The organism is Candidatus Eremiobacteraceae bacterium (genome assembly GCA_035710745.1).
Taxonomy (GTDB): domain Bacteria; phylum Vulcanimicrobiota; class Vulcanimicrobiia; order Eremiobacterales; family Eremiobacteraceae; genus JANWLL01.
In genome coordinates this window covers 173,015-216,082 of record DASTCX010000013.1, presented here as the reverse complement: position 1 = coordinate 216,082, position 43,068 = coordinate 173,015, and the positions used below count along the sequence as shown (strand labels likewise).

Sequence of the window (43,068 nt, the reverse complement as noted above, 5' to 3'; positions counted from 1 at the left end):
CCGGCAAGAGCGAAATGCTCATCATCGGCGCCGTCATGCGCAAACTCATTCACATCGCGTACGGCGTGCTGCGCAGCCAAAAGCCCTTTGACCCCAACTATGATACCGTCCGGGCTTGACAGCCAAGACGGTATCTCCCTTCCTAATCCGCTAGACGGCGGGTTGGGCGCTGAGGATCTCGGGCGTCGCGGTTTTCGCGAACTTCTCGAAGTTCTCGCGGAACTTCCGGGCGAGATCGTGCGCCTTCGCCTCGTATGCGGCTTTGTCGGGCCACGTATTGCGGGGGTCGAGGATCTCGTCAGGCACGCCAGGCACGCTTGCCGGCACTTCGACGTGGAAGATCGGATCGGCGTGGAACGCGACGCCGCCGAGTTGTCCGCCGATCGCGGCGTTGACCATCGCGCGCGTGTACGCGAGCTTCATGCGCTTGCCGACGCCGTACGGCCCGCCGCTCCAGCCGGTGTTGACGAGCCAGCAGCGCACGTCGTGGCGCGCGATACGCTCGCCGAGCAGCTTCGCGTAGACGACTGGTTCGTGGACCATGAACGGCGCGCCGAAGCAGTGCGAGAACGTCGTCTGGGGCTCGGTGACGCCTTTTTCGGTGCCCGCCACCTTCGCCGTGTAGCCGGATAAGAAGTGGTACATCGCTTGCGCCGGCGTCATACGCGCGACGGGCGGCAAAACGCCGAACGCGTCGCAGGTGAGCATGACGAGATTGCGCGGGTGTCCTGCCTTGCCGCCCGGAGCGACGTTCGTGACCGATGTCAGGGGATATGCGGCTCGCGTGTTCTCGGTGTAGCGGTCGGAGTCGAGGTCGAGTTCGCGCGTCGTCCCATTGATGACGACGTTCTCGAGCACCGTCGCGAACGTGCGCGTCGTCGGAAAGATCTGCGGCTCGAGCTCGGCCGACAGATGGATCGCCTTCGCGTAGCAGCCGCCCTCGAAGTTGAAGACGCCGGTGTCGGTCCAGCCATGCTCGTCGTCGCCGATGAGCGCGCGCTCCGGATCGGCGGAAAGCGTCGTCTTGCCGGTGCCCGACAGGCCGAAGAATATCGCGGTATCGCCCGCCTTGCCGACGTTCGCCGAGCAGTGCATCGGCATCGCGCCCCGCAGCGGCAGCAAGTAGTTCATGACCGTGAAGATCGACTTCTTGATCTCGCCGCCGTACGTCGTGCCGCCGATGAGGATGAGCTTGCGCCCTAGGTCCACGATGATGAACGTCTCCGAGCGCGTGGCGTCACGCTCGGGAACGGCGAGGAAATTCGCCGCGTCGACGACCGCGAACTCAGGCGTGAAGCTCGCGAGCCGATCGGTCGTCGCCGGGATGAAGAGGTGACGCGCGAAGAGATTGTGCCAGGCGTATTCCGTGACGACGCGGATGGGGAGGCGATACGCCGGATCTGCGCCGGCGAACGCGTCGAGAACGAACACGTCCTTGTCGCGAAGATATTCATCGACGCGTCGCAGCAGCGACTCGAAGCCGTCGCGTTCGAAGGGCTTATTCGTCTTGCCCCAGTCGACGTGTTTTTCGCTGCCGGGCTCGCGGACGAAGAACTTGTCTTGCGGCGATCGGCCCGTGTGCTTGCCGGTGCGGACGACGAGCGGGCCCGCGGCCGCCGCGATTCCTTCGCGCCGCCGGATCGACTCTTCGAAAAGCGCCGCGGCGGTGAGATTACGTGACGCCGACCGGACGGGTCCGAATCCGAATCGTTCGAGGCCGATGGATTCGCCGGTGATGACAGCCATGGAGGAGGCAGCTCCTGCAGAATCGCGATGCGGGACGAAGCGCCGGCGCGAATATTGTCCTAGTATACCCCATATCGTCCGTTGCGGGATGAGTCCTTCGTTGACGCCTTGCGAGGATTGTCGCGCGGCGAAACTCGCGAGCCGATAGCCCGGTAGTACATGACGCCATCAGGAGGTGCTCGCGTTGAAAACCATACTCGTCATCCTTGCGATCCTCATCGTCATCGGCCTCATACTGCCGGTGCTGCATCTGCTCGCGTTCGCGCTCGTAGTCGTCGCCGCCGCCATCGTCGTCATGGCGGCGTGGAAAGTATTGTTCGGCGGCGGTGCGGCCGCGACGGGCATCGGTCACGATCGCGGCGGACCGCCCGCGATCAACGGCTAGGGCGTTGGAGATGGCGCGGGCGCAAATGCGACCGCCGCGCTTCTCGGTGCAATCGTGCCGGGCACGCCGCTCAGGAGCTTGATCTTCGCGCCGGCATCGAGCACGCCGCCGCCGACGATCTTGAGCGTCCCCGTGTACGTGCCCGCGAATGGAAATGGATACGTGGCGGTGACGCTCGGATTGACGACGGCGGCGCACGATCCGATCAGCTTGCCGCCGACATAGCACGTCGCATACTGCCGCGCATAGACGCCGCTCGTGTCAAGGCCGGAGATATCTGCCGGCGCCGGCGCGAGGGGCTGCACAGCGACGATCGATGATTCCGGCAACACCTCGAAGCCGCTCGCCGGTTTGAACTCCTCGTCGAGTATCGTCGTCGCCGGATCGTACGTCAGCAAGACGGATGCGATGACGTACATGCGCAGTCCGGTTTGCGTCTCCGCCGCGGTGCGGCCGCCGCTGTTAGCATTGCACACGAACAACTTCTGCGCGGCCGCCATTTCGAGCTCGATGTTCTCGGTCGCAAGCCACTGCGAACCGTGCGCCGGCTCGGGCGTCGGATCCGGGTTGTTCGGCGACGATGCCGGCTGGCGCGAATAGCAATTCTCCGCCATGCCGCCCGATGCCACGGCGTTGAGGCCGAATGCCTGCGGCGTGCGCGACGGGTTCGGATGGAGCGACGTGCCGAGTCCGTTATAGACGATCGACACGGAATCGCCAACCGCGGCGGCGTCGACGATCATGTTCTGATCGAGGCCGATGCTCGCGGTGGTCCATGCGCCAGGTGAGTAGCGGCACGGTGCGGCGTTCATGTTCCTGATCGAATCGGCCGTATCTTCGAAGACGTACGCCGGAGTGACGGCGGTCTGAGAGACGAACCCGGTCACTTCGTCCGCCCAAGACTGCGCGAGATGCGTCGAATGCGGATCCATCAGGTACGTCGTGTAGTCGGTCGGCGTCGGCGGTGGACCCGGGGGCGGCGTGGGATATCCGTAGCCGATGCGATAGATGCGCGCGCCCTGGCAGTCGTGAGCGAAGTCTTGCGGCAGGTTGTCCGGGAAATGCGGCTTGCCGTCTTGCGCCTGATGGTTCGGGTTCGTATACGGCACGACGCCGATCCCGCCGGCCGCGATCGACTGCGCGAGCAGCACGTCTCGAACGCTTTGCCCGACGAGCGCGTAATCGAGATATGGCCGGACGCTCGACCAGTCGGGCTCGGGGTTCGCGTGGTCAGCGTTGATCCAGGTGAGCAGATGTGCGGGCGCCTGATCGTCGCGATGCACGCGCTCTGCCGACCCGGGCCCGCTAGGGACCGCGAACATCGGCGCCGAGTGGCTGCAGCCAACGCCGAGCACCGCTGCTGCGACGATCGCGAAGAGGATCGTGCGCACGTGCAAGACGCGGTGCGCCGTAGACGGTCCGCACTGCATTTGGCACTATTGTATTGAGGCCCGATGACTGGCCTAGGGCCGAAGGTCATCGCCGCGCGGTCATATGATTCGCCGTGACTTCGGGTCCGTAGCCGGATTGCCCAACGACGCGGCCGAGCGGCGAGTTTTCTTACCCGGTCGAGCTAAAGCTCCACCGCTACAAGGCCTCTTTGAGCTTCGACGCGTCGATATTCGCGCCGCACAGGACGACGGCGATCTTCTTGCCGGCGAGGCCATCGAGTTCGGCGAGACCGGCGACGGCGACCGCCGCCGAACCCTCGACGAGAAGATGCTCGCGCTCGATGACGTCGCGCATCCCCGCGCGGATGGCGGCCTCGTCGACGTCGACGAAATCGTCGACGTACAGGCGGCACAGATCGAAGGTGATCGTGTCATGGTCGATGCCGCCGGCCGTCGCGTCCGAGAGCGTCGGTCTATGCTCGGTATCGATGACGCGGCCGGCTTTGACCGACTCCATCATCGCTTTCGAATTTCGAGGCGAGACGGCGACGACGCGTGCGCGCTTCGAGGCGGCTTTCAGAAACCCGGCGATGCCGCCGATGAGGCCGCCGCCCCCGAGCGAGGCGATGACGACGTCGACGCCGTCGAGTTGGCGCGCGATCTCGACGCCCACCGTGGCTTGGCCGGCGACGACGTCGACGTCGTTATACGGCGAGACGTAGACCATCCCGTGCTCGGCTGCGTACGATCGCGCGTGCCGCTCGGTCGCGCCGCCTTCAGGTCCATGGAAGCGGACCTCGGCGCCGTACCGGCGGATGTTGTCGACCTTTGTCGCGGCGGCGCCTTCGGGTACGAAAACGATTCCGGCGACACCGAGGCGTTTCATCGCGTACGCCATCGCGAGGCCGTGATTGCCGGTCGACGCGACCACGACGCCGCGCGAGCGCTCGCGTTGCCCGAGCGAGAGCAGTTTAGTGAAAGCGCCTCGTACCTTGAACGAGCCTGTGAGTTGGAGGTTTTCGAGCTTGAGATAGACGTCGGCGTGGTGCTCGTCCGACAAGAAGTCGGACCGCCTCAGCGGAGTCTCGGGGACGTGCGGACGGATGCGCGTTTCGGCGCCGAGCGCGAGGGAATGGATATCGAGCCTGTCGGTCACGACGCGCCGTTCCCCTCGGCGCCGAAAGCGACCTCGACGCGTCCGGTCCTTCCACAAGATTGTCGATTTATGGACAGCCGCTCACAGCCGGCCCACAAGCGCCTCCACAAGGGAGCGTCGAAGGGACCCGGAATACAGTCCAAACACGTGTTCGAGCACCCGGAGATCCATGGCGCGCAGCTTCGTCCACCTTCACGTCCATAGCGAGTACTCGCTCCTCGACGGCGCGTGCCGGATCAACGACCTCATCGGCGCGGCTAAAGAGTTCGACATGCCGGCGATCGCGCTCACCGATCACGGCGTTCTCTACGGTGCGCTCGAATTCTATTTCGCGGCCCGTTCGCAGGGCATCAAGCCCATCATCGGCTGCGAGATGTACGTCGCACCGCGCGGACATCGCGATCGGACGGCGCGTGACGAATACCATCTCACCGTGCTCGCGGCCGACGCCGAAGGCTACCGCAACCTCATCCGACTCGTCTCGACCGGATATATCGACGGCTACTACTACAAGCCGCGCGTCGATCTCGATCTGCTCGCCGCTCACAACCGCGGTCTCATCGTGCTTTCCGGCTGCCTCGGAGGCGGGGTGCAGCAGCGGCTGTTGAAAGACGACGTCGCCGGCGCGCGCGAGCTTCTCGGCAGCTATCGCGCGATCTTCGGCGAGCGTTTCTTCATCGAGCTGCACCACCATCACATGGCGCTCGAAGACAAGGTGCGCCCGCAGCTTCGACAGCTTTCGGCCGAGCTCGGCATCAGGGCGGTCGCGACGAACGACTCGCATTACTTGCGCAAGGACGATGCCGCCGCGCACGACGTCCTGCTGTGCATCGGCACCGGGCGCATGGTCTCCGACCCGGACCGGCTGCGCTTCGACGGCGACGACTTCTACGTCAAGTCGGCGGAAGAGATGCGCGAGCTGTTCGACGACGACGCTGCCGCGTGCGACGCGACGATCGACATCGCCGACATGGTCGACATCGATCTCGAGTCGACGTCCTTCGCGTTGCCTGCCTTCCCGGTGCCTTCCGGTGAGACCGACGACAAGGCGTATCTGCGGAAGCTCTGCATGGAAGGGCTCGTCGAGCGCTACGGCCGGCCGGAGCCCAAGCACCTCGAGCGCGTCGAGCAAGAGCTTAGCGTCATCAACAGCATGGGCTACGCGTCGTACTTCCTTATAGTGTGGGATTTCGTGCGCTACGCGCGCGAGCGAGGCATTCCGGTCGGCCCCGGTCGCGGCTCGGCCGCCGGCAGCCTCGTCGCGTACGCGCTGCGGATCGCGGACGTCGACCCGTTCCGCTACAATCTCTTCTTCGAACGCTTTCTCAACGCGGATCGCATCTCGATGCCCGACATCGACACGGATTTCTGCTTCGAGCGCCGCGATGAAGTCATCGAATACGTCACCGAGAAGTATGGGAAAGATCGCGTCGCCCAGATCGTGACGTTCGGAACCATGGCGGCGCGTGCCGCCGTGCGCGATGTCGGCCGCGTCATGGGCGTGCCGCTCGGCGACGTCGACCGCATCGCGAAGCTCATCCCGAACATCCCGACGAATCCCGTGACCATCCGCCAGGCGATCGACACGGTTCCCGAACTGACGTCCGTCTATCAGTCCAGCCCGCAGGCACGAAACCTGCTCGACACGGCGATGCGCGTCGAGGGTCTCGCTCGGCACGCGTCGACGCACGCCGCGGGCGTCGTCATCGCACCCGGTCCGATCACCGACTACGCGCCGCTCGTACGCCTTGGCGACGACGACATCAACACGCAATATTCGATGGAGTGGGTCGAACGCGTCGGTCTGCTCAAGATGGATTTCCTCGGCTTGCGAAACCTGACGGTCATCGCGGCCGCCGCAGCCGAGATCAAGCGGACGGCCGATCCCCAGTTCGAGATCGAGACGATCCCGCTCGACGACGCGAAGACGTACGAGCTGCTGTCGGCAGGTCAGACGACCGGCGTCTTCCAGCTCGAGAGCGCCGGCATGCGGCGTTACATCGCCGAGCTCAAGCCGACCCGCATCGAGGACGTCATCGCGATGGTCGCGCTCTATCGCCCCGGGCCGATGGACTGGATCCCGGACTTCATCGCCGGCAAGCACGGCCGGCGCAAGATCACGTATCTCCACCCGAAGCTCGAGCCGATCCTCGAAGAGACGTATTCCGTCGCGGTCTATCAAGAGCAGGTCATGCAGATCTGCCGCGAGCTCGCCGGCTACACCGTCGCCCAAGCCGACGCGCTCCGCAAGGTCATCGGCAAAAAGATCAAAGAGAAGATCCCCGTCGAGCGCGAGAAGTTCGTCAAGGGTTGCGTCAGCCACGGCATCGAGGCGCCGCTCGCGGAGCGGATCTGGCTGTTCATCGAGCCCTTCGCGGGTTACGGCTTCAACAAAGCGCACTCGGTCTGCTACGGGCTGCTCGCGTACAGGACCGCGTGGCTCAAAGCCAATCATCCGCTCGCGTTCATGGCGGCCCTGCTGACATCGGTGAAGGGCAATACCGACAAGGTCGTCGAGTATCTCGCCGAATGCGTGAGTCTGCGGTTGCCGATCTTGCCGCCCGACGTCAACGAGAGCAGCACCGACTTCACGGTCGTCGACGGCGCTATCCGGTTCGGTCTCGGCGCGCTCAAGAACGTCGGCGAGGGCGCCATCGTCGAGCTCATAGCGAAGCGCACGAACGGGCCGTACGCTTCGGTCGCGGACATCTGTGCCCGCGTCGACACGCGGCTCGTCAACCGGCGCGTTCTCGAGTCGATGATCAAGGGTGGTGCGCTCGACTCGTTGCCTGGCGGCCGCTCTCGCCAGCTGGCGGGGATCGAAGCGGCGATCGACTACGGACAGCAGCTTGCGCGCGACCGCGATCTTGGCCAAACGTCGCTCTTCGGCGGACACGACACCGGTTCTCTGCCCGCTCCGGCGCTGCCGGGCGCACCCGAGCTGTCGCCCGCAGCGCGCCTGTCGTACGAGAAGGAAGCCATCGGCGTCTATCTCTCGGGTCACCCGCTGGCGGATAAGGCGGCGGACCTCGCGCGCAAGACAACGTGCAGCATCGCGAGTCTGCGCGAGCTGCCCGAGGACGATTTCGCCGTCATCGGCGGCGTCGTGTCGTCGACCCGGCGCGTCGTGACGAAGGCCGGCGGCCAGATGCTCATCGCCCGCCTCGAAGATATGACGTCTGCCGTCGAGGTCGTCGTCTTCCCGAAGTGGTACGCCGAGCTCGCACCGATCTTCGCCGACGATGCCGTCGTCGTCGTCAAAGGCCGCGTCAAAGAGCGGCGCGCGATCGGGAAGCCGCTGGCGGCCGTCAACGTCGACGCCGCGGATGACGATCGGCCGGAAGTGAGTCTGCACGCGCTCGAAGCGTGGCCGCTCGCTCACGCACGTGCCATAGGCACTCGGGATTATCAGCCGGTCGTGCCGCGCGCGGTTGTGAACGGCGTGAGCGCGACGGCCGCCACCGAGAAGGCCGAAGCGGGATCCATCCACGTGAAGCTGCTCGGCGACGCAGCCGACGCGCGTCGTCTCGCTCGCCTTCGCGAGCTCGTCCTCGAAGCCGCCGGCGGCTCGTGCCGTATCGTGCTCCACGCGGGCGCCGGAAGCGACGAGCGCAAGCCGCTGCGCCAATCGGTCACGCCGACCGCCGAGCTCCGAACCGAACTTGCGGCGGTTTTCGGCGGAGACAATGTCTGGGAAGCGGAGGCGTGAGCTCCGTCAAGCTCGTCGCAGTCGACCTCGATGGGACCCTCGTCGGTCCGGACCTGAAAATATCGGACTCCGATAGGAGCGCCATCGAGCACGCCGCCGCCGCCGGCGTCGAGATATGCATCGCCACCGGCAGACTTTTCTCAGCCGGCGTGCCGTTTGCAAGAGCGCTCGGTCTGCACGGCTTTCTCATCTCGCTCAACGGCGCCGCGGTGTTCGACATCGACAGCGCGACGATCGAGCGTTCCGTGCCGCTCGACGCGGCGATCGCGCTCGAGGCGCTCGAGGCGACCCGCACCGCGGGCATGCGCGTCCAACTCTATTTCGGCGATCGGCTCTATCTCGACGGCACGGACGCCCGCACCGACGAGTACCTCAGGTTGTCGCGGGTCGAGCCTGTCATGGTCCCCGATCTTGGCGCGCTCTTGACGGGCAAAGCACCCGGGCCAGGGCCGATGAAACTGCTCGCGATCTCGGACCCGTCGACCGTCCAAGAGCAGGTGCGGGAGCTCGGCGCTCGCTTCGGCAAGCGAGCCAATGTGTTCCGCAGCCTTCCTCAATATCTCGAAGTCACCGATCCTCAAGCGGACAAGGCGACCGCGCTGGCGTGGGTCGCCTCGCAGCGACGGCTCGATCGGACGGAAGTCGCCGCCATCGGGGATGCGGACAACGATGCCCCGATGCTCCGTTGGGCCGGCAGATCGTACGCCGTCGGCAACGGCTCGCCGCTGGCAAAACAAGCTGCGCAGCGTGTGGTCGCGCCGCTCGGCGCCGGAGTCGCGGAGGCGTTCGCGAATCTCTTCGACGGGGTGGCCTTCGGACGTGCGTAGGCGTGTCAAGGACTCCCCGCATTCGATCGGCGTTCAGGTCGCCGTCGTGGCGCTCGTCCTGCTCGCGACGGCGCTCGTCGCGTTCGGATTCAAAGAGGCGGGCGATCCACGCCTCGCATTCGCCGGCTTGAACGTTTCGGGCGAAGCGCGCACGCCGGTCGCCGACGTACTCTACGCCGCAGGTTTCCCGAAGGGCACGAACGTCTGGCTCCTCGACACCGCGGCCGCGAGGCGCCGAATCGAGGCTCTTCCGTGGGTCGCGACCGCCGCAGTGCAGCGGACGTGGCCGAACCGAATCTCCGTCTCGGTCACCGAGCGTCAAGCGGTCGTGCGCGTGCGTCTCTCGGGTGCGTCGGCCGAGGAGCCTGGCGCCTCCGAGGCGCTGATCGACGCGACCGGGCGCGTTCTCGACGTCTCTGCCGTCGGTCGATCGGACCCAAGGGAAGAGCAAGCCGCCGCTTTGCCGCTCATCCGCATCGACCCGGCACCCTCCGGCCTTGAACCGGGTTCGCCGATACCGGGAGACGACTTCCAGCAGGCGTACGATGCGCTGGTCCAGCTGCGAGCTCTCGGACTCCGCGTCTCGGAAGTCGATCTCAAGCCGGCGACGGGCATCACCGTCACCTCCGATGACGGATTGCGCGCGATCCTCGGCACCGAAGACGACCTCGCGAAGAAGGTGACGCTCTTCAAATCGATCGTGCCCAAGATCGCGGCGCCGGAAAACGTCGTCTACGTCGACTTGCGAAGCGTGCGCGCGCCGACGGTGCTCTATCGATGACGACGACGATCGCGACGATCGCACGAACGCCTTGCAGGGATGTACGCGCGCGTTTGGAATGCTCGCGACGGACTCTTGGCGACCCTATGGGTCGCCAGCGTTGTTCTTGGCGACGCTTATCCACAGCCTGTGGACAGCGCACGGAAAAACCGGCGGATAACGGGGATAGCCTTGGCACGTAGCGACCTCATCGCCGGTCTCGACATCGGCACCACGAAGACCGCGGCGGTCATCGCGACAATCGGACGCGACGGCGATATGGACATCGTCGGTTTCGGCGTGTGCCCGTCGGTCGGGCTGCGCAAAGGCGTCGTCACGGACCTCGAAGAGACGGTCAAGTCGATCGAGGGAGCGACCGAAACGGCGGAGCGGATGGCCGGCGCGCACATCGAGTCGGCATTCGTAGGCGTCACGGGCGAACACGTGCGATCGCAGAACTCGCACGGCATCGTCGCCGTCGGCGGCGACGACCGCGAGGTCGTGCCGGGCGACGTCAAACGCGTCGTCGATGCGAGCAGCATCATCAACCTCACGGCGGATCGCCAGATAATCCACACGCTGCCGCGCGAGTACGCGGTCGACGGCCAGAACGGCATCACCGACCCCGTCGGCATGTCGGGCGCGCGGCTCGAGGTCGACACGCACATCGTCACCGCGGGCTCGTCGTTCGTCGCCAACGTCCTCAAATGCGTCCATCGCGCCGGCATCGAGCCGACGGGCGTCATCTTCGAGCCGCTTGCCAGCGGCGTGGCCGTGCTATTGCCCGAAGAGCGCAATGCGGGCGTCGTATTGCTCGACATCGGCGGCGGCACGACGGACGTCGCGGTCTATTGGGGCGGCGGCGTCTACCACACGTGGACCGTGCCCGTCGGCGGCAACATCGTCACGAACGACGTGGCGCTCGGTCTCAAGACGAGTTTCCAAGAGGCCGAGAACATCAAGCACGCGTACGGTACCGCCGACATGTCGCGCGACCTGGGGGAAGAGACCTTCGAAGTGAAAGCGTTGTCCGGACGGACGACGCGCTCGGCATCGAAGACGTTCCTCCGCCAGATCATCGTCGCGCGCATGACGGAGATCTTCAAGCTCGTGCGGGCGAACCTCGCGCAGAACTGCCCGCCCGAGGTGATGCTCGCGGAACTCGTCGTCACCGGCGGCGGCGCAAGGCTCGAGGGCATCGACTCGCTCGCATCGGAGTTCTTCGATCTGCCCGCACGCATCGGAACGCCGATGCACGTCGGCGGGCTGACCGAGACGATCAAGAATCCCGCGTTCGCGACCGCCGTCGGGCTCGTGTTGTTCGGAGCATCGGACCACGCGAGCACGCAATCGAAGAACGGCGAGCGCAAAGGCGTTTGGTCTCGGATGACCTCGTGGTTGTCCGAATATATCGGTTGAACGAGAAAGGGGTCTAAGAGATATGACGGAGCAGCGGCGCTACGTGCCGGAGCACATGGCGAGCATCAAAGTCATCGGCGTCGGCGGCGGCGGCTGCAACGCCATCAACCGGATGGTCGACGCGGGCATCAAAGGCGCCGAGTTCTACGCGGTCAACTGCGACGTGCAAGCGCTGAAGAACTCGCGGACCGAGAACAAGCTGCAGATCGGACAGAACCTGACGCGCGGCTTGGGAGCCGGCGCGGATCCGGAGATCGGACGGCAAGCCGCCGACGAATCGAAAGAAGACCTCGCGTTGCTCGTCGAAGGCACCGATCTCGTCTTCATCACCGCTGGCATGGGCGGCGGAACCGGTACCGGCGCTGCGCCGATCCTCGCCGAGCTCGCACGTTCGGCCGGTGCGTTGACGGTCGGCGTCGTCACGAAACCTTTCGGCTTCGAGCTGAGGAAGCGGGCGCAGATCGCCGAGCGCGGCATCTCCGAGCTCGAGCAGAAGGTCGATACGCTCATCGTCATCCCGAACGATCGGCTGCTCTCGGTGATCGAGAAGAAGACGCCGCTCGTCGAAGCGTTTCGCTACGCAGACGACGTGCTCCGCCAGGGCATCCAGGGCATCACCGATCTCATAACGCAGCCCGGTTTGATCAACCTCGACTTCGCCGACGTGCGGCGCGTCATGACGGATGCCGGCTCCGCGCTCATGGGCATCGGCATCGGAAGCGGTGAGCACCGTGCGGCCGATGCGGCGCAAAAGGCTGTGTCGAGCCCGCTGCTCGAGGCGACGATCGACGGCGCTCGCGGCGTCATCTTCAACATCTACGGCGGATCGGATCTGTCCATGTACGAGGTGAACGAAGCCGCGGAGGCCATCGCGAAGACGGTCGATCCGGACGCGGAAGTCATCTTCGGGGCGACGATCGACGACCGGCTCCAGAACGAAGTGCGCGTCACCGTGCTCGCGACTGGTTTCGGCTCGCGCGCGCGAGATCGTCAGCGAGTGCTCGGCGTCGGCGAGATCGAAAAGGTCAAGCCGATCAGCATGGACGAGATCGAAGTGCCCGCCTTCCTTCGCTACAACAAGTAGGCGGCGGGGAACACGGCGGCCGCGTCGCGCGAGGCGACCCGGCCGCCGTCTTTTTTTATTTCAGACGATCCAGGGCGCGCTGACGTAGTCGACCGCCTTATTACCCGACTCGATGTCCGCGGCGAGTCGCGGACCGATGGCTGGGTGGATGTCGAGCGTCCTCAGCTCGGCGACGTCGTGCCATTCGCACGCGACGACCCGCGAGTCCGTCGAGGGCCCGACTTCGCTCGCAAGCTTTGCTTCGAAGACGAGCTGCACCAGATGCTTGGAGCCGTCAGGCGCGATCGCCTCGACGACGTAACGCAACGCGCCGATCGTGATTGCGGCGCTCGCTTCCTCGCGCAACTCCCGCGTCAGCGCGGCGATGGCGGTCTCGCTTGTTTCGATGCCGCCGCCGGGAAGCAGATACGACGTCCGTCCATGTTTGACGTGACGCGCGAGGAGCACGTGGCGATCGCGAACGATAAGCGCGGCAACGCGTACGCGGACCATTGTGAAGCGCGACACCTCGCAAAGGAAGGTTTTTCCGCCGTCGACGACGATTTCGTTTGGAGGGCAGACACTTCGCGCGGGTCCCGGGGACCCCTCCGGCGCGATGTATACGCTTGCGAAGGAGCGCTACGGATGAAGATACTGTGCGCGGATCACACAGATGTCGACGTTCCGGTCGCGAGGGTGTTCGATTTCGTGACCGACGTGACGCGCTGGGCGGTATGGATGCCGTCGGTCGTGAACGCACAGCAGCCCGATTCACAGCCGCTCGCCGTCGATGAAGAACTGCTCGTCTGCATGCACGCCGGGAGCCGGCGGTGGCAAGAGACGTTCGAAGTGAAGCGGCTCGTCCGCAACGCCTTCCTTTCGCTCGAGGGACTTTACTCGGCCGCGCGCCGAATCGATTTCCGATTCGAACAGCGCGGCAAGCAGACGCGAGTCGCTTGTGCCATCGGGTATCCGCTGTTCGGCGGCCTCATCGCGCGCGCGATCGACGCGATGTCGCGACGACGTCGCGTGCGACGCGATCTGCACGACTCGCTCGTGCGCCTCAAAGGCCTGCTCGAAGAACAAGTCGAATATATGGCGGTTGGCGAGAGCCTCTTCGATGTGGAAGAGGGTGCGCTGGCTGCGACGGTCCGGCCAAAAGCGGCGGAGCCAGCAGCAGCGCTCTAAGAGTCACCGCCCCCGGATACGATGCCAGTATACGAGTATCGCTGCAAGTCGTGCGGCAAGACCCACGAGGTCGAACACGGCTTCAACGACAAACGGCCGACCGAGTGTCCGTCGTGCGGCGGTGAGCTCGTCCGCGTTTTCCATCCGATCGGCCTTGTCTTCAAGGGCAGCGGCTTCCACAAGACCGACTACGGCGGCGCGTCATCGCGCGCGCCCTCGGACAGCAAATCGGCCGATTCCACGGCGTCGGGCTCCAAATCGTCCGAGTCGAAGACCGGCGCCGGGGCTTCCGACAGCAAGGCTGCGAGCCCGAAGTCATCGGACGCGTCGACGTCGGCGTCGACATCCAAGTCGGGCGACTCGTCCACGGGTTCTTCGTCGCCCAAGCCATGAACCTCGAGAACGCGTCGATCGTTGCGATCATCATCGGCGCGGTCGCCGTGCTCGCGACCGTCGTCTATGCGCTCGTCAGAGGTCTTCGCATCCGATCGCGCCTGACGCGCATCACTGATTCCCCGGCGTTCGTCGCCGCTTCCGAGCTCCCGGCGCTCGGCGAACGCATCTCCGCCGGGATCGAGAAGCTTCAGGCCGCGAGCGATCGCTGGGATGAGCTCGCTCATCGTCTCACCGCAGCCCGTGACGCGAGCAGTCGCCTTCAGAGCGGGATCGACTCGGTGGCGGCCTGCGTCATCGACTTGCTGGACACGTTCGCTCCCTCGCTGCGCGGCACCGCGTCGGAGTGAGGCTCAGCGGTCGCGTCGCGGCCCTGTACGATATCCATGCCAATCTGCCCGCGCTCGAAGCGGTCCTCGAAGAAGTCCGAAAGGCCGACGTCGAGCAGATCGTCATCGGCGGTGATGTGCTTCCCGGTCCGATGCCGCGCGAGACGATGGCGACGCTCTTCGCGCTCGACATACCAGTACGATTCGTTCTAGGCAATGGCGACCGCGAAGTGCTCGAACGTTTGAACGGCATCGAGTCGAAGACGCTTCCCGAACAGGTACGCGAAGTCATAACCTGGACCGCGGAACAGCTGGACCCGGGTCACGAGCACGTGCTCGCGACGTGGCAGAGATCCGTCCGGGCGCACGTGTCGGAGATCGGCGATGTGCTCTTTTGTCACGCGACGCCTCGCAACGATACGGAGATCTTCACGCGCCGCACTCCTGAAGAACGGCTCGTTCCGATCTTCGGCGGGTTAGGGGTCGATATCGTCGTCTGCGGTCACACCCACATGCAGTTCGACCGCGCGATCGGAGACCTACGCGTTCTGAACGCCGGCAGCGTCGGGATGCCCTTCGGAAGGCCTGGTGCTTATTGGCTGCTCCTCGGCCCCGACGTGCAGCTCCGTCGCACGGAATACGATCTTGCGGCGGCGGCGGCACGCGTTCGAGCGACGCGGTACCCGCAAGCAGAGGACTTCGCCGCGAGTAATATCGAGCGGCCGCCGACGGAAGAAGAAGTGCTCGACGCGTGGAGCAGCGCCGAACTGCGCTAGGCCCGGGGAACGAGGTAGTCGATGCAATCCGCGTCAAGGTTGATCGGCATCTTCAGCGCACTGGCCGCCGCATGTATTCTCGCGCTGTCTGCCATCGCGAATACCGTAGGGATCGCGTCATGGGTTCGTCCCTCGCCGACACCAATGGTATCGCCGAGCAATCCAAATAGTGATAGGGGCGTTATCCTTGCGGGGTATTCCGCGCCGCCGATGAGCGATGTCAGTTTCGGGCCTGAAGTCGCGATCTACCGTTTCATGCCGAAGTGGTCGCTCGAGGATGCGACCGTCGTGGGCGACACCGTTTACGTCGTCTGGGAGAAACCAGGTTACGGCCCACATGGTTCTTATAAGCCTGGGCTAGGTTCATTGATAGGCGGACACTTGAGGGTCATCCCCCTGCCCCGCGTCTACGACAGCTTGAGCTTTGTGGACGACCGGAAAAACCTGATGGGCATTCGGATCGGCGGAGGCCTCGACTGGTACGCCCTCGACAACGGTTACGTTCGCCCTATACGCCGGCCCAAGCCTGCCGAGCCTACTTTCATGGTGCTCGCCGACGGCGACCGATGCGTCGCCGGCGAACCTGATAGCCGCGTCGCTATCTATGATGTTGACCGTGCGGGTATGAGACGGCCGATACTATCGGTCGAAGCTCTCGCATCGGCGACCAAAGGAGCAATGGACGCACCCTATCCGGTGTGGTGCACGCATTTCCACGGCGAAGACTTCGCCTTCATTGGTGGATCAATCGGTTTGATATTCAGACTCGATCAGGGGCACGCCGCCATCCTGACGACTGGTCGGTTCGTCGGCGTCGGGAAAAATGACGTCCTAATCCAGGATATCAACTACGAATTGCTTCAAGCGCACGTCGTGTCGGACTAGTAGAACGCTGAACGCCATACGTCGGAGAAGTTTGGAAACGACGTGGCGATGCAGTCGGTATCGTCGATCGTTATACGTGATCGCGTCGCGAGCCCGAGGATCGCTGCTGACATGCCGATTCGGTGATCGCCTTCGGTGGTGACGCGCTCCGGGGCTCGCAATCGACGGCCCGACCCGATCGAGATGCCGTCCGGCAGCTCTTCCGCAATAGCGCCAAACGCGCGAAGCAGCCGAACCGTCGTCGCGAGCCTGTCCGATTCTTTCGTCCGCAAATCTGACGCATTGCGTACCTCGAAGTCGATACCGGCAGCGGCGGCGAGCGTACACAGCGCCGGGATCTCGTCGATGAGGTTCGGTATCTGCTCTGCTTCAATGGCAGCGTTTCGAAGGTCACGTCCACCGCGGACGACGACATCGCCGATCGCCTCGCCGTGGTCTTCGCGCGTATCCATGATCTCGATGTCTGCCCCCATCGCGCGCAACACGTCGAGGGCGGCTATGCGCGTCGGATTCATTCCGAGATTTTCGAGGCGTAGATTCGACCCGGGAAGTACTACAGCGCCGGCGATGAAGAAGAAGGCTGCGGAGAAATCGCCGGGCACGCGATAGTCGGCGAGCGGCTTCAATAGCGAAGGTTGAACCGCAATGCTGTTTCCATTCACGTCCAAGCTCGCGCCCATCGAGCGAAGCATCCGCTCGGTATGGTCACGCGTGTGCGCCGGTTCTGTGACTACTGTCGGTCCTTGCGCACGAAGTGCGGCGAAGAGCACTGCGGATTTTACTTGCGCCGATGCGACCGGCAGCGTGATCGCGGCGCCTCGGAGGGGCTGCGGTGAGGCGCGCAGCTTCAGCGGCGGTTTTCCGTTCGTCGTTTTGACATCGGCACCCATCATGCGCAAAGGGTAGGTGACGCGTTCCATCGGCCGACGTCGTAGCGATGCGTCGCCGTCGAGGGTCGCATCGACGCGGCCCGCTATCAGCCCGGCGAGCATCCGCATAGTGCTGCCGGAGTTGCCGCAATCGAGCGCGGACCCCGGCGTGCGAAAGTCGCGTATCCCCCGGACGTGCATCGCGCTTGATATATCGCCTCTTATCGAGGCGCCGAGAGCGCGGAGCGCATCGACCGTCGCGCGGACATCTGCGCCTGCGTTCGCTCCGACAATGGACGACTCGCCATCGGCGATCGACGCGCACATGAAAGCGCGATGCGAGATCGATTTGTCTCCCGGCATACGGACGGTGGCGGAGTGCGGTCGAGGAGCAGAGAGCTCGATGCTGGACACGCCGAGGGCCTTGCTAGCGGATACGCAGCGGTCCTGCATGCACAACCTCCGCCGAGCTTCGCTCGGCCTACTACGTTTGCTTACGCGAGGCCGCGGCGGTCGACCGCTCCATAACAACCAGAGCCGAGCTTCGCTCGGCCTACTACATTTCTTTTGCCAGGCCGCGGCGGTCGACCATGAAGGTCGACCGCTCCACAACAACCAGAGCCGAGCTTCGCTCGGCCTACTACATTTGGAACATGAGCGGACAGGATTCATCTGCCGAGCGCCGCAAGCACGAGGCATGTCCCCCCGTCTCGGCCTGCTCCGTGGCGTCGGTGTCGCATCGACGGTGTTCTCGTTCGCGCTCGTCGTCTGGGGCGCGATCGTGCGCATCAACGGCGCCGGCATGACGTGCCCCGATTGGCCCCGCTGCCGCGGCGCGTGGTTCCCTGCGCTCGACCCGAAAGTGATGTACGAGTACTATCACCGTGTCGGCGCTGCTTTACTCACAATCATCGTCATCGCGACGTTCCTCGCGGCGTGGTTCGCACGTAACGACGCGCCCGCCGCTTTCAAAGCGTCGTGGGTGTCGCTCGGGCTCATCGTCGCACAGATCGTCGCCGGCGCGGTGACGATCGTCCTGCAAAACGACGCGCCGAGCGTCGCGGTCCACCTCGTCCTCGGGTTCTCGACATTCGTCAGCTTGTTGATGGTAACGATCATCGCGTATGCAGAGCCCGCTGAGCACGCGCATGCCGGCCCTGGTAGTCGCTTCAAGTGGCTCGCCCTAGGCACGACATCGCTCGCTTTCCTCGCCGTGTTCGCCGGGGGCTGGATGGCGGCGTCGAACGACGGCCTTGCGTGCACGGCGTTGCCGCTTTGCGGCGCTGTGGGTGGCATGACGGCGGCCCAGCAGATCCACATGGCGCACAGATACGTCGCATACGTGACGATCGCCGCGGCCCTCGTCACGTGGTTCGCCGGGTTGCGGACGCCGCAGCTCGATCCGCTGGCGCGAGCTGCGTCTTGGGTCGCGCTCGGGCTCGCAGTTCTCCAGGGTGCCCTCGGCGCGGCGACGATCGTCTCGGGGCTCGAACCGGTGTTGCGCTCGTTGCACGAAGCGAACGCGGCACTCCTCATCGCATCGCTCGTCGTCCTCACCTATTTCGCGTTCCGGCCTCGGAGCGTGCTCGCATGAGATCGACATGCTGAGCACAGCCACGAAGAAGATCGTCGATTATTACGGGCTTACGAAACCCGGCGTCATGTCGCTCTTGCTGTTCACGACCTTCACGGCGATGATGATGGCCGCCGGCGGCTTGCCCTCGTGGCGTCTTGCCCTACTGACGCTGCTCGGCGGCGCGCTCGCCAGCGCGTCCTCTGCGGCGATCAACATGTACTTCGACCGCGACATCGACGGGCAGATGAAGCGGACGAAGACACGCCCGATCCCGAGCGGCCGCGTCGCGCCGCGCGACGCGCTCGTGTTCGGCATCGTCCTCGGTGTGCTCGCTTTCGCCGAGCTGGCGCTCACCGTGAACCTGCTCGCCGCGGCGCTGTCCGTCGCCGGCATCCTCTACTACGTCTTCATCTATACGGTCTGGCTGAAGCGCACGACGCCGCAGAACATCGTCATCGGCGGCGCGGCCGGTTCGGTGCCGCCGCTCGTCGGGTGGGCCGCGGTGACCGATCATGTCGGCCTCACCGCACTGCTGCTGTTCGCAGTCGTCTTCGTGTGGACACCGCCCCACTTCTGGGCGCTCGCCCTGCTGAAGAAGGAAGAATACCGTCGCGTCGGCATCCCGATGCTCCCCGCGGTCTACGGCGACGACGTCACCAAGCGGCAGATCCTCATCTACACCATCGTGCTCGCCGCGCTGACGCTCGTCTTCGTGCCGCTCCACCTCATGGGCGTCGTCTATCTCGCGAGCGCGATCGTGCTGGACGTCGTCTTCTTCGCGTTCGCCGTCTGGGTCGTTCGAAGCGGTTCGCCGAAGAGCGAAGGTCTCATGTACCGGTTCTCGATGCTCTATCTCGCCTTGCTGTTCGTCGCGATGGCGATCGACCGGTTCGGGCACGGCGTCTCGGGTTCGTAGTGGACGATAGCGAGAAGCGACGGCTGCTCGCGCCGCTGCTGCTCGCTATCTTCATGCGGGCGTTGCCGTTGACGATGTTCGGCCCGCTGCTGGCGGGCATCGCTCGATCGCTCGGCGCGGGGCTCGCTGAGATCGGTTGGATCGTCGCGACCTATGCGACAGGCTCGCTCATCGCGCAGCCCGTCATGGGTCGTCTCTCCGATCTCCGCGGCCGCAAACGCATCCTCGTCGCGTGCGTCGTCTTATTCGGTTTCGGATCGATCGTCTGCGCGTTGGCGACGTCGCTCTGGGTGCTCGTCGCCGGCCGCATCATCCAAGCGCTCGGCGCCGGCGGCATCCAGCCGGTCGTCACCGCGATCGTCGCCGATCGCTTCACGCCTGGCGAGCGGGGTGGTGCGCTCGGTGCGATCTACGGGATGTACGGGCTCGGCACGATGTCCGGAGCGCTTGCCGGTGGTGCGATCGTCAGCGCCGCATTGTGGCTCAGCGCGAACGCAAGCCTCGGCGCGGGCATCAGCGGCGAGCTCGCGTCTTTTCCGTGGCACCTCGTGTTTTGGGTGAACGTCATCCTCGCGCTCGCGACGCTCGCCGCTGCGTCTGGTCTCGCGCCAGACGAACCGTCAAAGCACAACGGCAGCGACGGCTTCGACTATCCCGGCATCGTCCTCGTCGCAGCGTTCACCGCCTCGCTCATGATCGCCGCCACCGCGACCGGGCTCGTATCGATCGCAGGCCTCGCGGGCGCAGCGGCGAGCCTCATCGCCCTCTGCTTCTGGGAGCCGCGCGCTCGCGCGCCGCTGTTCGACCCGGCGCTCTTCCGCGGCCGCGGACCGTTACTCGTCTACGGCATCGCGTTCGTGTTCGGTCTGCCGAGCTTTTCACTCACGATCTACTCGGCGACGTATCTCAATGCCGCATTCGGGGCGACTGAAGCGCAGAGCGGCCTCGCGCTGTTCGGCCTCGCGGCGGCCTACGTCGCCGGCGCGATCGCAGGCGGTCGCGCGACGCGCACGATGGGTTCGAAGATCCCGCTCATCGGGGGAGTATTGGGCGCCGGCCTCGCGCTTGCGTCGCTTGCCGCGTTCGACTCGATGCCGGTCGTCATCGCGTCGATGGTTCTCGCAGGGCTCGGCTTGGGGATCGCGTCTGCTCCACCGAACGCACTGCTTCTTGCCTATTTCCGCGCCGGTCAGACGGGAGGGGCGAGCGGACTCGCGCTCATGCTCGCGACTTCCGGGTCGATCACCGCGCCCGCGCTCATCTCCGCCTTCCTCCGTCACGGCGGCGCGGATGCGGGCGTCGAATTCCGTGAGGCCTTCAGCGTCGGGGCTGTTCTGTGTGCGGCGTGCGCCGCGCTTTCCACAGCGCTTCCGGCTCCGCGGCGCGAAGTCGGTTGACGGATGAAAAGCGCATGACGCCGTTTTGTCGGCGACCGACGTGGGAATCGGCGGACCCTCGTCCGAAGGCCGCCTCGTCCTGACGGAAGGTCCCGATGCGACTGAAATCGTTCCTTTTCATACTGCTCTTGTGCGCGCTTCCCGGGCCGGTCTTCGCGAAGACGTTCGACGATGCGGCGATGCGCTCGCTCGTCGGCCTTTCCGATCCGCAGATAAGCCCTGACGGCAAACAGATCGCCGTTCTCGTCTCCCATGCGGACTTCGACAAAGACACCTACCGGACCGACGTCATGCTCGTCGACGTCGCGTCGGGTACGAGCCGGACGCTGACGAACGGACGATCCGGCGTCGGATCGCCGCGCTGGTCGCCGTCAGGCGATAGCATCGCATTCGTCGCGCTCGCGGGCGATCCGCCGGATGAAGAAGAGCAGATATACGTCATGCCGCTCGACGGCGGTGAGGCGTCGCAGGTGACGCACGCGAAAAACGGCGTCGAACAGTTCGCGTGGCGGCCCGACGGCGCTCAGATCGCGTACGTCTCACCCGATCCGCAACCGAACGCTGCCGCGATCAAGGACCACCGCGACGAATTCGTCGTCACCGACAACGCGTATCTCGATCGGTCCGCCTCCGTGCCGTCGCACGTCTGGCTCGTGAACAGCGACGGCGCTTCGGAGCGCCGGCTCACATCGGGATCGTGGAGCGTGCCGTCGTCGGAGCCGCCGGGGCCGCCGGGATCGCCGCTGTCGTGGTCGCCGGACGGCACGCACATCACGATTACGCGACTTGAAAATCCCGTGTACGGCGACAACGACCGGTCGACCGTCGAAGTCATCGATGCGAAGACGGGCGCGATCCGCAAACTCTCGTCGCATTCGATGTGGGAGACGTTCCCTGCATACTCGCCCGACGGCACGAGCATCGCGTACGGGTACCCGCACGACGGCGATCCCACGAACATCAACTCGATTTGGGTCGCGTCGACTGCCGGCGGCGACGGCGTCGAAGTGACCAAGGCGCTCGACCGGCATATCGTCCGCGCGATCTGGATGCCGGGAGGCAAATCGCTTCTCGTCGCCGCGCACGATGGTACCGATTCAGCGATGTGGATCCAGCCGCTCTCGGGTGCGGCGACGCGTGTCAGCACCGGCGACGTGCAACCCGTTCAGTCGTTTTGGCTCGACGCGGACGTCGGCCGCGATGGCGCGATCGCGCTCGTCGGATCGAAAGCGACTCAGCCGACGGAGCTTTGGTACATGGCGTCACCGGCGTCGGCACCGAAACGTCTCACGAACCTGAACGCATCCTTGGACACGCTCGACTACGGCAAGATGGACACGGTGCAGTGGCAGGGGCCCGATGGGTTCGCTGAGGACGGCGTCCTCACATATCCGCCCGGCTTTGTCGCCGCGAAGAAGTATCCGCTCGTCCTCAACATCCACGGCGGCCCGAACAGTGCGTCGACGACCGCCTTCAATCCGTTCACGCAGCTGCTCGCCGCCCGCGGTTGGCTCGTCTTCTCGCCGAACTATCGCGGCAGCGACGACCTCGGCAACGCGTATTGGCGTGCGATCTTCAACGACGCGGGCGACGGCCCGGGCAGAGATGTCATGGCGGGCGTCGACGCGGTGGAGACGATGGGCGTCGTCGACGGATCGAAGATCGCCGTATCGGGTTGGTCGTACGGCGGTTACATGACGTCGTGGCTCGAAGACCACTACTCGGTCTGGCGCGTCGCAGTCGCGGGGGCCGCCGTCAACAATCTCGTCGACGAGTACGCTTTGTCCGACAACAATGTCGGCGTGCGCTACGGATTTCCGGGTCTGTCGTCGCCATGGATCGGCGGGTCGATGGCCGCGTACGTCGCGCAGTCGCCTATCACGTACGCCCGCGACATCAAGACGCCGACGCTCATCATGAGCGATGTGGGCGACGTCCGCGTGCCGATCACGCAATCGTACGAGATGTATCATGCGCTGAAAGAGAACGGCGTGCCCGTCGACTTCTGGGCGTATCCGGTGTCGGGCCATCACCCCGGCGATCCGGTGCGGCAAGACGACATCTACCGGCGCTGGATCGCCTGGATCGCCGACCACTTCGGTGAAAGCGCGCAGACGAGCACGGGGAGCGGGTTATGAACCGCACGGCCTGGGTCGCCGCTCTGAGCGCCGCAGTTGGAATGGCGCAGCTCCCGAACGCCGAGCCGGCGGCAGCACGCACGATCGACCTCGCCGATCTTCGCTCGATCGTCGGGGTGGGAACGCCGCAGATATCGCCTGACGGCTCGAAGATCGCCGTCGTCACTTCACGCAAAGACTTCACCAAAGACCGCACGGACAGCGAGCTCATGCTCGTCGACGTCAAGACCGGCGCGATGCGGCCCCTCACATACGATCGCAAGAACATCCAGAACGTCCGCTGGTCGCCTGATGGGAAATCGATCGGGTTTCTCGCCCTTGCCGGCTCGGGCGACGATGCGGCATTTCAAGTGTGGGTCATGCCGATGGCCGGCGGGGACGCGCAAACGATCACGAAGGCGAAGAACGGCGTCGACGAATTCGCATGGCGACCGGACGGCAAGGCGATCGCGTTCGTCGCCGACGACGACGCGCCGAACAAGAAACAGATCGACGCGCACCTCGACGCCTTCGAGGTCGGCGACAACGACTATACGGCGACGTCCGTTCCTGCGAGCTCGCAGCTATGGACGATCGCTTCGGCGGGCGGCGTCGCGAAGCGCCTGACCAAAGGCTCGTGGCAGATATCGCAATTGTCGTGGTCGCCGGACGGCAGGTCGATCGCGGCAGCCGTGCAGCACTCACTCTACTCGGGTGACGCCGATCAGTCGATGATCGAGGTCTTCGACGCCAAAAGCGGAGCGGCGCACGCTCTCACCGGCCGCTCGACGCTGGAAGGCTCCCCGCTCTATTCGCCCGATGGGACGGAGATCGCGTACGGATTTGAGCCGGGCGGAACCATCGCTCACGAGAGCCATGCATTCGTCTCACCGGAGACGGGCGGCCTCGGGAAAGATATGACGTCGCGCATCGACCGCGAAATATCGCCGCTGGCGTGGACGCCCGATGGCATCGCGCTCCTCGTCGCAGGCGACGACGGCGTGCATTCGAGTCTTTGGGCGGCCGGGATCGACGGCTCCGTCCACAAAGCGCCTCTCGGCGACATCTCGTTCTACGACGGAACGATCAGCAAGAAGACGGGAATGCTCGCCATTCTCGGCGGCGAGCCGGAGCGGCCTGCGGAGGTCTACGTACTTGGACCGACCGATAGCCGGCCGCGTCGACTGACGGATTTCAACAGGCGCATCGCGTCGCTCGATCTCGGCGAGGTGAAGCCGTTCGCATGGACGAGCGACGGATTCAGTGCGGACGGGATCTTGACGATGCCGCCCAAGAGCGTGCATGCGGGTTCCAAACCCCCGCTCGTCGTCCTCATCCACGGGGGCCCGACCTCAGAGTCGCTGCTCAGCTTCGATTCTGGCTACGGCGGACTTGCACAGGTCTTCGCAGCCCGAGGCTGGATGGTGTTCGAACCGAACTACCGCGGCAGCGACGGCTTGGGCAAGCGTTACATGGAAGCGACGATCGGCGACCTCGGCGCCGGTCCAGGCCGCGACATCGTCGCCGGAGTGCAAGCGCTCGAACGAGCCGGCATGGTCGACCCATCGCACATCTTCGTCGGCGGGTGGTCGGAGGGCGGGTGCCTGACGTCGTGGCTCATAACGCACTACACGATCTGGAAGGCCGTGATGGCGGGCGCGCCTGTCACGGACTGGATCGCCGAAGACAATCTCTCCGACGCGCTCTCCTACGAGCGCGCGATCGCCGGCGAGGCGGGACCGTGGAGCGACGCGGGCCGCAAGCTTTACGCCGCCGAATCGGCGATCAGCGCCGTTGCGAGCGTCAAGACGCCGACGCTGCTGATGGACGACACCGGCGACTACCGCGTTCCGACGCCGGAAACGTATGCGTTTTATCACGCGCTTCACGATGAGGGCGTCGAAGTGCAATACGTCATCTTTCCCGCTCACGCCCATTTTCCGCGCGACCCCGTCCGCGGCGAGGAGATATACAAGAGATGGATCGCATGGTACGCAGATCATCTGCGTTAGCGCTCGGGATCGCGATCGCGTGTGCGTGGGTGCACCCGAGCGCCGCGCGCACGATCGACTTCCCCGATCTGCGCACCGAGGTGAGCGTGTCGACGCCGGTCATCTCGCCGGACGGCAAGTCGATCGCGGTCGTCGTGAGCAAGGCGGACTTCGACAAAGATATGTTCGTCAACCAGCTCATGCTCGTCGACGTCGCGACCGGGTCGCAGCGCGCGTTGACGCAGGGCCGCGACGACGTCAACTCGCCCGCATGGTCGCCGACCGGCGATCGGATCGCTTTCATCGCCGCGAACGGCAGCGGTGACGACGCGACCGACCAGGTCTACGTCCTGTCGATGAATGGCGGCGATCCGATAGCCGCGTCGGCGTCGAAGACCGACGTGCAAGAATTCGTCTGGAGTCCGGACGGCACGCGCATCGCATACGTCGCCGCCGATCAACCGCCGAAGCTGACCGGGACCGCGAAATACGACAACCCGTTCCGCGTCACCGACAACGACTTCCTCATGCGGCATGTCGCACAGCCGGCCCACATCTGGACCGTGTCGGCGGCAGGCGGCGACGACAAGCGGCTCACATCGGGATCGTGGAGCCTGCCACAGGGTCAATTCGCCTCGACCATCGATTGGTCGGCCGACGGCAAGACGATCGCATTCCAGATGGTGCCGGATACGGTGAGCGCCGACTTCGAAAAGGGCGCGGTCGCGCTCGTCGACGTCGCGACCGGCAAGGTTCGTCCATTCGGCGCGAACTCAGGCTGGAGCGGCAATCCGGTCTTCTCGCCTGACGGCAAGATGCTCGCATTCGACGTCGCTATCAACGGCACGCCGTATCTACAAAACGAAGTCGAGGTGTCGCCGGTCGCGAATCCCGGGGCGGTCGACATCACGCAAGCGCTCGATCGGAACGTCTCTCCCCTCGCGTGGACGCCTGACGGCAAAGGGGTGCTCGTCACGGGCGATGACAACACGCACGCGGCGCTCTGGATGCAGCCGCTGTCGGGTGGCGCTGCGACGCGCATCGATCTCGGCGATCTGAGCGTCGGCAGCGCGACGATCGCGAAGGACGGCGGCATCGCGCTCTGGGGCGAAACGGGCACGCGCCCAAGCGAGCTCTACTACATCCCGCCGCATTCGAGCGACGTGAAACGGCTGACGGACTTCAACCACGCGATCTCCAGCCTCGATCTCGGCAAGACGTCGACGGTCACGTGGACGAGTTCGGACGGCTTCGCTGAAGACGGCGTCCTCACGTACCCACCGAGCTTCGATCCGGCGAAGAAGTACCCGCTCGTCCTCATGATCCACGGCGGTCCGATCGCCGCTTCGAACGAGACGTTCGACGACACGCTCGGTCTGCAGCAGATCGCCGCGGCACGCGGCTGGGTCGTTTTCGAGCCGAACTATCGCGGCAGCGACAACGAGGGCGACAAGTTCATCCAAGCGATAGTCGGCCACGTCGCGAGCGGTCCGGGCATGGACAATCTCGAGGGCGTCGCGGCGGTCGAGAAACTCGGCTTCGTCGACAGGTCGCGCATCGGGGTCTCCGGCTGGTCCGGCGGCGGTCTCGCGACCACGTGGCTCGTCGGGCACTCGCATATATGGAAGGCAGCCGTCGCAGGCGCCGCCGTCACGAACTGGATGGACGAATACTCGCTCAGCGATGTCCAGGGACTGACGACCACGCTGCTCGGCGGGTCGCCGTTCGACCCGAAGTACCGCGCCGAGGCCTTGGCGGAATCGCCGATCACGTACGCGCGCGACGTGACGACCCCGACGCTCGTCCTCTCGGATACCGGCGACTACCGCGTGCCGACGCCGCAGGCGTTCGAGTTCTACCACGCGCTCAAGGACAACGGGGTCGACACGCGCTTCGTCATGGCGCCGCGCTACGGCCACTTCCCATCCGACCCCGCGGGCACGGAATCCATGTTCAAGCTCTGGATCGGCTGGTTCGAGGATCATCTGAAATGAGACGCGCTACGATCGCAACTATCGCCGCGGCGGCAGTCCTCGGCTTCGCGCTTGGTTCGTCGGCGCCGGCTCACGCGCGCCTGCTGGACCAGGCCGCTCTGCGCAACGAAGTCGGCCTTTCGCAGCCGCAGCTATCGCCCGACGGCAAACGCATCGCTTTCATGAAGTCGACGCTGGACTTCGTGAAAGACGATCGCCACTCGCAGCTCATGCTGCTCGACGTCGCGTCGGGCGCGATCAGGCCGCTGACGTACGACCGGACCGGCGTCGACTCGCCGCGTTGGTCGCCGACCGGCGACCGGATCGCGTTCGTAGCCGATGCTGGACCGTCCGACAACGCGCAGTCGCAGATATTCGTCATGCCGCTCGACGGGGGCGATCCGCTTCAAGTGACCAAAGTCGACAACGGCGTCGACGAGTTCACGTGGCGGCCGGACGGCAAGGCGTTCGCCTTCGTCACGCAAGACTCGCCGAAGAACAAGAAGCAGCTCGATGCCCACTTCGACACGTTCGACGTCGGCGACCTCGACTACAAGCAGACCGAGGCGCCCGTTCCATCACATCTCTGGACGGTAAGCGCCTCCGGCGGCGCGGCGCACCGCTTGACGTCGGGTTCGTGGAGCCTCTCCACGACGCAGGGCGGACCCGGCGCAGCACTGTCGTGGTCGGCCGACGGCAAGACGATCGCGATCGAGAAGCTGCCCAACGCGGTGGTCGGGGACAGCGACAGCGCGGTCGTCGCCCTCGTCGACGCGAAGACGGGTGCCGTTCACGACTTGCCCGGCCAACGGCCGTACTCGGGAGCGCCGACGTTCTCGCCGCGCGGCGACGACTTGGCGGTCGTCTTTTTCCCGCACGGCGCTTTCAACAGCAATCCATACTTGTCGCTGACGTCGTCAGCGGGCGGTCCGGGCCGCGTGATCGGCGGCCAAGAGCATGCGGTGGATTTCGCCGCGTGGACGCCCGACGGTTCGGCGATCGTGTATTCGGGCGAGGACGGCGCGGTCAATGACGTCTGGTATTCGCCGCTCGTCGGTGCACCGAGCCAATACCGCCTCGGCGGAGCGACCTTCGTCGGCGACGCGACGATCGGCTCACACGGCGCTGTGGCGTTCGTCGGCACGACGCCCTACGAGCCGTCGGAGATCTACTACGCACCGTCGCCGACGTCGGCGGCGCGGCCGCTGACGCACTACAACGCATCGTTCTCGAAGCTCCAGCTCGGCGAGATGCGCGAGGTCCGCTGGACGGGGCCCGGCGGCTTCAAGGAAGACGGCATCGTGACGCTGCCTCCGGGCTATGTCGCGGGCCGGCGTTATCCGCTCGCGCTCGAAGTGCACGGCGGTCCGCAAGGGGCGTCGCAGCTCGGTTTCAACTCGCTGGCGCAGCTCATCGCCGCGCATGGCATCGTCGTCTTCGAGCCGAACTATCGCGGCAGCACGAACCTCGGCGATGCGTATCAGCACGCGATCTACCGCGACACCGGCGTCGGGCCGGGCAAAGACGCCATGGCCGGCGTCGCGACGCTCGACAAGGCGGGGGTCATCGACACGTCGCGCATGTGTGTCACCGGCTGGTCGTACGGCGGCTACATGACGACGTGGCTCGAGAGCCACTACGACGTGTGGAAGTGCGCGATGTCCGGAGCGGCGCTCACCGACTGGGTCGCCGATTACACGATCGCGTTCTATCAGAAGGGCGACGCCGATTTCTTCGGTCAAGGCTCGAGCCCGTGGAAGAACAACGGGTGGGATATCTGGCGCGACCAGTCGCCGCTCAGCGCAGTCCAGAACGTGAAGGCGCCGACGCTTATCATGGGCGACGTCGGCGACCCGAACGTGCCGATCTACAACTCATACCTGTGGTACAATGCCCTGCACGATCAGGGCGTCGACGTCCAGTTCTACGCGTATCCGCGCAACACGCACTTCCCGGGCGATCCGGTCGGCGCTGAAGGCGTGTACAAACGCTGGGTCGACTGGGTCGTCTCACACCTCTCGAAGTAGAAGCGCGTTCGCGCGATAAGAAGACCGGGGAGCGGTCGAGATTCATCTCGACCGCCGCGGCCGAACAACTGCGAGGTCGTCTGCGGTCGACCATAAAGGTCGACCGCTCCCTATCAATCGCCAAAAGGTCGGCCGCTGCATTCCCCGAACCGAAATGCCTGCTCGCCGGAGTGGCGGAACTGGCAGACGCACGCGACTCAAAATCGCGCGAGGCAACCCCTCATGTGGGTTCGACTCCCACCTTCGGCACGGCTCGATATCAACGCCGCTACATAAGCGGCATTTCGTGCGAGGATGCATGCGTCCCGTCGTGGTAGACCTGCGAGCGGGAGCGAACGATACGTGAATACGGGGCACGAAGAGCACAAGCTCGACGCGGGGTTCTGGCGAGCGACCATCGTCATGGGCGTCATAAGCGCGCTTGGCATGTGGGGCGTCGTCGTCTTCCCCATCGAGCGCTACGTGCCCGAAGCAGCCGGCATCGCCGTCAAGATCGACTGGCTCTTCAAATTCATGGCGTTCTTCAGCGTGCCGATCCTCGTCTACGTCAACGGCTACATGCTCTATTTCACGGTCCGCTATCGCAACCGCAAAGGCCAGCCGAAGGACCAGCCCGGTTCGTCCATCCACGATCACAAGACGCTGGAGTTCTGGTGGACGGCGATCCCGTCGGTGCTCATGCTCGTGCTCGGCGTCTTGAGCTACATACTCATCCCTCAGTACTACACGGCGCGCGCGGCGACGGCCGACAGCGTGACCATCGAAGCCATCGGTCATCAATTCTCGTGGGAGTTCCGGTATCCGGGCCTCCGCGATCCCGTGCCCGACGAGCTCCACCTCCCGGTCGACGTGGCGGTGACGATCGACGTGACGTCGACCGACGTCATCCACTCGTTCTGGGTTCCGGCCTTCCGGATGAAACAGGACATGATCCCGGGTATGGTCGTGCCGATGACGTTGACGCCGACGAAGGTCGGGAAGTACGAGATCATCTGCACCGAGTTCTGCGGAGTCGGCCACTCAGGGATGCGCGACCGCTACGTCTACGTCCAGTCGCAGAGCGACTTCGACGCCTGGTACGCCGCTCAGAAGACGAAGCAGGCGCACGCGCCGACGGAAGTGACGGCTGCCGTGCTCGCCTCGGGCGACGCCGCTGCGGGCCAACAGCTTTTCAACTCGCGATGCACGACGTGCCACAACGCGGCGCCGTTCGATAAGCGTAAAGTCGGACCGGGCCTCGCAAACCTCTTCCACGACCCGGCGCATCCCAAGCTGCTGAGCGGCAAGGCGCCGAACTCGGCGGACGTCGCCGATATCCTCGAACATGGACTGTCAGGCCCGATGGGTCAGATGCCGAACGCGCAGTTGAACGGACTGAGCCCGAAAGACATCGCGGATCTCGTCGCCTACCTGAAGACGCTGAAATAGGGCCGGGAGAAAGAATGCAAGCCGCCGTCGGAACAGCGCACGTCACTCACGGGCACATCCACCCGCCGCCCGACACGTTCATCAAGAAGTACATCTTCAGCCAGGACCACAAGGTCATCGCTGTCCAGTATTTCATCACGAGCGGCCTGTTCTTCGTGCTCGCCGGACTGCTCGCCGAGATGATGCGCGCGCAGCTCGCATCGGCGAACAACACGCTGCTGAGCCCCACGACGTACAACGAAGCGTACAGCGTCCACGGCTCGGCGATGGTCTGGCTCGTCATCATCCCGATCCTCACCGGCGCGTTCGGCAATCTCATCATGCCCCTGCAGATCGGTGCGCGCGACGTCGCGTTCCCGTGGCTCAACATGTTCAGCTTCTGGCTGTTCCCGCCCGCCGGCATCCTGCTCTTCGGCAGCTTCATCTGGGGCGCGCCCGAGGCGGGCTGGACCGAGTATCCGCCGATCAGCCTCGAGCAATCGTTCGGCACGAGCATGTGGTGCATGGCGATCTTCCTCATCGGCGTGTCGAGCACGATCACCGGGTTGAACTTCCTCGTCACGATCATCAAGATGCGCGCGCCTGGCATGACGTGGACACGCATGCCGCTCTTCGTCTGGGCGACCGCGGTGACGGCGTTCCTCTCGTTCATCGCGACCGCAAATCTGTCGGCGGCGCTCCTCGGCTTGCTCATCGAGCGTACCTTCGGCGTGCCGTTCTACGACCCGGCGAAAGGTGGCAGCCCGGTCCTCTGGCAGCACATCTTCTGGTTCTATTCGCATCCGGCGGTCTACATCATGATCTTGCCGGCGTTCGGCATCGTCTCGGAGATCTTGCCGACGTTCTGTCGCAGACCGATCTTCGGTTATAAGGCGATCGCCTATTCGTCCGTCGCGATCGGATTGCTCTCGTTCGCCGTGTGGGCGCACCACATGTTCACAAGCGGACTGGCGCCGTGGGTGCAGTTGCCGTTCATGATCCTGACGATGATCGTCGGCATCCCGACCGGAGTCAAGATCTTCAGCTGGGTCGCGACATTGTGGGGCGGCAACATCCGCCTGACGACGCCGATGTATTTCGTGCTCGGCTTCCTGTCGACGTTCACCTTTGGCGGGATAACCGGCATCATGCTCGCCTCGGTGCCGGCGGACGTCCACGAGCACGCGACGTACTTCGTCGTCGCACATCTGCATTACGTTCTGTTCGGCGGCAGCGTGTTTGGGATCTTCGCCGGCCTCTACTATTGGTGGCCGAAGATGACCGGCCGCATGCTCGACGAGACGCTCGGCAAGATCCACTTCTGGCTCATGTTCGTCAGCTTCAACGCGACGTTCTTGCCGATGCATTGGATCGGTCTCGAAGGCATGCCGCGTCGCGTGAGCACGTACGATCCGCAATACCAAGACACGAACCTGTTCATCTCGATCTCGGCGTTCGTGCTCGGCGCGTCGATGCTCGTCTTCGCGTACAACGCGATCAAGAGCACGATCTCGGGCCGCGAGGCCGGCCAGAACCCGTGGGGTGCTCGGACGCTCGAGTGGATGATCCCGTCACCGCCCCCGTATTACAACTTCGATGACATCCCGGTCGTGCTCTCGGGTCCGTACGATTACGGCAAGCCGTTGCCGTATAGGGAGATCAAGGCCGACCTCAGCTACAAGCCGATCGTATGAGGACGAACGCAGCTTAATGGCGACGCACGCGCTCACCGTCGACGACGCGACGTATCAAGAGGTACGGGACCAGCGGCTGCTGGGCTTCCTGTTCTTCCTCATCAGCGACGTCATCATATTCTCGTCGTTCATCTACGGCTACATCTACCTGCGAAGCACTGTCATGGCGTGGCCGCCGCCCGGCATCGAGCCGGCGGCGCTCTACATGGCGGGCGTCAACTCGATCGTCCTGTTCGGCAGCGGCGCGACGATGCATTACGCGATGGAGTTCTTCAAGCACGGCGACCGGCGCAAGTTCGTCGGCTACATGATCGCGACGATCATCCTCGGGCTCGGCTTCCTCGGCGGGCAGGCGTTCGAGTACTTCAACTTGCTGCACGCCGGCACGAGCTGGCCGTCGAGCATATACGGCGCGGCGTTCTTCACGCTGACCGGGCTCCACGGCTTCCACGTCTTCATCGGGGTCATCTTCCTTATCACCGTGCTGATCCAGGCGCAGCGGGGCACCTACACGCAGCAGCGGTATTTCGGTCTCACGGCCGGCGCGCTGTACTGGCACTTCGTCGACGTCATCTGGGTCGCGCTCTTCTCGCTCCTCTACGTGTGGAAGTAGACGATGGATATCGACGTCGTACTCCGCGTGATCGCGTTCGTCGGCGCCGTCGTCGTCGGCTTGTCCGCGCTCCTATCGCTCGTCGCGGAATGGCCGAAGAAAGGCCTCGACGATAACGTCACCAAGATCATGCTCGCGTTGCTCGCGCTCGGGTGCGTCATCGTCATCTTCGTCGCATTCGGGATATTCCCGGGCATCGCCGGCCCGACGAAAGGCTGAGCTCCGATGAGTGACGAGACGCTCGACGGTTCGCAATACGAGATCCCGCAGAGCCGCGGCATGCCGCCGCCGGTCCGCGCATTTTTCCTCGTCGGACTCGCGGTGATCTTGTTCATGGGCGCGATATCGGCGCTCGAGTCCGGTCATTTCCATGTCTGGCCGGTCGATAGCTCGACCTCGATCCCGCTCGATCGGTGAAGATCTGTGCCATAAGGTAGGGAGCGGTCGAGCTTTAGCTCGACCGGAGACGAGCTTCCGAGTTGCCGATCGCGCAAAGGCAAGACCGCGGCGGTCGAGATAAATCTCGACCGCTCCCTATTTATGTCGCTCCATCTGCGCTATCGCTTGAACGGGCCGATGCCGAGGACGGGGAAGTCTTCGGGGAGGACGCCGGTGCGATGGCCGTCGACCGCGTGGACGCCACCGAATTCTGAGAACTCGAGCATCGCGGGGCGGACGTCGAAAGACAGTTCATCCTTGCCGCGGGCGGCCCACTCGCATGCGACGCGATGCTCGTCGGTGAGCACGGCGACGTAGCCGTTCGAACCGGTGGCCGAAAAATCGTCACGGCCACGCGTTCGGATGTAACCGTCGACGACGAATATCGGCTCGTACGTCTGTCGGAGAGCGCGGAGCGGTCCGATGAGCAATACGACCGCGTAGATAGCGAAGACGACGGCACCCGGCACGAAGATGATGGAGAAGATCCAGTCGTCGTGCGTCGCGTCGGTGCGGCCGTGCGTCCCGAGCCAGTAGCCGAACCAGCCGAAAACGACTGCGATGATCGCTGGCTCGATCGCGATGAGAAACCGGCCGAGCATGCCGCGCCGGACGATGCGACGTTCGTCGTCTCGCCACGGCCGCATGACGAGCGACGCGCGCCGCTGCGCGGGAGTCATCGGCGGTGGGGCGAACCCTCCATCCATATGCGTCTTTTCGCGGCGACGTGGGCGAGCGCCCTCGCGCTCTCGCTGGCACTAAGCTCGACAGCCGTGGCGACGGCCGATCCGACCCTCGCGCCGAACCCCTTCGACCAACCCGCCCAGCTCGTCAAAGCCGGCGATCCGATGCCCGCGACGCGATTTCTCGACCAGCGCGATGCGCCGTTCGGATTCTCAGACCTCCGCGGCGATGCGGTCGCGGTCGCGTTCGTCTACACGCGCTGCCGCGATGCGTGTCCTATCATAACGCGCAAATTCGGCGCGGTCCATTCGCTGCTCGGCGATGGTCCTTTCCGCCTTGTCGAAGTGACGATCGATCCGCGGCACGACACGCCGTCGGTGCTTGCCGCGTACGCACACGAATATGGGATCGAGTCGCCGCAGTGGCGCGTGCTCACCGGTGACGCAGGTGCGGTCGACGATTTCGATCGGAGCATGGGCATACATTCGATCGCATCCGATCCCGACACGATCCTGCACGACGAACGCATCGTGCTCGTGACGCCCGACGACACCGTTGCGGAGATCATCGAAGGATCGTCGTGGACGGCCGCGGATCTCGCGGCCGAAATGAAGCACGTCGCCAACGAACACTCGTCGCTCATGGCGCGTGTCGATCTTGCGCTCGGAGCCGCGCTCGCGTATTGCGGAGGCGCGCTCAACGGGCGCGCCGGCATCGGCGATCTCATCGCGACCATCGCGATCATCGGCGTCGGAATCTGGCTGTTCGTCTGGGTCATCCGCCGGACGACGTCATAAGTCAGCGCCGCTTTCGGGCGCGTCGATTCGGCAGGTGGAACGAGACGGCTTGCCGCACAGCCTGGCATCGCGCCGCGGAAGGGATGATGATGGACCGACCCGATGGGGATTATGAATACGGGGTCCTGACCGGCGAAAGCAAGACGCGTGCATGGCTCGACGAGCTGCTCCAGGCGCTGAACGACGGCTGGGAGCTCGTCCACTTGGGACCGTACAACCCGTCGTACAACGTCGCGATCATCCGGAAACGCAAGACGGAGTAGACGGCGGCGCCCGACATAACGTTACCAGCACGGGGCAATCGAGCAGGGCCGCTTGACAGGAGTCAGACAGTGAACGTTCTTCGACGGATCGTCGGCCCCGGCGTGTTCGCCTCGGCCCTCGTGGCCGCGCTCGCGATCTCCGGCTGCAATAACAACCCGGCCGCTCCCCAGGGCAATTACGGCACGATCATGGGAGTGGTCAAATCGTCGTCCGGCCAGCCGATCGCGAACGCCACCGTCACGGCCGACCTCGTCGTCACGACCCACACGGACGCCAACGGCAAGTACACCCTGCCGCAAGTGCCGATCGATTCGTCCTCGACGACGACTACCGTCAGTTGCTCCGCCAGCGGCTACCAGAACCCGCCGGACCAGCACGTCACGGTTTCGGCAGGCAAGCAGTACGAGGTCGACTTCACCCTCTCTCCCTCGTAAATCACCCCGGCCCGAGCGTCTGGCGGGCGTTTCGCAAACAGGAACCGTCCGAAGCATCCCGGAAAATGTGTCCCGTTCCGAGGGCGCTGCAGCGTCCCATCGCGCACGAATGGCGCATTCCATTTCGCCCCGTCGTCTATCGTGCTCCCAGACCTGGAGGAGATCGTGGCCATCAGTTCAGGCGACTTGAACCCTGCCGCCAAACCGCGCGGCGAATCCAAGGTCAACTCCGTCGACAGAGCGCTCGTCATCCTCGAGTATCTCGGGACCCAGACGAAAGAAGTCGGCGTTCGCGAGCTCGGTCAGGCGATCGGCCTTTCGAAGAGCAGCGTTCACCGGATCTTGCAGACCTTGCGCGCGCGCGGGTTCGTCCGGTGGAACCCGGACAACGCCCGCTACTCGCTCGGCATGCGCGCTTTCGAAGTCGGCTGCGGCATCCTACGCTCGATGGAAGCGCATGCGGCCGCGAAACCGCACCTCGAGCAGCTCGTCAACCAGCTCGGCGAGACGGCCTTTCTCGGCGTCCTCGACGATTCTGAGTTCGTCTACATCGACAAGATCGACGGCCGACGCTCCGTCCGCATGTACGCCGACATCGGTGCCCGCAAGCCGCTCCACAGCACCGCCATCGGCAAGGCGCTCCTCGCGCATCTCGACCGGGCTGAATCCGACCGCATCATCGCCGCGCGCCCGCTCGCGCGATTCACGAAGAACACGATAACGGACGCGGACGCGCTCCGCCAGGAGCTGGAGAAGGTCCGCCGTCAGGGCTATGCCGAGGACAATGAGGAGACCGAGGAAGGGCTCTACTGCGCCGGCGCGCCGCTGTTCAACTACTCAGGTCGGCCGGTCGCGTCGATCTCGGTCGCCGTGCCGAAGATCGGCCAGCAGAACCTCCAACGCGATCGCATCGTCAAAGCGGTCGTCCAAGCCGCCCAAGAGATTTCCGCCAAGCTCGGCTACACCGGCCGCGGCAAAGGCACAACGCTTGGCTAGACCCACGGTCTTCGTCACGCGCGTCATCCCCGACGAAGGGCTGAAGCTGCTGCGCGAGCATTTCGACGTCACGGTGTGGCCACACGACCGCTCGCCGTCGCGAGACGAGATCAGCGAGCAGGCGCGAGGCAAAGATGCGCTCGTGACGCTGTTGACTGAAAAAGTCGATGCTGCCTTATTGGCAGCGCTTCCAAGCGTGAAGATCGTCGCCAACGTCGCCGTCGGTTTCGACAACTTCGACATTCCCGCCGGCACGGCAGCCGGGGTCGTCATGACGAACACCCCGGGTGTCCTCGACGAGACGACCGCCGACCTCGCGTTCGCGTTGCTCATGGCGACAGCGCGGCGCATCGTCGAAGCGGATAAGCTCATGCGCTCGGGAACGTGGGGCGGATGGGGCATCATGCAGATGCTCGGCCACGACGTCCATCATGCGTCGCTCGGCATCGTCGGTTTCGGCCGCATCGGGCGCTGCGTGGCGAAACGTGCGAGCGGCTTCTCGATGAAGGTCGTCTACTCGGATGCGATGGCGGCGCCGCCTGAAGTCGAGCGCGAGCTCGGCGTCCGGCGAGTCTCACTCGACGAGCTCCTGGCGAGTTCGGACTTCGTCAGCGTCCACGTGCCCCTGCTGCCCGAGACTCGCCACCTTATCGACGCCGCTGCGCTGAACAAGATGAAGAGGAGCGCCTGTCTCATCAACACCTCGCGCGGCCCGGTCGTCGAGGAAGCGGCACTCGTCGCGGCGTTGCGCGGCGGCGTCATCGCGGGTGCGGGGCTCGACGTCTACGAGTTCGAGCCGAAAGTATCGCCCGAGCTCGTCGCGATGGACAACGTCGTCTTGCTGCCGCACATCGCGAGCGCGAGCTACGCGACGCGCGGCAAGATGGCCGAGATCGCGGCGCGCAATCTCATCGCGTTCTTCGCCGGCGAGACGCCGCCGACCGCGCTCAATCCCGAAGTCCTCTCGAAGGCACACGCGAAGGCGTAGATGTAGTAGGCCGAGCGAAGCTCGGCTGTACATATGCGCATCCTCGTCGCCCCCGATAAGTTCAAAGGATCGATGACCGGACAGCAAGCCGGCGACGCGATGCGCGCCGGTCTGCTGCGCGTGTGGCCAGACGCTCAGGTCGACGTCGTGCCGGTCGCCGATGGCGGGGATGGGACCGCGACCGCGATGCTCGACGCTGTCGGCGGCCGCCGCGTGACTCGCACCGTTAGCGGTCCCGATGGACGTCCGGTGGATGCGTGGTTCGCATTGTTGGGCGACGGCCGTACCGCGGTCGTCGAGCTCGCCGCGGCAAGCGGGCTCGTGCTCGTTCCTGCGGGCAAGAATGATCCCATGACCGCGACGACGTTCGGCACAGGCGAGCTCATCGCCGCGGCGATCGACGAGGGTGCGCGCCGGATCGTCTCGGCGATAGGCGGAAGTGCGACGAACGATGCGGGAGCGGGAGCGCTATCTGCTCTCGGCGCTCGCTTCTTGGATGCTAGTGGTAGCGAACTTCCGCGCGGCGGCGGAGCGCTCGCGCGTCTTGAGTCGATCGACGACTCTGCGCTCGCAGCCCGTATCCGCGGCGTCACGATCGAGATCGCTTGTGACGTCGACAATCCGCTCGTCGGGCCGAACGGGGCATCGGCCATCTACGGACCGCAAAAGGGTGCGACGCCTGATGACGTCCGGGTACTCGACGGCGCGCTGTCACATTTCGCAGATGTCGTCGCCCAGAAGTCCGGCGCCGATGTCCGCTCGGTGCCAGGGGGCGGCGCCGCGGGAGGAATCGCCGCCGGTTTTCTCGCGCTCGCCGGCGCGCGTCTCGAGCGGGGCGCGGATCTCGTCTTCGATGTCATCGGGTTCGATAAGCGGCTCGATGGCGTTTCGCTCGTCGTCACCGGTGAAGGGCGACTCGACCGTCAAACGCTTGCGGGCAAAGCACCGTCCGCGGTGGCGAGTGCGGCAGCGGCTCGAGGCATCCCCGCCGTGGCCGTGGCGGGCACCGTCGACCTTCGCGGCGACGATCTTGAGAAGTTGCACCTCCTTGCAGCCGAGCCGCTCGTCACGGGAACGCCGTCAGCAGACGACATGCGTCGCGCTCGCGAACTAACGGCGAACTCCGCCGAACGCCTCGCCCGCCGTCTCAAAGACTCGTCGCTGATAACCATGTAGCGGTCGAGCTTTAGCTCGACCGCCGCGGTCGTACCGGAAGAGATACTATCGATTCCTAGTGGTGAATGGCCGTCAAACCTGCCGCGCCGCCGCGCTGGACGATGAGCTTGACGATCGCCTGCGCAAGCTTCTTGCGGTCGTGGCGCACCTGCTGCTCTTCGCTGACGAAACGGCCGGGCACCGGCGTGACGCCGAGCGAGGCGATCACGTCGAAGTCCGGCGCGACCTGATGTGCGCCTTCCGATTCATACGCACGGAGCAGGCGATGCGGTTGTTCCACGTTGACGAGGGCGTAGTCGAACAGCCTTCCGGTCGCAGCGCCGAGCAGCGCGCGCGCGTGATCGCTCGCGGTCATGTCATCGGTCTCGCCCGGCTGCGTCATGATGTTGCAGACGTATACCTTGAGCGCCGGCGCGCGAACGACCGCCGCAGCGATGCCGGGCACGAGCAAGTTCGGCATGATGCTTGTGTAGAGACTACCGGGTCCGAGCACGATGACATCGGCCGCTGCGATCGCTTCGAGTGTTTCGACGAGCGGCTTGCACTCCGACGGGGTGAGCGCGAGCGACCGGATCCGCGATCCGGCGCGAGAGATAGCCGTTTCGCCGAGCACTTTCGATCCGTCGGCGAGCGTCGCTTCGAGCGCGACGTTCGAGAGCGTCGACGGGAGCACGCGACCCTTGATGTTAAGGACCTTGCTGCTCTCCTTGATCGCGCGATCGAAGTCGCCGGCGATGCCGCTCATCGCGGCGATGAAAAGGTTGCCGAACGAATGGCCGACGAGACCGTTGCCCTCGTTGAATCGATACTGGAAAAGGTCGGTCATCATCGACTCGCTGTCGGCGAGGGCAACGAGGCAATTGCGTATGTCGCCAGGCGGCAAGACGCCGAGCTCCTGGCGCAAGCGGCCGCTCGAACCGCCGTCGTCGGTGACGGTGACGATCGCGGTGAGGTTCGCGGTATACTCCTTGAGCCCGCGCAAGAGGGTCGAGAGGCCGGTGCCGCCGCCGATCGCGACGATGCGCGTGCCGCGGTCGAGCTGGCGACGCTCGTAGATGACCTCGACGAGCCGCTGGCTATCCTGCGGGCTCAGCGCGTAGACGATCGAGCGCATCCACTGGCGCAAGCCGAGGTAGATCAGGATGACGCCGACGATCATGAAGATCCATTGGAGCGTCGAAGGCTCGAGCTGCGCGTCTTGGACGACGATGCGGTCAATCGTCTCGTTGACGTGGAAGTTGAAATCGTGCGAATTCAGGACGCGGCCAAAGCCGTCGAGGAACATGAAAACGCCGAGGACCGCGACGAAGAGCCAGCGCTTGACCTGCATCCCCGGCAGCAACCATCGCGACATACGCGTGAGCGCCGCGCGGCCGTCACCGTTGAACATCGCGATACTCCACGAATGCTTCGATGCGTGCGGCGCGCAGATGAGCGGCGAGTTCGTTCGCGAAATAGACCGAGCGGTGGCGTCCGCCGGTGCAGCCGATGCCGATCGTCAGGTGCGCCTTGCCCTCGCGGACGAAACGCGGCACGAGATAGTCGATGAAGCGGAAGAGCTCGTGCTTGAACGACTGCACTTCTTCAGAGTTCTCGAGAAAAGCAGCGACACTGGGATGCGAGCCGGTGAGGGGCCGGAGCTCGTCGACGTAGTTCGGATTCGGCAGGAAGCGGACGTCGAAGACCATGTCGGCGTCGAGCGGGATGCCGAACTTGAAGCCGAACGCGACGATCGAGGCGGTCATCGACTCGACGTGCTGGTCGCCAGCGACGGCGTGACCGAGTTTTTCCTTGAGGGCGGAGAGCGTCAGCTTCGACGTGTCGATGATGACGTCTGCGGTGTCGCGGATCGACTTGAGTTCCTCGCGCTCGGCGACGATGCTGTCGACGAGGCGGGCGCCTTGCGCGCCGCCGCGGCCCGCTAGCGGATGCTTGCGGCGCGTCTCTGAAAATCGGCGGACGAGAACGTCGTCGGCGGCGTCGAGAAAGATGACGCGGTGCGCGATGCGTTCGCGGTCGAGCGAGCGCAACTGTTCGGCGAGGTCGTCGCCGAAGATCTCCTCACCGCGGATGTCGAGGACGAGTGCGACCTTGCGCAGATTCCGGCTATTCGAGCAGAGCTCGGCGAATTTCGGTATGAGGCTGGGGGGAAGGTTGTCGACGCAGAAATACCCGAGGTCCTCGAGGCATTTGGCGGCTTGACTCTTGCCGGCGCCCGATAACCCGGTGACGATGACGAAATGCGTGTGCGCGACGGGCCGTTGGCCGTCACCGCCCGCGGGCTCGACGCCTTCGACGTGCTTTGCGCTCACGTGTCATATGTTAGCGAAACGGCGGACGGAGACCCGCCGCTAGTCCGGCGCGCCGACGAGCAAGGCTCGGCCGCGCCGGTCGAGAAAACACCCGGCGATGAAAGTCTTCCGTCTCGAAGAAGCTAACGCACTCATACCTGTCGTCCGGCCCCTGTTGGAAGACCTCGTCCGTCGACGCCGCGATCTCGCGATCAAGCTGCTCGAAGCGGATACCGCGCAGCGGATGGCCGGTGACGCCGGCGGTGCTCAGCGCGCCGCGACGCAAGCTCGGCAGGCAGAAGAGATGCAAGAGGCCGTGCTCGGGCTCATCGAGACCGTGCACAAACACGGCTGCATCGTCAAGGACCTCGATCTCGGGCTCGTCGACTTCCCCGCGCTCCGCAACGGTCAGCTCATCAATCTGTGCTGGAAGATGGACGAGCAGACGATCGGATTCTGGCACGGGATGGATGAGGGTTTCGCGGCGCGCAAATCGATCTCACGCCGCCGCAAGTAGCGATCGCTTTTAGCAGCGGATTGATCGCGGCGGTCGAGATAAATCTCGACCGCTACAACTCATTTGCGCAGTCAAATTGCCGAGACGCGCCTGTAAGCCGGGTTCTGTGGCCGCGATCGCTCGCGGTCGACGATCATCTCTCTAGGACATCCGTCGCCGGATGTCTCGTGCGACGCGTCGTGGGTCGGGCGGGCAGCCCGCGCCGCGTTTGCGGCGAATCCCACTGGTCTTGCTCCGGGTGGGGTTTGCCCGGCCGGGAACTTCCATTCCCGCCGGTGCGCTCTTACCGCACCATTTCACCCTTACCACCGCGCAAAGCGGTGGCGGTTTGTTTCTGTGGCACTTTCCTTCGAGTCGCCTCGACCAGCCGTTAGCTGGCACCCGTGCCCGATGGAGCCCGGACTTTCCTCGGCGTTCGGCCGCGATCGTCCAGCGCGCTCGGCGACGTCATCATACCACAAAGGTCGGCGCTTTCGCGCGGTCGTAGCCTCGCGCGGGGCTCGCCATCTTCCTTAGAAAGGCCCGCTCTAGTGCGACGACGGTCAGTTGCGGCGGCGTTCGCCGCCTTTATCATGGGTTGCGGTGCTATTGCCGCGCTTGCATCGGCACCTCCGTCGCCGGCTCCAAGCCCGGTTCCGAGCCCGACGGCAGCTGCGTCGCCCGGCCATGCTAACGGCACAGTCCAGACGACGATCGTGCCGGCGCCGCCGCCGCCCGGAAGCGACGAGGGAGTGATGTCGTACGATCGCTTCACGACCGGCGCGTCGCCGCAGCCCGGATTGTTCACCGTGTGGCGAAAAGCGGGGCAAGTGTATTTCGAACTGTCAAAGGATCAGTTCGACAAACCGTATCTCCTCGTGCCGATACTGTCGAGCGGTCTCGGCGGCGGTCTTTTCTCCGGCATCGACTTCGATCCGATACTCGTCCAATTCCACCGCAACGGTCCGACCGTCTATACGACGGAGCAGAACTCGCACGCGACGGCGCGAGCCAATACGCCTGCCGCGCTCGCGGTAGCCCTGTCGTACCCGCAGTCGGTCGTCGACGCGTCGCCGATCACAGCCATCAACAAAGACAGCGGCGACGTCGTGTTCGGCGCGACCGTATTCCTCAGCGACTTGCTCGACCTCACCGACATCATCAACCCCCAGGGCGGCATTTCATTCGGACCGGTTGCACGCTATCACCTCGACTCGCGTTTGAGCTACTTCGGACCGACGAAATCGTTCCCGAAGAACGTCGATCTCGAAGCCGATCTGACGATGTCGTCGTTCAACGCCGGCCCGACGGACACGGTGCCGGATTCGCGCAGTCTGTTCTTGCGCGTCCACTATTCGATCGTCGAACTGCCCAACGACGGTTACAAACCGCGCTTCGCCGACGATCGCATGGGGTACTTCATAACCGCGATGCGGCAGTACGACGATCCGGAGACGCAGACGAGCTTCGTCCGCTATATCGATCGCTGGAACATTCAGAAGACCGACCCGAGCGCGCGTGTATCGCCGGCGAAAAACCCTATCGTCTACTACCTTTCCAACGACATTCCGTACAAGTACCGTGCGCCGATCCGAAACGCGCTGCTGACGTGGAATAAAGCGTTCGCCGCGATCGGCATAACGAACGCGATCGTCGTGCGACAGCAGCCAAATGATCCGTCGTGGGATCCAGACGATGCGCGGTACTCGGTCGTCCGCTGGGTCGTCAGTCCGTACGACGCCTTCGCCTACGGTCCGTCGTTTGCCGATCCTCGCACCGGCGAGATCTTCCGAGCCGATGTCGTCATCGATGCGAACCTCGTGCGCTTCGGCGCGGATCAAGCCGCGGATCTCATCGATCCCACCCTCGGAATGTCGAACGCGCAGCGCGCGCAGTG

The 43,068-nt window shown here is 64.8% G+C and carries 39 protein-coding genes, 1 tRNA gene and 1 other RNA gene (1 of these 41 running past the window's edge); 31 read left to right on the top strand and 10 right to left on the bottom strand.

Going from position 1 to position 43,068, the window contains the following annotated elements; genetic code table 11:
• Window positions 1-150 precede the first annotated feature (150 nt).
• Window positions 151-1,746, bottom strand: a complete 1,596-nt coding sequence (pckA, locus tag VFO25_05075) for a phosphoenolpyruvate carboxykinase (ATP) (GenBank protein ID HET9342262.1) — start codon at window positions 1,744-1,746, stop codon at window positions 151-153.
• A 184-nt stretch (window positions 1,747-1,930) separates the two neighbouring features.
• Between pckA and VFO25_05070 the strand changes: the two genes are divergently transcribed.
• A complete protein-coding gene (locus tag VFO25_05070; GenBank protein HET9342261.1) occupies window positions 1,931-2,131 on the top strand; it encodes a hypothetical protein in 201 nt (66 codons plus the stop codon).
• On the opposite strand, the gene VFO25_05065 is transcribed toward VFO25_05070, so the two are convergent.
• Window positions 2,128-3,522: a hypothetical protein gene (locus VFO25_05065; GenBank protein HET9342260.1), complete on the bottom strand. Its 1,395-nt coding sequence runs from the start codon at window positions 3,520-3,522 to the stop codon at window positions 2,128-2,130. The genes VFO25_05070 and VFO25_05065 overlap by 4 nt on opposite strands.
• A gap of 196 nt (window positions 3,523-3,718) precedes the next feature.
• Window positions 3,719-4,678, bottom strand: coding sequence for a threonine/serine dehydratase (locus tag VFO25_05060; protein HET9342259.1), 960 nt, complete (start codon window positions 4,676-4,678; stop codon window positions 3,719-3,721).
• A 169-nt stretch (window positions 4,679-4,847) separates the two neighbouring features.
• Between VFO25_05060 and VFO25_05055 the strand changes: the two genes are divergently transcribed.
• The 5 genes from VFO25_05055 to ftsZ all read left to right on the top strand — a co-directional run bounded on the left by VFO25_05055 (window position 4,848) and on the right by ftsZ (window position 12,477).
• On the top strand, window positions 4,848-8,387 hold the full coding sequence (locus VFO25_05055) for a DNA polymerase III subunit alpha (GenBank protein HET9342258.1): 3,540 nt from the start codon (window positions 4,848-4,850) through the stop codon (window positions 8,385-8,387).
• Window positions 8,384-9,214, top strand: coding sequence for a Cof-type HAD-IIB family hydrolase (locus tag VFO25_05050; GenBank protein HET9342257.1), 831 nt, complete (start codon window positions 8,384-8,386; stop codon window positions 9,212-9,214). Before VFO25_05055 ends, VFO25_05050 begins: the two co-directional genes overlap by 4 nt.
• Window positions 9,207-9,995, top strand: coding sequence for an FtsQ-type POTRA domain-containing protein (locus VFO25_05045; protein HET9342256.1), 789 nt, complete (start codon window positions 9,207-9,209; stop codon window positions 9,993-9,995). The genes VFO25_05050 and VFO25_05045 overlap by 8 nt, the downstream gene beginning before the upstream one ends.
• A gap of 171 nt (window positions 9,996-10,166) precedes the next feature.
• Window positions 10,167-11,393: a cell division protein FtsA gene (gene ftsA, locus VFO25_05040; protein HET9342255.1), complete on the top strand. Its 1,227-nt coding sequence runs from the start codon at window positions 10,167-10,169 to the stop codon at window positions 11,391-11,393.
• A 22-nt stretch (window positions 11,394-11,415) separates the two neighbouring features.
• Window positions 11,416-12,477 (top strand): cell division protein FtsZ, encoded by a 1,062-nt coding sequence (gene ftsZ, locus VFO25_05035; protein ID HET9342254.1) that lies wholly within the window; start codon window positions 11,416-11,418, stop codon window positions 12,475-12,477.
• 60 nt (window positions 12,478-12,537) lie between these two features.
• Here the strand turns inward: ftsZ and VFO25_05030 are convergent, their stop codons facing one another.
• A complete protein-coding gene (locus VFO25_05030; GenBank protein ID HET9342253.1) occupies window positions 12,538-12,969 on the bottom strand; it encodes an NUDIX domain-containing protein in 432 nt (143 codons plus the stop codon).
• Between the two features lie 132 nt (window positions 12,970-13,101).
• On the opposite strand from VFO25_05030, the gene VFO25_05025 reads away from it, so the two are divergent.
• Window positions 13,102-13,644, top strand: coding sequence for an SRPBCC family protein (locus VFO25_05025; protein HET9342252.1), 543 nt, complete (start codon window positions 13,102-13,104; stop codon window positions 13,642-13,644).
• A gap of 188 nt (window positions 13,645-13,832) precedes the next feature.
• Here the strand turns inward: VFO25_05025 and VFO25_05020 are convergent, their stop codons facing one another.
• Window positions 13,833-14,030, bottom strand: a complete 198-nt coding sequence (locus tag VFO25_05020) for a hypothetical protein (protein HET9342251.1) — start codon at window positions 14,028-14,030, stop codon at window positions 13,833-13,835.
• A gap of 3 nt (window positions 14,031-14,033) precedes the next feature.
• Between VFO25_05020 and VFO25_05015 the strand changes: the two genes are divergently transcribed.
• The 3 genes from VFO25_05015 to VFO25_05005 are packed head-to-tail and all read left to right on the top strand — an operon-like array spanning window position 14,034 to window position 16,027.
• Window positions 14,034-14,387 (top strand): hypothetical protein, encoded by a 354-nt coding sequence (locus VFO25_05015; protein HET9342250.1) that lies wholly within the window; start codon window positions 14,034-14,036, stop codon window positions 14,385-14,387.
• Complete coding sequence (locus VFO25_05010; protein HET9342249.1) at window positions 14,384-15,142, top strand: metallophosphoesterase family protein; 759 nt, start codon at window positions 14,384-14,386, stop codon at window positions 15,140-15,142. Before VFO25_05015 ends, VFO25_05010 begins: the two co-directional genes overlap by 4 nt.
• Before the next feature lie 39 nt (window positions 15,143-15,181).
• Window positions 15,182-16,027: a hypothetical protein gene (locus VFO25_05005; protein HET9342248.1), complete on the top strand. Its 846-nt coding sequence runs from the start codon at window positions 15,182-15,184 to the stop codon at window positions 16,025-16,027.
• On the opposite strand, the gene aroA is transcribed toward VFO25_05005, so the two are convergent.
• Window positions 16,024-17,310 (bottom strand): 3-phosphoshikimate 1-carboxyvinyltransferase, encoded by a 1,287-nt coding sequence (aroA, locus tag VFO25_05000; protein ID HET9342247.1) that lies wholly within the window; start codon window positions 17,308-17,310, stop codon window positions 16,024-16,026. The genes VFO25_05005 and aroA overlap by 4 nt on opposite strands.
• Window positions 17,311-17,593: 283 nt before the next feature.
• Here aroA and VFO25_04995 point away from each other — a divergent pair, with 283 nt between their 5' ends.
• The 13 genes from VFO25_04995 to VFO25_04935 all read left to right on the top strand — a co-directional run bounded on the left by VFO25_04995 (window position 17,594) and on the right by VFO25_04935 (window position 33,024).
• Entirely contained in the window at window positions 17,594-18,490 is an 897-nt protein-coding gene (locus tag VFO25_04995; protein HET9342246.1) for a COX15/CtaA family protein, read from the top strand.
• Window positions 18,491-18,497: 7 nt separating this feature from the next.
• Window positions 18,498-19,388 carry a heme o synthase gene (locus VFO25_04990; protein ID HET9342245.1) on the top strand — a complete coding sequence of 297 codons (891 nt, stop codon included), beginning with the start codon at window positions 18,498-18,500 and terminating at the stop codon, window positions 19,386-19,388.
• On the top strand, window positions 19,388-20,785 hold the full coding sequence (locus tag VFO25_04985) for an MFS transporter (GenBank protein HET9342244.1): 1,398 nt from the start codon (window positions 19,388-19,390) through the stop codon (window positions 20,783-20,785). Before VFO25_04990 ends, VFO25_04985 begins: the two co-directional genes overlap by 1 nt.
• Before the next feature lie 95 nt (window positions 20,786-20,880).
• Entirely contained in the window at window positions 20,881-22,923 is a 2,043-nt protein-coding gene (locus tag VFO25_04980) for a S9 family peptidase (GenBank protein HET9342243.1), read from the top strand.
• A complete protein-coding gene (locus VFO25_04975; protein HET9342242.1) occupies window positions 22,920-24,914 on the top strand; it encodes a S9 family peptidase in 1,995 nt (664 codons plus the stop codon). Before VFO25_04980 ends, VFO25_04975 begins: the two co-directional genes overlap by 4 nt.
• Window positions 24,890-26,887 carry a S9 family peptidase gene (locus VFO25_04970; protein HET9342241.1) on the top strand — a complete coding sequence of 666 codons (1,998 nt, stop codon included), beginning with the start codon at window positions 24,890-24,892 and terminating at the stop codon, window positions 26,885-26,887. The genes VFO25_04975 and VFO25_04970 overlap by 25 nt, the downstream gene beginning before the upstream one ends.
• The gene (locus VFO25_04965; GenBank protein ID HET9342240.1) at window positions 26,884-28,893 is read left to right on the top strand and encodes a S9 family peptidase; all 2,010 of its coding nucleotides are present in this window, start codon (window positions 26,884-26,886) and stop codon (window positions 28,891-28,893) included. Before VFO25_04970 ends, VFO25_04965 begins: the two co-directional genes overlap by 4 nt.
• Before the next feature lie 164 nt (window positions 28,894-29,057).
• A tRNA-Leu gene (locus VFO25_04960) sits at window positions 29,058-29,142 on the top strand.
• Between the two features lie 93 nt (window positions 29,143-29,235).
• Complete coding sequence (gene coxB / locus VFO25_04955; protein HET9342239.1) at window positions 29,236-30,321, top strand: cytochrome c oxidase subunit II; 1,086 nt, start codon at window positions 29,236-29,238, stop codon at window positions 30,319-30,321.
• Window positions 30,322-30,335: 14 nt separating this feature from the next.
• A complete protein-coding gene (ctaD, locus tag VFO25_04950; protein ID HET9342238.1) occupies window positions 30,336-31,994 on the top strand; it encodes a cytochrome c oxidase subunit I in 1,659 nt (552 codons plus the stop codon).
• Between the two features lie 16 nt (window positions 31,995-32,010).
• Window positions 32,011-32,607: a heme-copper oxidase subunit III gene (locus VFO25_04945; GenBank protein HET9342237.1), complete on the top strand. Its 597-nt coding sequence runs from the start codon at window positions 32,011-32,013 to the stop codon at window positions 32,605-32,607.
• Between the two features lie 3 nt (window positions 32,608-32,610).
• Window positions 32,611-32,826: a hypothetical protein gene (locus tag VFO25_04940; protein ID HET9342236.1), complete on the top strand. Its 216-nt coding sequence runs from the start codon at window positions 32,611-32,613 to the stop codon at window positions 32,824-32,826.
• A gap of 6 nt (window positions 32,827-32,832) precedes the next feature.
• Window positions 32,833-33,024 (top strand): hypothetical protein, encoded by a 192-nt coding sequence (locus VFO25_04935; GenBank protein ID HET9342235.1) that lies wholly within the window; start codon window positions 32,833-32,835, stop codon window positions 33,022-33,024.
• 140 nt (window positions 33,025-33,164) lie between these two features.
• Here VFO25_04935 and VFO25_04930 read toward each other — a convergent pair whose 3' ends face one another.
• A complete protein-coding gene (locus tag VFO25_04930) occupies window positions 33,165-33,752 on the bottom strand; it encodes a hypothetical protein (GenBank protein ID HET9342234.1) in 588 nt (195 codons plus the stop codon).
• Here VFO25_04930 and VFO25_04925 point away from each other — a divergent pair, their 5' ends adjacent.
• The 6 genes from VFO25_04925 (at window position 33,753) to VFO25_04900 (ending at window position 38,384) form a co-directional block, all read left to right on the top strand.
• Window positions 33,753-34,526, top strand: coding sequence for an SCO family protein (locus VFO25_04925; protein HET9342233.1), 774 nt, complete (start codon window positions 33,753-33,755; stop codon window positions 34,524-34,526).
• 89 nt (window positions 34,527-34,615) lie between these two features.
• The gene (locus VFO25_04920) at window positions 34,616-34,789 is read left to right on the top strand and encodes a hypothetical protein (GenBank protein HET9342232.1); all 174 of its coding nucleotides are present in this window, start codon (window positions 34,616-34,618) and stop codon (window positions 34,787-34,789) included.
• Window positions 34,790-34,858: 69 nt separating this feature from the next.
• Complete coding sequence (locus tag VFO25_04915) at window positions 34,859-35,224, top strand: carboxypeptidase-like regulatory domain-containing protein (protein HET9342231.1); 366 nt, start codon at window positions 34,859-34,861, stop codon at window positions 35,222-35,224.
• A 165-nt stretch (window positions 35,225-35,389) separates the two neighbouring features.
• Window positions 35,390-36,220 carry an IclR family transcriptional regulator gene (locus VFO25_04910; protein HET9342230.1) on the top strand — a complete coding sequence of 277 codons (831 nt, stop codon included), beginning with the start codon at window positions 35,390-35,392 and terminating at the stop codon, window positions 36,218-36,220.
• Window positions 36,213-37,208, top strand: a complete 996-nt coding sequence (locus VFO25_04905) for a D-glycerate dehydrogenase (protein HET9342229.1) — start codon at window positions 36,213-36,215, stop codon at window positions 37,206-37,208. The genes VFO25_04910 and VFO25_04905 overlap by 8 nt, the downstream gene beginning before the upstream one ends.
• Window positions 37,209-37,241: 33 nt before the next feature.
• Entirely contained in the window at window positions 37,242-38,384 is a 1,143-nt protein-coding gene (locus VFO25_04900; GenBank protein ID HET9342228.1) for a glycerate kinase, read from the top strand.
• Between the two features lie 55 nt (window positions 38,385-38,439).
• Here VFO25_04900 and VFO25_04895 read toward each other — a convergent pair whose 3' ends face one another.
• Window positions 38,440-39,774, bottom strand: a complete 1,335-nt coding sequence (locus VFO25_04895; protein ID HET9342227.1) for a gluconeogenesis factor YvcK family protein — start codon at window positions 39,772-39,774, stop codon at window positions 38,440-38,442.
• Complete coding sequence (rapZ, locus tag VFO25_04890) at window positions 39,761-40,696, bottom strand: RNase adapter RapZ (GenBank protein HET9342226.1); 936 nt, start codon at window positions 40,694-40,696, stop codon at window positions 39,761-39,763. Before rapZ ends, VFO25_04895 begins: the two co-directional genes overlap by 14 nt.
• Window positions 40,697-40,793: 97 nt before the next feature.
• Between rapZ and VFO25_04885 the strand changes: the two genes are divergently transcribed.
• Complete coding sequence (locus VFO25_04885) at window positions 40,794-41,192, top strand: DUF2203 domain-containing protein (protein HET9342225.1); 399 nt, start codon at window positions 40,794-40,796, stop codon at window positions 41,190-41,192.
• A gap of 76 nt (window positions 41,193-41,268) precedes the next feature.
• On the opposite strand, the gene rnpB is transcribed toward VFO25_04885, so the two are convergent.
• Window positions 41,269-41,633: RNase P RNA component class A (rnpB, locus tag VFO25_04880), an RNA gene on the bottom strand.
• A gap of 89 nt (window positions 41,634-41,722) precedes the next feature.
• On the opposite strand from rnpB, the gene VFO25_04875 reads away from it, so the two are divergent.
• Window positions 41,723-43,068, top strand: partial view of a zinc-dependent metalloprotease gene (locus VFO25_04875; GenBank protein HET9342224.1) — the 5' end (the start) only. The gene runs 1,363 nt beyond the window's last position; only the first 1,346 of its 2,709 coding nucleotides appear in the window; it begins with the start codon at window positions 41,723-41,725; its stop codon lies beyond the right edge, outside the window.

Excerpts from the sequence above, each read along its gene's own strand:
- VFO25_04885 (HET9342225.1), top strand. The coding sequence starts at position 40,794 with ATGAAAGTCTTCCGTCTCGAAGAAGCTAACGCACTCATACCTGTCGTC.
- VFO25_04945 (HET9342237.1), top strand. The coding sequence starts at position 32,011 with ATGGCGACGCACGCGCTCACCGTCGACGACGCGACGTATCAAGAGGTA.
- ctaD (HET9342238.1), top strand. The coding sequence starts at position 30,336 with ATGCAAGCCGCCGTCGGAACAGCGCACGTCACTCACGGGCACATCCAC.
- VFO25_04970 (HET9342241.1), top strand. The coding sequence starts at position 24,890 with ATGGTACGCAGATCATCTGCGTTAGCGCTCGGGATCGCGATCGCGTGT.
- VFO25_04990 (HET9342245.1), top strand. The coding sequence starts at position 18,498 with ATGCTGAGCACAGCCACGAAGAAGATCGTCGATTATTACGGGCTTACG.
- VFO25_05030 (HET9342253.1), bottom strand. The coding sequence starts at position 12,969 with ATGGTCCGCGTACGCGTTGCCGCGCTTATCGTTCGCGATCGCCACGTG.
- VFO25_04900 (HET9342228.1), top strand. The coding sequence starts at position 37,242 with ATGCGCATCCTCGTCGCCCCCGATAAGTTCAAAGGATCGATGACCGGA.
- VFO25_04975 (HET9342242.1), top strand. The coding sequence starts at position 22,920 with ATGAACCGCACGGCCTGGGTCGCCGCTCTGAGCGCCGCAGTTGGAATG.
- ftsZ (HET9342254.1), top strand. The coding sequence starts at position 11,416 with ATGACGGAGCAGCGGCGCTACGTGCCGGAGCACATGGCGAGCATCAAA.
- VFO25_04895 (HET9342227.1), bottom strand. The coding sequence starts at position 39,774 with ATGTTCAACGGTGACGGCCGCGCGGCGCTCACGCGTATGTCGCGATGG.
- VFO25_04965 (HET9342240.1), top strand. The coding sequence starts at position 26,884 with ATGAGACGCGCTACGATCGCAACTATCGCCGCGGCGGCAGTCCTCGGC.
- VFO25_05015 (HET9342250.1), top strand. The coding sequence starts at position 14,034 with ATGAACCTCGAGAACGCGTCGATCGTTGCGATCATCATCGGCGCGGTC.
- VFO25_04995 (HET9342246.1), top strand. The coding sequence starts at position 17,594 with ATGTCCCCCCGTCTCGGCCTGCTCCGTGGCGTCGGTGTCGCATCGACG.
- VFO25_04980 (HET9342243.1), top strand. The coding sequence starts at position 20,881 with ATGCGACTGAAATCGTTCCTTTTCATACTGCTCTTGTGCGCGCTTCCC.
- VFO25_05025 (HET9342252.1), top strand. The coding sequence starts at position 13,102 with ATGAAGATACTGTGCGCGGATCACACAGATGTCGACGTTCCGGTCGCG.
- VFO25_05055 (HET9342258.1), top strand. The coding sequence starts at position 4,848 with ATGGCGCGCAGCTTCGTCCACCTTCACGTCCATAGCGAGTACTCGCTC.
- VFO25_04930 (HET9342234.1), bottom strand. The coding sequence starts at position 33,752 with ATGGATGGAGGGTTCGCCCCACCGCCGATGACTCCCGCGCAGCGGCGC.
- VFO25_04940 (HET9342236.1), top strand. The coding sequence starts at position 32,611 with ATGGATATCGACGTCGTACTCCGCGTGATCGCGTTCGTCGGCGCCGTC.
- pckA (HET9342262.1), bottom strand. The coding sequence starts at position 1,746 with ATGGCTGTCATCACCGGCGAATCCATCGGCCTCGAACGATTCGGATTC.
- VFO25_04920 (HET9342232.1), top strand. The coding sequence starts at position 34,616 with ATGGACCGACCCGATGGGGATTATGAATACGGGGTCCTGACCGGCGAA.
- VFO25_04935 (HET9342235.1), top strand. The coding sequence starts at position 32,833 with ATGAGTGACGAGACGCTCGACGGTTCGCAATACGAGATCCCGCAGAGC.
- VFO25_04925 (HET9342233.1), top strand. The coding sequence starts at position 33,753 with ATGCGTCTTTTCGCGGCGACGTGGGCGAGCGCCCTCGCGCTCTCGCTG.